The sequence below is a fragment of the Burkholderia sp. AU16741 genome (genome assembly GCF_002223345.1).
GTDB lineage: Bacteria > Pseudomonadota > Gammaproteobacteria > Burkholderiales > Burkholderiaceae > Burkholderia > Burkholderia sola.
In genome coordinates, this window is sequence record NZ_NKEZ01000005.1 from 340,790 (window position 1) to 397,005 (window position 56,216).

At 67.7% G+C, this 56,216-nt stretch carries 52 protein-coding genes and 1 pseudogene (1 of these 53 cut by a window edge); 12 read left to right on the plus strand and 41 right to left on the minus strand.

Features of this window, described 5'->3' with window-relative positions:
- The first annotated feature begins 443 nt into the window (after positions 1–443).
- A complete protein-coding gene (locus tag CFB89_RS14785) occupies positions 444–2,930 on the plus strand; it encodes a family 20 glycosylhydrolase (RefSeq protein ID WP_089468504.1) in 2,487 nt (828 codons plus the stop codon).
- A 179-nt stretch (positions 2,931–3,109) separates the two neighbouring features.
- On the opposite strand, the gene nagE is transcribed toward CFB89_RS14785, so the two are convergent.
- The 8 genes from nagE to imuA form a co-directional block, all read right to left on the minus strand.
- The gene (gene nagE / locus CFB89_RS14790) at positions 3,110–4,873 is read right to left on the minus strand and encodes an N-acetylglucosamine-specific PTS transporter subunit IIBC (protein WP_089468505.1); all 1,764 of its coding nucleotides are present in this window, start codon (positions 4,871–4,873) and stop codon (positions 3,110–3,112) included.
- Positions 4,874–4,960: 87 nt separating this feature from the next.
- On the minus strand, positions 4,961–7,543 hold the full coding sequence (gene ptsP / locus CFB89_RS14795) for a phosphoenolpyruvate--protein phosphotransferase (protein WP_089468506.1): 2,583 nt from the start codon (positions 7,541–7,543) through the stop codon (positions 4,961–4,963).
- A 15-nt stretch (positions 7,544–7,558) separates the two neighbouring features.
- Positions 7,559–8,590, minus strand: coding sequence for an SIS domain-containing protein (locus CFB89_RS14800; RefSeq protein ID WP_069620260.1), 1,032 nt, complete (start codon positions 8,588–8,590; stop codon positions 7,559–7,561).
- On the minus strand, positions 8,583–9,686 hold the full coding sequence (gene nagA, locus CFB89_RS14805; RefSeq protein ID WP_089468507.1) for an N-acetylglucosamine-6-phosphate deacetylase: 1,104 nt from the start codon (positions 9,684–9,686) through the stop codon (positions 8,583–8,585). Before nagA ends, CFB89_RS14800 begins: the two co-directional genes overlap by 8 nt.
- 122 nt (positions 9,687–9,808) lie before the next feature.
- Positions 9,809–10,543 carry a GntR family transcriptional regulator gene (locus CFB89_RS14810; protein ID WP_089468508.1) on the minus strand — a complete coding sequence of 245 codons (735 nt, stop codon included), beginning with the start codon at positions 10,541–10,543 and terminating at the stop codon, positions 9,809–9,811.
- Between the two features lie 309 nt (positions 10,544–10,852).
- Positions 10,853–14,068, minus strand: a complete 3,216-nt coding sequence (locus CFB89_RS14815) for an error-prone DNA polymerase (protein WP_089468509.1) — start codon at positions 14,066–14,068, stop codon at positions 10,853–10,855.
- A gap of 6 nt (positions 14,069–14,074) precedes the next feature.
- The gene (locus CFB89_RS14820) at positions 14,075–15,562 is read right to left on the minus strand and encodes a DNA polymerase Y family protein (RefSeq protein ID WP_089468510.1); all 1,488 of its coding nucleotides are present in this window, start codon (positions 15,560–15,562) and stop codon (positions 14,075–14,077) included.
- Positions 15,495–16,202: a translesion DNA synthesis-associated protein ImuA gene (imuA, locus tag CFB89_RS14825; RefSeq protein ID WP_089468511.1), complete on the minus strand. Its 708-nt coding sequence runs from the start codon at positions 16,200–16,202 to the stop codon at positions 15,495–15,497. Before imuA ends, CFB89_RS14820 begins: the two co-directional genes overlap by 68 nt.
- A gap of 230 nt (positions 16,203–16,432) precedes the next feature.
- On the opposite strand from imuA, the gene CFB89_RS14830 reads away from it, so the two are divergent.
- Positions 16,433–16,741 carry a VF_A0006 family four-cysteine protein gene (locus CFB89_RS14830; protein WP_089468512.1) on the plus strand — a complete coding sequence of 103 codons (309 nt, stop codon included), beginning with the start codon at positions 16,433–16,435 and terminating at the stop codon, positions 16,739–16,741.
- 126 nt (positions 16,742–16,867) lie between these two features.
- Here the strand turns inward: CFB89_RS14830 and CFB89_RS14835 are convergent, their stop codons facing one another.
- The 3 genes from CFB89_RS14835 to CFB89_RS14845 form a co-directional block, all read right to left on the minus strand.
- The gene (locus CFB89_RS14835) at positions 16,868–17,200 is read right to left on the minus strand and encodes a DUF1493 family protein (RefSeq protein WP_089468513.1); all 333 of its coding nucleotides are present in this window, start codon (positions 17,198–17,200) and stop codon (positions 16,868–16,870) included.
- Positions 17,187–17,648, minus strand: a complete 462-nt coding sequence (locus tag CFB89_RS14840; RefSeq protein WP_089468514.1) for an STM2901 family protein — start codon at positions 17,646–17,648, stop codon at positions 17,187–17,189. Before CFB89_RS14840 ends, CFB89_RS14835 begins: the two co-directional genes overlap by 14 nt.
- A 396-nt stretch (positions 17,649–18,044) precedes the next feature.
- Entirely contained in the window at positions 18,045–18,860 is an 816-nt protein-coding gene (locus CFB89_RS14845) for a MetQ/NlpA family ABC transporter substrate-binding protein (protein WP_089468515.1), read from the minus strand.
- A gap of 347 nt (positions 18,861–19,207) precedes the next feature.
- On the opposite strand from CFB89_RS14845, the gene CFB89_RS14850 reads away from it, so the two are divergent.
- Complete coding sequence (locus CFB89_RS14850; RefSeq protein WP_089468516.1) at positions 19,208–19,498, plus strand: YciI family protein; 291 nt, start codon at positions 19,208–19,210, stop codon at positions 19,496–19,498.
- 139 nt (positions 19,499–19,637) lie between these two features.
- Here CFB89_RS14850 and CFB89_RS14855 read toward each other — a convergent pair whose 3' ends face one another.
- From CFB89_RS14855 to CFB89_RS14875, 5 genes are read right to left on the minus strand one after another with little or no spacing between them, the layout of a single operon-like run.
- Positions 19,638–20,255, minus strand: a complete 618-nt coding sequence (locus CFB89_RS14855) for an SCO family protein (RefSeq protein WP_050014818.1) — start codon at positions 20,253–20,255, stop codon at positions 19,638–19,640.
- A gap of 18 nt (positions 20,256–20,273) precedes the next feature.
- Entirely contained in the window at positions 20,274–21,176 is a 903-nt protein-coding gene (cyoE, locus tag CFB89_RS14860; RefSeq protein WP_050014816.1) for a heme o synthase, read from the minus strand.
- An 8-nt stretch (positions 21,177–21,184) separates the two neighbouring features.
- Positions 21,185–22,297, minus strand: a complete 1,113-nt coding sequence (locus CFB89_RS14865) for a heme A synthase (RefSeq protein WP_089468517.1) — start codon at positions 22,295–22,297, stop codon at positions 21,185–21,187.
- A gap of 25 nt (positions 22,298–22,322) precedes the next feature.
- Positions 22,323–22,949: a cytochrome C oxidase subunit I gene (locus tag CFB89_RS14870; protein WP_089468518.1), complete on the minus strand. Its 627-nt coding sequence runs from the start codon at positions 22,947–22,949 to the stop codon at positions 22,323–22,325.
- A 60-nt stretch (positions 22,950–23,009) separates the two neighbouring features.
- Positions 23,010–23,720, minus strand: a complete 711-nt coding sequence (locus tag CFB89_RS14875) for an SURF1 family protein (RefSeq protein WP_256979683.1) — start codon at positions 23,718–23,720, stop codon at positions 23,010–23,012.
- A gap of 84 nt (positions 23,721–23,804) precedes the next feature.
- On the opposite strand from CFB89_RS14875, the gene CFB89_RS14880 reads away from it, so the two are divergent.
- Complete coding sequence (locus tag CFB89_RS14880; RefSeq protein WP_089468520.1) at positions 23,805–24,014, plus strand: twin transmembrane helix small protein; 210 nt, start codon at positions 23,805–23,807, stop codon at positions 24,012–24,014.
- 173 nt (positions 24,015–24,187) lie between these two features.
- On the opposite strand, the gene CFB89_RS14885 is transcribed toward CFB89_RS14880, so the two are convergent.
- The 8 genes from CFB89_RS14885 to CFB89_RS14920 form a co-directional block, all read right to left on the minus strand.
- Positions 24,188–25,045 (minus strand): cytochrome c oxidase subunit 3, encoded by an 858-nt coding sequence (locus CFB89_RS14885; protein WP_089468521.1) that lies wholly within the window; start codon positions 25,043–25,045, stop codon positions 24,188–24,190.
- 153 nt (positions 25,046–25,198) lie between these two features.
- Entirely contained in the window at positions 25,199–25,399 is a 201-nt protein-coding gene (locus CFB89_RS14890) for a DUF2970 domain-containing protein (protein ID WP_011546273.1), read from the minus strand.
- 16 nt (positions 25,400–25,415) lie between these two features.
- Positions 25,416–26,027 (minus strand): cytochrome c oxidase assembly protein, encoded by a 612-nt coding sequence (locus CFB89_RS14895; protein ID WP_089468522.1) that lies wholly within the window; start codon positions 26,025–26,027, stop codon positions 25,416–25,418.
- A 35-nt stretch (positions 26,028–26,062) separates the two neighbouring features.
- The gene (locus CFB89_RS34915) at positions 26,063–26,203 is read right to left on the minus strand and encodes a cytochrome oxidase small assembly protein (RefSeq protein ID WP_089468523.1); all 141 of its coding nucleotides are present in this window, start codon (positions 26,201–26,203) and stop codon (positions 26,063–26,065) included.
- Between the two features lie 80 nt (positions 26,204–26,283).
- A complete protein-coding gene (gene ctaD / locus CFB89_RS14905) occupies positions 26,284–27,891 on the minus strand; it encodes a cytochrome c oxidase subunit I (RefSeq protein ID WP_006477731.1) in 1,608 nt (535 codons plus the stop codon).
- A gap of 43 nt (positions 27,892–27,934) precedes the next feature.
- Positions 27,935–29,524, minus strand: coding sequence for a cytochrome c oxidase subunit II (coxB, locus tag CFB89_RS14910; RefSeq protein ID WP_089468524.1), 1,590 nt, complete (start codon positions 29,522–29,524; stop codon positions 27,935–27,937).
- Between the two features lie 56 nt (positions 29,525–29,580).
- Complete coding sequence (locus CFB89_RS14915; RefSeq protein WP_089468525.1) at positions 29,581–30,105, minus strand: DUF2244 domain-containing protein; 525 nt, start codon at positions 30,103–30,105, stop codon at positions 29,581–29,583.
- 195 nt (positions 30,106–30,300) lie between these two features.
- Entirely contained in the window at positions 30,301–31,266 is a 966-nt protein-coding gene (locus CFB89_RS14920) for a methyltransferase domain-containing protein (RefSeq protein WP_089468526.1), read from the minus strand.
- An 81-nt stretch (positions 31,267–31,347) separates the two neighbouring features.
- Here CFB89_RS14920 and CFB89_RS14925 point away from each other — a divergent pair, with 81 nt between their 5' ends.
- Positions 31,348–32,145, plus strand: coding sequence for a ComF family protein (locus CFB89_RS14925; RefSeq protein ID WP_089468527.1), 798 nt, complete (start codon positions 31,348–31,350; stop codon positions 32,143–32,145).
- 102 nt (positions 32,146–32,247) lie between these two features.
- Positions 32,248–32,718 carry a tRNA (uridine(34)/cytosine(34)/5-carboxymethylaminomethyluridine(34)-2'-O)-methyltransferase TrmL gene (trmL, locus tag CFB89_RS14930; protein WP_089468528.1) on the plus strand — a complete coding sequence of 157 codons (471 nt, stop codon included), beginning with the start codon at positions 32,248–32,250 and terminating at the stop codon, positions 32,716–32,718.
- A 34-nt stretch (positions 32,719–32,752) separates the two neighbouring features.
- On the opposite strand, the gene CFB89_RS14935 is transcribed toward trmL, so the two are convergent.
- The 5 genes from CFB89_RS14935 to CFB89_RS14955 all read right to left on the minus strand — a co-directional run bounded on the left by CFB89_RS14935 (position 32,753) and on the right by CFB89_RS14955 (position 35,662).
- Complete coding sequence (locus tag CFB89_RS14935; protein WP_089468529.1) at positions 32,753–33,277, minus strand: O-acetyl-ADP-ribose deacetylase; 525 nt, start codon at positions 33,275–33,277, stop codon at positions 32,753–32,755.
- A gap of 91 nt (positions 33,278–33,368) precedes the next feature.
- Positions 33,369–34,367, minus strand: coding sequence for an NAD(P)H-dependent glycerol-3-phosphate dehydrogenase (locus tag CFB89_RS14940; protein ID WP_089468530.1), 999 nt, complete (start codon positions 34,365–34,367; stop codon positions 33,369–33,371).
- A 25-nt stretch (positions 34,368–34,392) separates the two neighbouring features.
- Positions 34,393–34,875, minus strand: a complete 483-nt coding sequence (secB, locus tag CFB89_RS14945) for a protein-export chaperone SecB (RefSeq protein WP_089468531.1) — start codon at positions 34,873–34,875, stop codon at positions 34,393–34,395.
- Positions 34,876–34,982: 107 nt separating this feature from the next.
- Positions 34,983–35,243 (minus strand): glutaredoxin 3, encoded by a 261-nt coding sequence (gene grxC, locus CFB89_RS14950; RefSeq protein ID WP_006477722.1) that lies wholly within the window; start codon positions 35,241–35,243, stop codon positions 34,983–34,985.
- The gene (locus CFB89_RS14955; RefSeq protein ID WP_027785516.1) at positions 35,240–35,662 is read right to left on the minus strand and encodes a rhodanese-like domain-containing protein; all 423 of its coding nucleotides are present in this window, start codon (positions 35,660–35,662) and stop codon (positions 35,240–35,242) included. Before CFB89_RS14955 ends, grxC begins: the two co-directional genes overlap by 4 nt.
- Before the next feature lie 136 nt (positions 35,663–35,798).
- Between CFB89_RS14955 and gpmA the strand changes: the two genes are divergently transcribed.
- The 3 genes from gpmA (at position 35,799) to CFB89_RS14970 (ending at position 39,216) form a co-directional block, all read left to right on the plus strand.
- Positions 35,799–36,545 carry a 2,3-diphosphoglycerate-dependent phosphoglycerate mutase gene (gene gpmA, locus CFB89_RS14960; protein WP_089468532.1) on the plus strand — a complete coding sequence of 249 codons (747 nt, stop codon included), beginning with the start codon at positions 35,799–35,801 and terminating at the stop codon, positions 36,543–36,545.
- 260 nt (positions 36,546–36,805) lie between these two features.
- Positions 36,806–38,359, plus strand: a complete 1,554-nt coding sequence (locus CFB89_RS14965) for a S41 family peptidase (RefSeq protein ID WP_089468533.1) — start codon at positions 36,806–36,808, stop codon at positions 38,357–38,359.
- A gap of 104 nt (positions 38,360–38,463) precedes the next feature.
- Positions 38,464–39,216, plus strand: coding sequence for a molybdopterin-synthase adenylyltransferase MoeB (locus tag CFB89_RS14970; protein WP_089468534.1), 753 nt, complete (start codon positions 38,464–38,466; stop codon positions 39,214–39,216).
- A 67-nt stretch (positions 39,217–39,283) separates the two neighbouring features.
- Here CFB89_RS14970 and ptsP (CFB89_RS14975) read toward each other — a convergent pair whose 3' ends face one another.
- The 7 genes from ptsP (CFB89_RS14975) to CFB89_RS15005 form a co-directional block, all read right to left on the minus strand.
- Positions 39,284–41,056, minus strand: a complete 1,773-nt coding sequence (gene ptsP, locus CFB89_RS14975; RefSeq protein ID WP_089468795.1) for a phosphoenolpyruvate--protein phosphotransferase — start codon at positions 41,054–41,056, stop codon at positions 39,284–39,286.
- Between the two features lie 201 nt (positions 41,057–41,257).
- Positions 41,258–41,527: an HPr family phosphocarrier protein gene (locus CFB89_RS14980; RefSeq protein WP_059506557.1), complete on the minus strand. Its 270-nt coding sequence runs from the start codon at positions 41,525–41,527 to the stop codon at positions 41,258–41,260.
- 73 nt (positions 41,528–41,600) lie between these two features.
- On the minus strand, positions 41,601–42,071 hold the full coding sequence (locus tag CFB89_RS14985) for a PTS sugar transporter subunit IIA (RefSeq protein WP_089468535.1): 471 nt from the start codon (positions 42,069–42,071) through the stop codon (positions 41,601–41,603).
- Positions 42,072–42,302: 231 nt separating this feature from the next.
- A complete protein-coding gene (gene gshB, locus CFB89_RS14990; protein ID WP_089468536.1) occupies positions 42,303–43,259 on the minus strand; it encodes a glutathione synthase in 957 nt (318 codons plus the stop codon).
- 27 nt (positions 43,260–43,286) lie between these two features.
- Positions 43,287–44,576: a glutamate--cysteine ligase gene (gene gshA / locus CFB89_RS14995; RefSeq protein ID WP_034208466.1), complete on the minus strand. Its 1,290-nt coding sequence runs from the start codon at positions 44,574–44,576 to the stop codon at positions 43,287–43,289.
- Between the two features lie 243 nt (positions 44,577–44,819).
- The gene (locus CFB89_RS15000) at positions 44,820–46,253 is read right to left on the minus strand and encodes an ammonium transporter (RefSeq protein ID WP_089468537.1); all 1,434 of its coding nucleotides are present in this window, start codon (positions 46,251–46,253) and stop codon (positions 44,820–44,822) included.
- Positions 46,254–46,292: 39 nt separating this feature from the next.
- Positions 46,293–46,631 (minus strand): P-II family nitrogen regulator, encoded by a 339-nt coding sequence (locus CFB89_RS15005; RefSeq protein ID WP_006398175.1) that lies wholly within the window; start codon positions 46,629–46,631, stop codon positions 46,293–46,295.
- A gap of 355 nt (positions 46,632–46,986) precedes the next feature.
- Here CFB89_RS15005 and CFB89_RS15010 point away from each other — a divergent pair, with 355 nt between their 5' ends.
- Positions 46,987–47,238, plus strand: coding sequence for an accessory factor UbiK family protein (locus CFB89_RS15010; RefSeq protein WP_006489451.1), 252 nt, complete (start codon positions 46,987–46,989; stop codon positions 47,236–47,238).
- A gap of 253 nt (positions 47,239–47,491) precedes the next feature.
- Positions 47,492–49,096 (plus strand): YifB family Mg chelatase-like AAA ATPase, encoded by a 1,605-nt coding sequence (locus CFB89_RS15015; protein WP_089468538.1) that lies wholly within the window; start codon positions 47,492–47,494, stop codon positions 49,094–49,096.
- A 332-nt stretch (positions 49,097–49,428) separates the two neighbouring features.
- Here the strand turns inward: CFB89_RS15015 and CFB89_RS15020 are convergent, their stop codons facing one another.
- Positions 49,429–50,001, minus strand: coding sequence for a hypothetical protein (locus CFB89_RS15020; RefSeq protein WP_089468539.1), 573 nt, complete (start codon positions 49,999–50,001; stop codon positions 49,429–49,431).
- 157 nt (positions 50,002–50,158) lie between these two features.
- Here CFB89_RS15020 and CFB89_RS15025 point away from each other — a divergent pair, with 157 nt between their 5' ends.
- The gene (locus CFB89_RS15025) at positions 50,159–50,695 is read left to right on the plus strand and encodes a peroxiredoxin (protein WP_069620227.1); all 537 of its coding nucleotides are present in this window, start codon (positions 50,159–50,161) and stop codon (positions 50,693–50,695) included.
- Between the two features lie 79 nt (positions 50,696–50,774).
- Here the strand turns inward: CFB89_RS15025 and CFB89_RS15030 are convergent, their stop codons facing one another.
- The 4 genes and pseudogenes from CFB89_RS15030 to CFB89_RS15045 form a co-directional block, all read right to left on the minus strand.
- The gene (locus CFB89_RS15030) at positions 50,775–52,127 is read right to left on the minus strand and encodes a sigma-54 dependent transcriptional regulator (RefSeq protein ID WP_089468540.1); all 1,353 of its coding nucleotides are present in this window, start codon (positions 52,125–52,127) and stop codon (positions 50,775–50,777) included.
- A 98-nt stretch (positions 52,128–52,225) separates the two neighbouring features.
- Entirely contained in the window at positions 52,226–54,235 is a 2,010-nt protein-coding gene (locus tag CFB89_RS15035) for an ATP-binding protein (RefSeq protein WP_089468541.1), read from the minus strand.
- Between the two features lie 4 nt (positions 54,236–54,239).
- Entirely contained in the window at positions 54,240–55,532 is a 1,293-nt protein-coding gene (locus CFB89_RS15040) for a dicarboxylate/amino acid:cation symporter (RefSeq protein WP_089468542.1), read from the minus strand.
- A 353-nt stretch (positions 55,533–55,885) separates the two neighbouring features.
- Positions 55,886–56,216 (minus strand): annotated as a pseudogene (locus CFB89_RS15045) (DUF485 domain-containing protein); its annotated part runs 47 nt beyond the window's last position; the annotation flags it as partial.

A 56,216-nucleotide genomic window follows, 5' to 3' on the forward strand; every position in this document is an offset into this window, starting at 1 on the left:
CCAGATTGGTACCACTTGAATACCAATCAAAGGTTTCATAAGATCGTTGGACACGGCCGCTGACAGGCCGATTCCTTCTGGGTGGGGGAGACATGCGAAGCCCGTATGTGGCGTGCGCCTGCGCGCCGTATCGACGTCCACGTGCCGCGACGCGCACCGTCGTCGCGCGCGTGCGCGGCCAGCCGAGCGCCGCCCGCCGCGGCCGACTCGTCGCCGCGGCGAACGCCGTGGGCCGCCGATGAATCCGCGCACGCCGCCGCGCCGATCCGATCGGCACGCGTGCCCGCCGCCCGTTCCGTAACGCACGCGCACGCGTGCCGAATGCGCGCGGTGCAGCCGCATCGCCCCGCGCGCGGGTGTCTCCCGCAGCTCCACTGAAAGACCCGATCGCAGCGACGTCGCGTCACGACGCCGCCACGCCCTCTTTTTCTCAGGAGTTCGAATTGAAGCGTACCTTGCCCTCCCTCCTTGCCGGTCTGCTGATCGCGGTGCTGTCGCCCGCCGCGATCTCGGCGGTACCGGCGTCGGCCGCCGCTGGCGCGACCGCCGGCACCGCACAATCGACCGCCGCCCAAGCGGCCAGCCTCGCGACGCAGCTGTCGAACGGCCTCGCGCTGCGCGTCGCCGTCGACAACAACCACGCGGCCGCGGCCGGCGTGCCGTGCGCCGATCTCGGCGCGGACGGCGCGGCCTGCGCGACGGGCCGCCTGATCCTGCAGAACCGCGGCCACCAGCCGATCGCCGACGGCGGCTGGAAGCTCTACCTGCACAGCATTCGCCGCCTGTTGCGGATCGACCGGCCCGGCTTCGCGCTGCGGCGGCTCACCGGCGACCTGTACGAACTGACGCCGCAGCCGGGCTCGGTGCGGCTCGCGCCCGGCGAGCGCATCGAGCTGCCGTTCGTCGCCGAATACTGGCTGCTGCGCTACAGCGACGTGATTCCGCGCCCGTATGTCGTCGTCGACGGCGCGCCGCCGGCCGTGCTGCGCTACAACGATACCGACAACGAGCTGCGCTACGTCGAATCGCTGCCGGCCGACGCGCAGAACAACTCGACCGGCAACGCGCCGCCGGTGGCCGCACGGCCCGATCCGGGCCGCGCGCTGCCGAGCGTGAAGCGCGAACTGCCGCTGCCCGGCACGCTCGAGCTGCGCGGCGTCGAACTCGCGCTGCCGGACCTGCCTGACGCGCAAGTCGCGGCGCTGCGCGAGCGCGCGACGACGCTCGGGCTCGACGGCGCACGCGTGCCGGTGCGAGGCTTCGTCGCACCGCGCCGGCTGCCGGCCGACCTCGCGACACCGGGCGGCTACCGGCTCGCGATCGGGCCGCGCGGCGTGCTGATCGAGGGCTACGATCGCGCGGGCCTCTACTACGGCGTGCAGACGCTCTACTCGCTCGCGCCGGCCGGCGGCGGCCCGATCCCGGCGATGCTCGTCGAGGATGCGCCGCGCTTCACGCATCGCGGGATGCACGTCGACCTCGCGCGCAACTTCAAGCAGCCGGCGACGCTGCGCCGCCTGATCGACCAGATGAGCGCGTACAAGCTCAACCGCCTGCACCTGCATCTGTCCGACGACGAAGGCTGGCGCATCGAGATTCCCGGCCTGCCCGAGCTGACCGAGATCGGCTCGCGCCGCTGTCACGACCCGAGCGAGACGCGCTGCCTGCTGCCGCAGCTCGGCTCCGGCCCCGACAACCGCTCGGGCGGCGGCTACCTGACGCGCGACGACTACGTGGCGCTCGTACGCTACGCGGCCACGCGCTTCGTGCAGGTCATCCCCGAGATCGACATGCCCGCGCACGCCCGCGCGGCCGTCGTGACGATGGAGGCGCGCTACCGACGGCTGCACGCGGCCGGCCGCGAGCAGGAGGCGAACGCGTATCGGCTGCTCGACCCGCAGGACACGACGAACCTGACGACGGTGCAGTTCTACGACCGGCGCAGCGACCTGAACCCGTGCGTGCCGGGCGCGCTCAACTTCGCGTCGAAGGTGATCCGCGAAATCGCGGCGATGCACGCGGACGCACAGGCGCCGCTGCAGACTTGGCACTACGGCGGCGACGAGGCGAAGAACATCTTCCTCGGCGGCGGCTTCCAGCCGCTGAACGGCACCGACCCGAACAAGGGGCGCATCGACCTGGCCGCGCAGGACAAGCCGTGGGCGCGTTCGCCCGCGTGCACCGCGCTGCTCCAGCGCGGCGAGATCAAGTCGATCGACGAGCTGCCGACGCGTTTCGCGAAACTGGTGAGCGCGGCCGTCAACGCGAACGGGATCGGCACGATGGCCGCGTGGCAGGACGGCATCAAGCATGCGAACGGGCCGCAGGATTTCAGCACGCGCCACGTGATGGTGTCGCTGTGGGACACGATCTTCTGGGGTGCGTCGGACAGCGCGCGCGACCTGAGCAACAAGGGCTACCTGACCGTGCTCGCGCTGCCCGACTACCTGTACTTCGACTTCCCGTACACGCTCAATCCGCGCGAGCGCGGCTACTACTGGGGCTCGCACGCGACCGACGAGTACAAGGTGTTCTCGCTCGCGCCGGAGAACCTGCCGCAGAACGCCGAAGTGATGGGCGACCGCGACGGCAACGCGTTCGAGGTGACGGGCACGGGCCCCGCGCCGCGCATCGAAGGCATGCAGGGGCAGGCGTGGGGCGAGGTGATGCGCAACGACACCTTCCTCGAATACATGACCTACCCGCGGCTGCTCGCGCTCGCCGAGCGCGCGTGGCACCGGGCCGACTGGGAGCTGCCGTATGCGGCCGGCGTGCGCTTCAAGCGCGGCGACACGCACCACGTCGACGTCGCCGCGCTGCAGCGCGACTGGGCCGGCTTCGCGACGCTGCTCACGCAACGCGAATTGCCGAAGCTCGAGCGCGCCGGCGTCGGCTACCGGAAGCCGACCTTCACGCTGACGAATCCGTGAACGGCTGATCGGCCGGGCAGCCCGGCGACCGGCGAGGTGGATCAACGCAGCGCCTGTCGCTCATCGGGAATCGTCCGCACCCAAGCAAAAACGGCTTGCGACGCACCGGTCGCAAGCCGTTTTCTGTTGACCGCCGGCCCGGATCCGCCGCGCGGATCGATCAGGCCGGCTTCACCGCGTCACGCCGGTTGTGCGGCCGCCCCGCCGCCCGACGGCGGCAGGCGCGCGCCGAGCTGTTCGGCATAGCGTGCCGCCGCGTTGCCGCAGACGATGTGGAAGGTGTCGAGCGACACCCATGCGACGTCGAGCGTGCCGAGACGCTCGCGATCGACCGCCGACGGATCGCGTACGACCACGCGCAGGCGCGTGGTAGCCACCGCATCGAGCGACGCGACGTTGGTCGCGCCGCCGAACACCGCGAGCCAGCGAGTCGGTTCCGGATCGAGCGGGCCGGCGGCCGCGCCCGTGACGGGCTGTGCGGCGCCGGCCGGCGCCGTTGCCGCCGCCCCGGTCGCGCCGCTGCCGATCGCGGCACGCATCTCGTCGGCGATGATGTCGGCCTCCGGCCCGATGATCACCTGCACGCTGTTGCCGCCGCGCTTGAGCACGCCGCGTGCGCCGATCGACTTCAGTTCCGGCTCCGATACCTTTTCCGGATCGACGACGCTCAGGCGCAGGCGCGTCGTGCACGCGTCGACGACCGACAGGTTGGCCGCCCCGCCGAGCGCGGCGATGTAGCGTTGCGCACGCGGTGCGGCAGCCGTTGCCGCCGCGCCCGGTGCGACGAAGCCGCCCGATGCGGACGATTCCGCGGCCGCGTCGGTCGATGCCGGTTCACGGCCCGGCGTGGCCATGTTGAACTTGCGGATAAAGAAGCGGAACAGGCCGTAGTACGCGACACCATATGCGATGCCGAGCGGAATCGCGATCCAGCCCTTCGTCGACAGCCCGTAGTTCAGCACGTAGTCGATCGCGCCGGCCGAGAACGTGAAGCCGAGCTTCACGCCGAGAATCTGGCAGATCGCGAGCGACAGCCCCGTCAGCACCGCGTGGATCACGTACAGCACCGGCGCGAGGAACATGAAGCTGAATTCGATCGGTTCGGTCACGCCGGTCAGGAACGACGTCAGCGCCATCGAGAACAGCAGGCCGCCGACCATCGCGCGGCGCTCCTTCGGCGCTTCGTGCAGCATCGCGAGACATGCGGCCGGCAGGCCGAACATCATGATCGGGAAGAAGCCGGCCATGAAGGTGCCCGCGGTCGGGTCGCCCGCGAAGAAGCGGTGCAGGTCGCCGTGCACGATCTCGCCGCCGGCCGGCGGCGTGAAGTTGCCGAACACGAACCACGCGAGCGAGTTGATGATGTGGTGCAGGCCGGTGACGAGCAGCAGGCGGTTCAGGAAGCCGAACACGAACGCACCGATCGCGCCCGCGGTCGTCAGCCACTGGCCGGCCGCGTCGATCGCATGCTGGATCGGCTGCCACACGTACCCGAACGCGATGCCCAATATCACGCAGACGAGCCCCGTGATGATCGGCACGAACCGCTTGCCGCCGAAGAACGCGAGGTAGTCCGGCAGCTTGATGTCTTTATAGCGGTTGTACAGCAGGCCCGCGACGACACCCGCGATGATCCCGGACAGCACGCCCATGTTCAGCTTCGGATCGATGTCCTTCATGATCGCGGTTTCGATCAGGTAACCGATCGCGCCCGCGAGCGCCGCCACGCCGTTGTTGTCCTTCGCGAAGCCGACCGCCACGCCGATCGCGAACAGCAGCGGCAGGTTGTCGAAGATCGCGCCGCCGGCGTCGGCGATCATCTTGATGTTGAACACGTCCGGCTGGCCGAGTCGCAGCAGGATGCCGGCGACCGGCAGTACCGCGATCGGCAGCATCAGTGCCCGGCCCAGGCCCTGTATTTTCAGAAACGGATTCCCGTTCATTCAGTCCTCCAATCCTTGTCTCGTCATTGATCGTCGTTGAGCTGATAGCTTTCGTCGTAATACGGGCCGCGAACCTGCCGCCGACGTTCAGTCGAGCGGCCAGACCTCGCGGCTTGCTGCCCTTACCGCCTGTGCCGAATCGAGCGCGAGCAGATCCTGCGCGCGCTGACGGCACAACTGGTAATCGAGACGGCGCACACGCGCCTTGATGCCCGGCACCGACACCGGATCGACCGACAGTTCGGTCACGCCGAGGCCCACCAGGACCGGCACCGCGAGCGGATCGCCGCCGAGCGCTCCGCATACGCCGACCCACTTGCCGTGCTTCGCGGCGCCGCGCACCGCGATGTCGATCAGGCGCAGCACGGCCGGATGCAGGCCGTCGGACTGCGCGGCGAGATCGGCCTGGCAGCGGTCCATCGCGAGCGTGTATTGCGTGAGGTCGTTGGTGCCGATCGACAGGAAATCCGCGTGCTGCGCGAGCTGGTCGGCCAGCAGCGCGGCCGACGGCACCTCGATCATCACGCCGACCTCGATCGGCTCGGTGCGGCCCTGCGCGCGCGCGAGTTCGTCGATGCGCTTTTTCAACCGCACGAGTTCGCCCGCGTCGGTCACCATCGGCAGCAGGATGCGCACCGCGCCGAACGGCTTCACCGCGAGCAGGCCCTGCAGCTGATCGTCGAGCAGATCGGGGCGCACCTGCGCGAGCCGGATGCCGCGCAGGCCGAGCGCCGGGTTCGGTTCGGGCGGCAACGTCAGGTAGTCGACTTCCTTGTCCGCGCCGACGTCGAGCGTGCGGATGATCGCCGTGCGGCCCTGCAGCGCGTCGACGATCGACTGGTAGCTCTGCTGGTGCTCGACCGCCGTCGGCGCGGCCTGGCGATGGATGAACATCAGTTCGGTGCGCAACAGGCCGACCGCGTCCGCGCCGTTGTCGACCGCGGTGTTCGCGTCGTCGAGCGTCGCGATGTTCGCGGCGACCTCGATCGCGCGGCCGTCGACGGTGGCGGCCGCCTCGCCGGCCTGTTGCCGGTTCGCCTCGCGCACGCCGTCCAGGCGCTGGCGCTCGTGCCGCGCGCGCTCGACGTCGAGCGCGGTCGGTGCGTGTTCGAGCCGGCCCGCGCTCGCGTCGACGACGACCTGCGTGCCGTCCGGAATCGCGTACAGCGCATCGCCGACCGCCACCAGTGCCGGGATGCCGAGCTGCCGCGCGATGATCGCCGCGTGCGACGTCGCGCCGCCGCGCGCCATCACGAGCGCGGTCACGCGCTGGCGATCGAGCGACGACAGGTCGGACGGCGTGAATTCGTCGGCCGCGAGCACGGCCTCGTCGGGCAGCGCACGCGCGGCGCCGTTCGTGTGACCGAGCGCGCGCAGCACGCGCTTCTCGATGTCGCGCAGGTCGGCCGCGCGCTCGGCGAGCAGCGCATCGTCGAGCTTCGACAGCGTGTCGATCTGCGTGCGGATCGTCGCGCGCCACGCGAAGCCCGCGCCCTTGCCGAGGCTGATCAGGTCGCGCGCCGCGTCGACGAGCGTCGGGTCTTCCAGCAGCACGCGATGCACCGCGAAGATGCCCGCTTCGCCGACCGCGCCGCGCGCCGATGCGTTGCGCACCGTTTCGCCGAGCTCGGCGTCGACCGCCTTCAGCGCCTGGTCGAGGCGGCGGCTTTCCGCGGCCGGCGTGCCGGACGCCTGCTCGGGCGGGACGATGTCCGCATCGTCGAGACGCACCAGCGTGCCGACCGCGATGCCGGGCGCGGCGCACACGCCGGCGAGCGTGTTCGGGTCCAGCGGCGCGCCGGAATTGCGCGCGACCGTCTGTGGTGCGGGCGACCGCAGCCGCGCCGGCTTTTCTTCCACTTCGCCGTGCGCCTCGTGCAGCAGCTCGCGCTCGACCGCATCGACGGCCTGTTGTGCCTGCGCGCCGCGGCCGACCAGTTCGACCGTCGCGCCTTCGCCGGCGCCAAGACCGAGCAGGCCGACGACGCTCGCGATCGACGCCTTGCGGCCGTCGAACAGCACGTCGACGCTCGCATCGAACCCGCGCGCGGCTTCACGCGCCCGTGCGGCCGGCCGCGCATGCAGGCCGCCCGGCTGCGCGAGCACGATCTCGCGGCGCACTTCGTGGTGCGCGGCCGCGCCGGCCTGCGCCGCCTGCGCGGCGGCTTCGCCCTTGCCGCGTAGCGTGAGCAGCGGGGTCTCGCCGGCGGTCGCGAAACCACTCGCGCGATCGACCACCTCGAATGCGTCGGAATTCGCGATCGCGATCACCGACACGAGCGAATGCGCGTGGCGCGCCACCGCATCCTGATCGAACTCGATCAACAGCGCGCCGGCTTCGACGCGCGCGCCGGCTTCGACGTGCGCGACGAAGCCCTGCCCGTTCAGCTCGACGGTGTCGATGCCGATGTGCAGCAGCACTTCCGCGCCTTGCGGCGTCGTGATCGTCACCGCGTGGCCGGTGCGTGCGAGATGCGACACGACGCCCGCGCACGGCGCGACGAGCCGGCCTTCGAGCGGGTCGATGCCGATGCCGTCGCCGAACATCCCGCCGGAGAACACCGGATCGGGCACGTCGGCCAGCGGAACGATCGGCCCCGTCAACGGGCTAAGCAGGACGATCTGATCGTGGTTGGGGCTCTTCAACTGGGATTCCTCGGCGCGTCTCATCGGCTTTCTCGACTATCAGTGCGTTTCGGTGACTTTGTTCAGGTGACGCGGCGTGTCGGGATTGCGGCCGCGCGCGACGGCGAGATCCGCCGCCATCACGTAGAACGAAAGAATGGCGGCGATCGGGTCGAGCGCCGAATGGGCCGACTGCGCGAGCGGCAGCACGGTGCCCGATACGCCGGGCGTCGATACGCCGGGCGTGCCGGCGGGCGCCGCGAGCAGCACGGCGGCGCCGCGTGCGCGCATGTCCGCGGCCAACTGCAGCAGGCCGGCCTGCTCGGGGCCGGGCGGCGCGAACACGAGCAGCGGATAGTCGCGGTCGATCAGCTCCATCGGGCCGTGACGGACTTCGGCGCTCGAGAATGCCTCGGCCTGGATGCCGGACGTTTCCTTCAGCTTCAGCGCGGCTTCCTGCGCGATCGCGAGGCCGAGGCCGCGACCGATCACGATCATCCGCTCGACGCCCGCGAGCGCGGCGACGGCCTGCGACCAGTCGAGCCGGCCGGCTTGCGCGAGCACGTCGGGCAAGCCGCGCAACGCGGTGATCAGCGCGGCGTCGCGCTGCCAGTACGCGACGATCTGCGCGGACAGCGACAGCATCGCGATATAGCTCTTGGTCGCGGCGACCGACAGCTCGGGGCCGGCCAGCAGCGGCAACTGGTGCTCGCATGCGTCGGCGAGCGGCGACGGCAGCACGTTCACGGCGGCGACGGTGCGCGCGCCGGCTTCGCGCAGCGCAGCCATCGTGTTGACGAGATCGGGGCTCTTGCCCGACTGCGAGAACGCGAGCGCGAGCTGGTCCTGCACCTTCAGCGGCGCCTGCTGCAGCGTGGCCACCGACATCGGCAGCGACGCGACCGGCACGCCGAGGCGGCTCATCGTCAGGCTCGCGAAATAGCTGGCGGCGTGATCCGAGCTGCCGCGCGCGACCGTCAGCGCGACGGCCGGCGGGTGATCGAGCAATTGGCCGGCGAGCGCTTCGACGCGCGCGGTGTCGGCGAGTTGCGCGGCGACGACCTGGGCGGACTCGCGCGCTTCCTTAAGCATATTCGACAATCGATTCTCCTTCGACGTAGGTCGCGGTGAGGTTCAGGTCGCGATCGAACACCGCGAGGTCGGCCCATGCGCCGCGCTCGAGGCGGCCGCGATCGGCGATGCCGAGGTAGTCGGCCGCGTAGCGCGACATCCGGTTCGACACGTCGGCGATCGGCAGGCCGAGCGACACGAGGTTGCGCAGCGCCTGGTCCATCGTCAGCGTGCTGCCGGCGAGCGTGCCGTCGGCGAGCCGCACGCCGCCGAGGCACTTCGTCACGTGCTGGCTGCCGAGCCGGTATTCGCCGTCGGGCATGCCGGTGGCGGACGTGCTGTCGGTCACGACGTACAGGCGCGGGATCGCGCGCAGCGCCGCACGGATCGCGCCCGGATGCACGTGCAGCAGGTCGGGGATGATTTCCGCGTACTCGGCATGCGCGAGCGCCGCGCCGACGAGGCCCGGGTTGCGGTGATGCAGCGGCGACATCGCATTGAACAGGTGCGTGAAGCCGCACGCGCCGTGCTTGAGCGCGGCGACCGCGTCGTCATAGGTCGCGAGCGAGTGGCCGAGCTGCACGCGCACGCCGCGCGCGGCCATTTCGCCGATGATCTCGATGTGGCCCGCGATTTCCGGCGCGAGCGTGACGACGCGGATCGGCGCGATCGACAGGTACTTCAGCACCTCGTCGAGCACGGCCGACACGGCCGCGTCCGGCTGCGCGCCGAGCTTGCCGGGGTTGATGTACGGGCCTTCGAGATGCACGCCGAGCACGCGCGCGCCGCCGGGCGTGCGGGTGCGCGCGACGGTGCCGAGGTTCGCGACGACCTCCATCAGTTCGTCGCGCGGCGCGGTCATCGTCGTCGCGAGCAGGCTCGTCGTGCCGAATTGCGCGTGCGTGCGGACGATCGTCTCGATCGCGTCGCCGCCTTCCATCACGTCGGCGCCGCCGCCGCCATGCACGTGCAGGTCGATGAAGCCGGGCAGGATGTACGGCGCGTCGTTCGTCGCGGGATCGACGGGCGTGCCGTCGAGCGTGGTGATGCGGCCGTTCTCGCTATCGAGCGAGCCGTGAATCCAGCCGTCGGAGGTGAGGATGTTGCCAGTCAGCATGACGTTCTCTTGATGATCGGGTGACGCGGGCGTGCGCGTCGTGATTGGCCAATCCGTTGCGATTCATTGCGCGCGATTGCGTTCCATCGCGATCGCGCGGGATGCGCGGGCAGTCTCGCGCGTCAGCGTTTCAGTTCGGCGACGAAGTCGTAGTAATCGTCGCGGCAATACGTTTCGGTCACTTCGATCGCGCGCTGATCGGCGCCGTAGCCGATGCGCGTGATCACCAGCAGCGCCGAGCCCGGCTTCACCGCCATCCATTTCGCGATCGCATGCGTCGCGTTCGCGGCGCGAAAGTGCTGCAACGCGCGCACGACGGTCATGCCGCGCGCCTCCAGGTATTCGTACAGCGACGCGCCGAGCGCCTGCGGATCGGGCACCACCGCGGCCGGCAGCGTCGAATGCTCGACGGCCATCACGATGCCGTCCGCGCGGCGCAGCCGTTCGAGCCGCGCGACCGTCGCGCCGGGCGCGAGGCCGAGATGCGTGAGCTCGTCGCGGCTCGCGGCGCGCAGCGTGCGCGACAGCCACACCGAATCGGGCACGAAGCCGCGCTGCTGCATCTTCGCGGTGAAGCCGACGAGCCGCGACAGCGGATCGGCGACACGCGGCGTGATGAAACTGCCCGCGCCGCGCGCCCGCTTGATCAGGCCCTGCTCGACCAGCAGCGCGAGCGCACGCCGCGCGGTGATCCGTGATACGCCGACCGACACCGACAGCAGCCGCTCCGACGGCAGCGCCTCGCCGGCCCGCCACGCGCCGGCATGGATCGCGCTCGCCAGATTGCGGGCGAGCTGCAGATAGAGCGGCGTGTCGTCGAGGGGATCGGGCGCCAGTTCGGACCAGCCGGTTTCCATGTGCCTCCGGTGTCGGACGACGATCTCGGACCGTCGAAAGTGAACGCATTATATAACCACAATAATACCAGTCAACGAACTGGTATTAGCCTCGCGGAAATCGCCGAAAGCCTTGCGCGGCAAGCGTTTTAGTACCGACAAAGCCTTTGTTTACAATGCAGTGTGGGATAGGGATTTACCCGAAGTGGTATGCAAAGGGACGGTTCCAGTGCAGGGTTCGGCCGGATTTCGGGCGTGAATATGAGACCGGAATAGAACCAGTTGAGCCAACTGGTATGCACCGATGAGCAGGCCGGCGCGATGCAGGCGTCAGTGGAATTCGCGGCTCGACGTGCGCAAGCCGCCGAGCAGCGGCGTCAGATCCTCGAAATGCTGCGCGACGAGGTGCCGCACGTCGCTGACGACCTGCCACACGCCGGACGCCGCGAGCAGCCGCGAATCGAGCGTTTCGCGGCGCTGCCGCGCGAGCAGCTCGGGCCGGACGATCACGTTCACGCAGCCCGTTTCGTCTTCGAGCGTCATGAACATCACGCCCTTCGCGGTGCCCGGCATCTGCCGTGCGATCACGAGCCCGCATGCGCGTGCGAGCCGGCCGTCGGGGCGGTCGCGCAGCTCGGCCGCGGACGACAGCCGCTGCGCGCGCAACGCCGGCCGCAGCAGCGCGACCGGGTGGCGGTTCAGCGTGAGGCCGGTGGTGTGATAGTCGGCGAGGATGTCGTCGGCTTCCGACGGCGCGTCGAACGCGGGCTGCTCCCCCTCGTCGATCGGCGCGGCGGCGAGCAGATCGCGCTCCGGCGCCGCGGCGACGGCCTGCCACAACGCATCGCGGCGATGGCCGGCGAGCGTTGCGAGCGCGTTCGCGGCGGCCAGCGCTTCGAGATCGCGCCGTTCGAGCTGCGCGCGGCGCGCGAGGGTGTCGACGTTGTCGAACGGGCCGGCGACGCGCGCGGCTTCGATACGCCGCGCGGCCGCTTCGCCCAGGCCGCGCACGAGCGACAGGCCGAGCCGCACCGCGGGCTGGCCGTGCGGCGGCGGCTGATCGGGCTGCGCTTCGAGCGCGGCTTCCCAATTGCTTTGCGTGACGTCGATCGGCAGCACCTTCACGCGATGACGCTTCGCGTCCTGCACGAGTTGCGACGGCGGATAGAAGCCCATCGGCTGGCTGTTCAGCAGCGCGGCGAGAAAGATCGCGGGCTCGTGACATTTGAGCCAGCTGCTCGCGTACGCGAGTTTCGCGAAGCTGGCCGCATGGCTTTCGGGGAAGCCGTATTCGCCGAAGCCCTTGATCTGCTCGAAGATCTGCTCGGCGAATTCGCGTGTGTAGTTCCGTTTGAGCATCCCGTCGACGATCTTGCCGTAATACTTCTCGAGGTTGCCCTTGCGCTTCCATGCGGCCATCGCCCGGCGCAACGCGTCGGCCTCGCCAGGCGTGAAGCCCGCCGCGACGATCGCGATCTGCATCACCTGTTCCTGGAAGATCGGCACGCCGAGCGTGCGTTCGAGCACGGCCTTGAGCGCGTCGCTCGGATACGTGACCTCGCCCTTCTCTTCGCCGGCCACGATCCTGCGCCGCTTCAGGTACGGATGCACCGCGCCGCCCTGGATCGGCCCGGGACGCACGATCGACACCTGGACGACGAGGTCGTAGTAGTTGCGCGGCCGCAGCCTTGGCAGCATCGACATCTGCGCGCGCGACTCGATCTGGAACACGCCGACCGTATCGGCACGGCAGATCATGTCGTAAGTTGCTTCGTCCTCCTGCGGAATGTGTTTCAACGTGAATGGCTTGCCGTCCTTCGCTGGGCCACGCCACGCGGTGCGCAGGTCGAACGCGCGATGCAGCGCCGACAGCATGCCGAGCGCGAGCACGTCGACCTTCATCAGCCCGAGCGCTTCGAGATCGTCCTTGTCCCACTGGATCACGCGCCGCCCGTCCATCGCCGCGTTCTCGACCGGCACGAGCCGCGTGAGCTTGCCGCGGCTGATCACGAAGCCGCCCGAGTGCTGCGACAGGTGACGCGGGAAATTGAGCAGGCGCCCCGCCAGTTCGGCCCATGTCTTGATAATGGGCGTCGCCGGATCGAGCCCGGTCGACGCGAATTGCTGCAGCAGATCGCGGCTGCCGTCGAACCAGCGATGCCCCTTCGCGATCCGATCGACCAGCATCGGATCGACGCCGAGCGCCTTGCCGGTTTCGCGCAGCACGCCGCGCGGGCGATACGTCGAGACGGCGGCCGCGAGCGCGGCGCGGTCGTGCCCGTATTTTTCGTAGATGTGCTGGATCACCTCTTCCCGGCGCTGATGCTCGAAATCGACGTCGATGTCGGGCGGCTCGCCGCGTTCCACGCTGATGAAGCGCTCGAACAGCATCGTGCTCTGGTCGGGATTCACTTCGGTGATGCCGAGGCAATAGCAGACGACCGAGTTCGCGGCCGAGCCGCGGCCCTGGCACAGGATGTTCTGACTGCGCGCGTATTTGACGATGTCGTAGACGGTCAGGAAGAACGGTTCGTACTTCATTTTGGCGATCAGGCCGAGTTCATGGCGGATCTGCTTCGCCACTTTCTCCGGCACGCCATTCCAGTAGCGTCGAGCGACACCTGCCCACGTCTCCTGCCTCAAGTAACTGGTCGGCGTGTGTCCGCGCGGTACGAGTTCGAGCGGATATTCATACTTCAACTCGTCGAGTTCGAAATGACACGCATCGAGAATCGCGCACGTCTCCGCCATCTCGTTCGGCGAAAACAGCGCTGCGATTCGCTTCCGCAAACGCAGATGCTGCTCCGCATTCGGCGCGAGCGCATAGCCGCACTCGGCCACCGGCATGCCGACACGGATCGCCGTCATCACGTCCTGCAACGCCTTGCACGAACGCCGGTGCATCGTCACGTCGCCGAGCGCGACGATCCGCACGCCGCGCCGCTCGCCGGCCTCGCGAATCTCGTCGCGCTGCGCGCCGTCGAGCGCGCGCTGCAACTGCACGAGCCCGAGCCGCGCGCGCTCGCCGAACGTCGCGCGAAACCATGCGACCTGTGCGTCGAGCACGTCCGCCCGCACCGGATACGCGGGCACGAGGATCGCGAAGCAATCGGGCATCCCGCGCAGATGGGCGAATTGCTCAGGCGGCCTCGACAACATTCGCGGCGTCAGCCGGTACGTTCCCTTCGGCGCCTCCATCCGCCGCCACGAAATCAACTCGGCCAGGTTGCCGTACCCTTCGCGATTCCGGGCGAGCAACACGAGCCCGAACGCACCGGGGCCCGGATCGTGGCCGGGCGCGACGTCGTCCGGCGTGACGTCGAAATACGAACCGATGACGAGCGGCAGCCCTTTCGCTTTCGCGGCGACATGCATGCGCGGCGCGCCGGCGAGCGAGCATTCGTCGGTGATCGCGATCCCGCGATAGCCGAGTTCCGCCGCACGCTCGACCAGTTCGTCCGCATGCGACGCGCCATGCAGGAACGAAAAATTCGAGCGGCAGAACAACTCCGCGTAATCGGGCAGCAAACTGAATTCCGCAACCATCTCCGTTCACCCGAACAAACCGTGCAGGAACCAGCGCGGGGCAGCCTGACTGCTCGTCCGCTCCTTGAATACCCAGTAGCACGCGCCTTCCTCGTCCTGCGCGACGTGGTAATCGCGTGCGATCAACTGCCCGTCGAACCACCCGGCTTCGATTCGCTCGGCCGACGACATCATCCGCAGCGGCGTATGAAATACCGGCCGCTCGCCGCGCATCAGAAGCGGCAGCGGCTCGGCGAGCAACCAGGCGGGCCGCGGCGGCGCGGCGAGCGGCACGACAGCAGACTTGCCGGCTTGCGCATCGAGCGGCAGCCAGCGGTTCGCGGCCTCGGGCCGGTAATCGGCGACAGGGGCCGCGCGCAATACGTTGTCCGCGCCGAGCCGCGCGACCAGCAGTTCGAGCAACCGCTCGCGGGTTTCCCGCGTACCGCCCGGCTCGGGGAAAAGATCGTCGGCCGGCGGCGCGACCGATTCGACGCGCGTGGCCTTCAGCCGCACCGCGATCACCGCGGCCGGCAACTCGACGCGCGCGAGCCGCTCGCCGAGCAGCCGCATGAAATGCGCTTCGTCGCGCACGGGGGCGGCGAACGCCAGCTCGAGCGGCGTCGGCGGCACGGCCTGGCGGCCGCGCTCGTGTTCGAGATCGAACGTCATCGCGGCCAGCGACAGTTGCCGCGCGGCCAGCCAGCCGCACAGCTGCACGACGAGCCGCCGTGCGGCGAACAACACGGCTTCCGCGTATTCGACGCGTTCCGGCAATTCGAGCCGCACGTCGAACACGGGCGGCACCGCCATCCACGCGAGCGGCTCGACCGCTTCACCGTACGCACGATCGAGCGCGGCCAGCAACGCGGGACCGCAGCGCCGCTGCAGCCCCGCGCGCGGCAGGCGGCGCAGATCGGCGAGCGTGCGGCAGCCGAGGCCGTCGAGCCAGCCGGCATACGGACGCGCGTCGGGCAGCAGCACACAGGGCAGCCGATCGAGCGTGCAAACGAGCGACGCGTGACGCGCGACGCGGCGCCGGATGCGCGAGCGCGCCGACGTGCGCGCGAGTAGCCACGCGCCGCGACCGGTCGGCGCGGCGGACAGGCGCGCCGCATAGCCGAGCGCCGCGAGCGTCGCCCGCACCTGGCGGCACAGCGACGGCAGCCCGCCGAACAGGCGCAGGCTCGGGCCGACGTCGACGATCAACGTCGCTTCGTCGTCGAGCGCGACGCACGGCGAGAAGCGCAGCAGCGCGAGCGCGACCGCGCGCAGCGCATCGGCTTCGCGGGCGGGATCGCGTTCGACGAGCTGCGTCGCGGGCGCGAGCGTGAGCACGCCGCCGCGCTTCATGCCCGCGCGCACGCCCTGCCGGCGCGCGGCCGCATCGGCGATCAGCACGACACCCTGCTCGAGCACCGCACAGCCGGCCTCGCCGGCCGCTGCGTCAGACGGCGGCGGGGCGCACACGTCGAGCGGCAGGCGCGGCAGATGGATGCCGAGCAAGACGCGCATAGCGGCTCTCCACGATGGGCGACGGCAAATCGAGCACGAGCGGCTCGCTGCGCGCGGGCCCGCGACGCTTGACGATGTCGAGCGACACGCCGCCCGGCACCGGATACAGCGCGACGCGCAGCACGGCCGGCGACGGCTGCCGCGCGGCCGACAGCGGGCGCAGCATCACGAACAGCGTGTCGCCGGTGCGCGCGGCCGCGAGATGCAGGCGCCGCAGCGCATCGGGCCGCGCGTCCTGCCAGAGCAGCAGCGCGCCGCAACAGCCGGTCTTGAGCGCCTGCTCGGCGGCCCACAGCGCATCGGTGCGGCTCCCGGCGCGCAGCCACAGCAGCGTGTCGGCCGGCACGCCGAGACTCGCGAGCGCGGTGGCATGCGGCGACTGCGGCGGCGCGACGAGCGCGAGCGGCCGCCGCGCGCTGACGGCGCGGGCGAGCGCGGGCGCGAGCAGCCGCATCTCGCCGCAACCCGGCTGCGCGGCCAGCAGTTCGACGAGGCCGCCGACCGGCCAGCCGCCGCCCGGCAGTTCGGCCGACAGCGGCGCGAAGCCGGTTTCGATCGTGCGGGGACCGCCGCGCGCGAGTTGCGAGCCGCGCCAAAGGGACGGATGAAGCGATTCGGGAGCAATGGAGGATGCGAGCATGACGCCACCCAAAGCTGTATGGATATACAGTATATGGCAATGCGCGCGCGTCGCACAGCACCGGTGTAAAACCGGGTTTCGTCGGAGGAAAACAGGCAGAAGCCGGCGCGCCCGTCATGTCATGGCGCGCCGGCCCGCATCGCGCCTCGCACCTCCCGCAACGCGTCAGCCGCGCCGACCGCTTTACGTTATGCTGTCCGCCGACCCGACCCACACCATCGGAGGGGGACTTGAAACGAATGATTCGTTCGATCGCATGCGCGGCCGTCGCGCTGGCGCTGCCGGGAGCCGCCTTCGCGCTGACCGACGGCAGCGCGCAATACGACGACTGCATGCTCAATGCGCTGCGCGAGAGCCGCAACGGCGCCGCCGCGCAACTGATCCAGCGCTCGTGCGACGCGCTGTACCGCAACAACGCGATGCTGCTGCCGCGCGAACGGCGCTTTCACGAATGCGTCGTGCAGTCGCTGCCGGGCGTGCGCGACAACTACGCGATCCAGCAGATCATGTCGATCTGCTCGCGGCGCGGCGAGATGTGAGCGGCGCGCTGAACGTCGCGCGGTCGCCCGCCTTTACGTGCATCGCTACGAAAAAAGAGGCTGCGCGCTGTTTGCAGCAACGCCGCACAGCGCCCCCGTCAGGTCGTGGACAAACTCGGTGAGCGGTCAGTCATAGAGCCAGCGTCCCGCTTTTGCCGATGCGATCAGCATTCGAACATTCAGATCCGGAACACGATGGATCACTTTTTTCTTAAACGGATTGATCAAGTCAAGAAATGAAGAATCGTCTTCCGGGTAATATTTTTTTATGTCGAATCCACTTATATCAACATTGAATTTCACCGAATACTCTTGCACCAGATCCTCGACCTCACAATCATCAAAACGCAAGTCCAGATCCAAATCGGTACTTTCCGTTATCTCATCGGCCATGAATGATATAGAGAATCCGGACTTTTTCCTCACAAACTCAATCACCCTTTTTTCAAGATCTACCATAACCTATCCCCTCCCTTGCAACTCTAGTGTAGTGAGCCACCGTCTTGCCGGCAATAATAGAAATATCCCTTGCAAGAATCACCCAACCAAGCACTGGGATCGTTCTTCCTACGAAGGTTCCGATGTTTCTAACCAGCCTGATTTTCAAATTTCGCACTGGTCCGCCTACCAGTGTTGGCAATTTCCAACCAAACGGGAATTGAGCCTTTTGAAAAACTCTTCTTGAGTATTTGCTTGCACGCGAAGTCCCCTGTATCGCGTCGATCGGCTTTGCCCTGGTCGGCAAATTACTTCTACCCAGCAAGATCATACCAACCGACACGGCATCATCGACGCCCAACTGATTCATCGTTTCGTCAACCATGATCCAGAAGAACAATTCTCCCGCAGTCAGATTGACCATCCCATAGCAATGGTAAGCCGCACTCAATTTCTCGACAGCACTCATTCAGCGTCCTCGTTCGTAATTTTTAAAAATGTTTTTTAGTCTAACGAAGACGTACGATTACCGCGCCGACAAACCCGGCCGATCTGTTGACCGATCGCACCGCAACGACGGTGGAATCTCACGCGGAATAAATCGTCATTCTGCTCGACGCGAGCAATGACGGGGCGCAGCGGGATGCCAGAGAGAGAAAATGCATAGCGATTCCGAATTCGAGCAGTCGCGCACACGTTCCATACCAACGTGTCGAACCGTTACCAAACGGCTTTCATCCATGAACGCCGATGCAATTGCGGCGTGTAATCTTCACACTACTCCTGCATCTCGAAAAGCATTCCGCTCGCACACGAAAAAAAGGCCTGCACACGTGCAGGCCTTCATTCGATCAAACGATCGCGTTCAGAACGACGCGACCATCGAGCCCTTGAATTGCTTCTTGATGAATTCCCTCACTTCCGGCGACTGGTACGCCTTCACCAGTTTCTTCACCCACGGCTGATCCTTGTCCTTCGCACGCACGGCGATCAGGTTCGCGTACGGGCTCGTCAGCGCTTCGAGCGCGATCGCGTCCTTGGTCGGCTGCAGGTTCGCGGCCAGCGCGTAGTTCGTGTTGATCACGGCCGCGTCGACGTCCGACAGTACGCGCGGCAGTTGCGCGGCGTCGAGTTCGGAGATCTTCAGCTTCTTCGGGTTCTCCGCGATGTCGAGCACCGTCGCGTTGTTGCCGCCCGTGCCGGCGCCGGCCTTCAGCTTGATCACGCCTTGCGTCTGCAGCAGCAGCAGCGCGCGGTTCTCGTTCGACGGATCGTTCGGCACCGCGAGCTTCGCGCCCTGCGGCAGATCCTTCAGCGACTTGAACTTCTTCGAATACACGCCGATCGGCGAGATGTAGGTCAGGCCCGCACTGACGATCTTGTAGCCGCGCTGCTTCACCTGGCTGTCGAGGTAGGGCTGATGTTGGAAACTGTTCGCGTCGAGGTCGCCCGAATCGAGCGCCGCGTTCGGCTGCACGTAGTCGTTGAACTCGATGACCTTCACGTTCAGGCCTTCCTTCTCCTTCGCGACCTTCTGCACGACTTGCCACACTTGCGCATCCGGGCCGGCGACCGTACCGACCTTGATCACCTTGTCTTCGGCATGCACGGCCGCCGACAGCGTCAGCGCGGCACCGGTGGCCAGCACGGAAAATACCTTCAGGAGACTACGACGCTTCATCTGTTTCTCGCTTTCTTGCTTACTTGAAAGGGGGCGCGATACGGGTATGCCCGGACTCGCAGGAAGGGGCAAATGGTGTCACAGGATCGGCGGGAAGTGAAATACATCCCGCTCATATGGGTATGCACCAGCGCAGTGCTGGCGGCCGATGCACGAGTCGGCCGTTAGTTGCACTTTGTGGTCGACGCATCGCCTCATCGGCCGATACCCGTCACGCCGCCGCCCCCTCGTCGACCGCCTTCGCGCCGCCCGTCACGCGGCAGCGCGAACGCGACAGCCCGCGTCCGCTGTGCTAAAAAGACCGGCCGGCCGGCGCGCGCAGCGCCGGCATCATTCCAGGGCCATCCATGTACGTCATCGACATCCACTACACCGCGTCGCTCGAGCGCATCGACGACGCGCTCGAACGCCACCGCGCGTATCTGCAGCTGCAGTTCGACAAGGGCATCTTCATCGCGGCGGGGCCGAAGGTGCCGCGCGAAGGCGGCGTGATCCTCGCGGCCCGCATCGATCGCGACGAACTCGACGCGATCCTCGAAACCGACCCGTTCGTCACCGAGGGGCTCGCCACCTATCGCGTGACGGAATTCCGGATCACGCGCGCCGCAACCGGCTTCGACGTGCCGGCGCTGCCGTAACGCGGCTTCGGCGCGACGCGCGCATGCCGACGCGCCGCCCGGCGGGCAGCGCATGCGCACAACGAAGAGAGAGGGAAAACGTGACGGCGCGAAACGGCCGTCGCGCGAAACGCCGGGCCGCGCGCTCGGCGGCTGCCGGTCAGTCGACCAGCAGCTTCAGGTCGTGGACCCACGGGGCCGGGCCCTGGCCGTCGCGCACGAACAGCCGCAGCTTGCCGTCGCGGTCGAACACGTAGCTCGCGGCCGTGTGATCCATCGTATAGCTGCCGGGCGTCTTGCCGGGCACCTTCGCGTAGTACACGCGGAAATCCTTCGTGACCTTCTTGAGCGCCGCTTCGTCGGCCGGCCGCAAGCCGATGAACGACGGATCGAATGCAGGCACGTACTGGCCGAGCAGCGCCGGCGTGTCGCGTTCCGGATCGACGGTGACGAACAGCACCTGCACGCGCTTCGCGGCATCGGGCCCGAGCTGCTTCAGCGCTTCGGACAGCTCGGCCATCGTGGTCGGGCACACGTCCGGGCAGTGCGTATAGCCGAAGAACATCACGACGGCCTTGCCCTTGAAGTCGGCGAGCGTGCGAACCTTGCCGGTCGTATCGGGCAGCGAGAAGTCGCTGCCGAACTGCGTGTTGCCGGTGATGTCGAGATTCTGGAATTTCGGCGCGTTGTCGCATCCGGCGAGCAGCAGCGCTGCCGTGAATGCGCACGCGAGCATCCAGCCTTGGCGCGCGCGGCGCCCGAACCGTGATGGGAGCATTGCGTTCAAACCGTGCGGTTACACGCCGAGCAGCGGGCGTGCATAGTGATCGACGAGCAGCGCGACAAACAGCAGCGACAGATAGACGATCGAGTAGCGGAAGGCCTTGCGGGCGAGTGCGTCCGAATAGTCGCGATGGATCTTCCACGCATACGCGAGGAACACCGCGCCGAGCAGCACCGCGCTCGTCAGGTAGACGGCCCCGCTCATGCCGGAAATGAACGGCATCATCGTGACCGCGAACAGGATCACCGTATAGAGCAGGATGTGCAGCCGCGTGAACTTCTCGCCGTGCGTGACGGGCAGCATCGGCAGCCCCGCGTTCTCGTAATCCTTGCGGCGATAGAGCGCGAGCACCCAGAAATGCGGCGGCGTCCACACGAAGATGATCAGCACGAGGATCCACGCGTCGCCCGGCACCGCGCCGGTGACCGCGGCCCAGCCGAGCGCCGGCGGCATCGCGCCCGACGCACCGCCGATCACGATGTTCTGCGGCGTCATCGGCTTGAGCAGCAGCGTGTAGACCACCGCGTAGCCGACGAACGTCGCGATCGTCAGCCACATCGTCAGCGGGTTCGTGAACGTATACAGCGTCCATGCGCCGACGCTGCCGAGCACGGCCGAGAACAGCAGGATCTGCGGCGTCGTGATCTCGCCGCGCGCGGACGGGCGCCACGCGGTGCGGCGCATCATCGCGTCGATCTTCTGTTCGACGAGGCAGTTGATCGCGAACGCGGCGCCGGCCAGCAGCCAGATGCCGACGGTACCGCCGATCAGCACGTGCCACGGCACCATGCCCGGCGTCGCGAGGAACATGCCGATCACCGCGCAGAACACCGCGAGCTGCGTGACACGCGGCTTCGTCAGCGCCATGTACTGGGAAAAGCGGCTACCGGGCGATTGGGAGAGGGTGCTTTGCATGGGGACGGTCACGCCGGGGCGGCGTCGCGCGCAGGCTGCGCGACACGGCCGGGGCGGCTTGAAAGGATGCGAAAGTTTAACATGACGACGAGCAGCAGCAGGATCGCGGCCCCGCCGTTGTGCGCAACGGCGACGGGCAGCGGCCACTGCAGCACGATGTTGGTCAGGCCCGTCACGAACTGCAGCAGCACGACCAGCAGCACGCCGTTCGCGGGCCGCCGCAGCGATTCGAAGCGGCGCATCTTCAGCGCGAACGCGACCAGGTAGGCGACCACGACGAACGCGAACGTGCGGTGCGTCCAGTGGATCGCGACCAGCGCATCCTGCGTGATCGCATCGCCGTCCTTCGTCATCCCGAGTGCGCGCCACAGGTGGAAGCCGTGCTGGAAGTCCATCGGCGGAATCCACTGCCCGTTGCAGGTCGGGAAGTCGGTGCACGCGAGCACCGCGTAGTTGGTGCTCACCCAGCCGCCGAGCGCGATCTGCACGACCAGCAGCACGAGCGCCGCGAGCGCGGCCGCACGGTAACGCCCGGCCTCCGGGTCATGCGACGGCAGCGGCGTCTGCCGCGCCGCGAGCCAGCCGAGCGTGCCGAGCAGCGTGAGGCCGAGCAGCAGGTGGATCGTGACGATCACCGGCTGCAGCTTCATCGTGACCGTCCATGCGCCGAACGCGCCCTGCACGAGAATCAGCAGCAAGAGGCTCGTCGGCCACCACGGCGACACGTGCAGCGGGCGGCGGCGCAGCCGCGCGGCCCACGCGATCGCCACCTGCGCGATGATCAGCACGCCGATCGCCATCGCGAAATAGCGGTGGATCATCTCGATCCACGCCTTCGTCATGCTGACGGGCCCGGTCGGCATCGCCTGGTGCGCGGCCGTGATCGCCGCGTGCGCGATGAACGGCGACGACGTGCCGTAGCAGCCGGGCCAGTCGGGGCAGCCGAGGCCCGAGTCGGTCAGCCGCGTGAAGCCGCCGAACATCACCAGGTCGAGGGTCAGGAACGTGGTGATCCACACGAGCTTGCGGAATTTATTGTCGTCGGCCTTCACCCACACGTACGACAGCGGCAGCAGCGCGATGCAGAAGCCGATCAGGCCGAGTTGCAGTAGATACGACATCGGAATGGTGCCTCGTTCTCTCGCCTTAACCGATGCTCGACCACTTCAGCAGCTTCGTCACGTCCGACTTGATCTTGCTGGGATTCGGGTCTTTCGGAAAACGCATCATCAGGTTGCCGTTCGGGTCGACCATGTAGATGTGGTCGCTGTCCTTCGTGCCGGCATCGGCCGGCAGCCACGCGGCCACCGCGGCCGGATCGGCGACGAACCGGCGCGTGTCCGGATACGCGTCCAGCACCTTCTGCGGCACCGCGCCCGCATCGCTGCGCAGCCACACCATCGTGATCCGGTGCCGTTCGCCCGCCTGCGTGACGCGGATCTGGCGCATGAAATAGAGCTTCTTCGCGCACGCGTCGTCGCACGCGCTGCGGTCGGTCATCACGAACAGCCAGACCCCGCGCAGCGACGACAGCGGCACCGTCTTGCCGGTCTCGTCGGTCACCTGCAGATCGGCCGGGATCGGGCGCTGCGGCTCGATCAGCGTGCCGTAGTTCGTCGATCCGCCCTTCGGCTTGATCACGTAATAGGTGAAATACGACGCGATCATCGGCGCGGCGCACACGAGACCGAGCAGCACGAGCATCCAGCGGCCGCGCTTGCGGGCCGCGGGCGAGATCGGCGCGGCGGCCGGACCCTGACGGGAAGATTGCATGGACAAATCAGACCTCTCGAAACGAACCCGCGGCGCCGGCGCCGCGTCCTGGCATGACGCTCACGCGCCGGCCGACTTCTTCGCCGCACGCCGCGCGGCGTACAGGCCGAAGCCGAGCGCGGCCGCCGCCATCGCCCACCACTGAAACATGTAACCGTAATTGCGCTCGACGCCGGTCGTCGCCGCCGGCCAGTCGCGCACGAGCTTGTCGCCGTCGTCGCTCGTCTGCTGGATCACGAACGGCTGCAGCGGCAGCCCGGTTTCCTTCGCGTACGCGGCGACGTCGAGGTTCTGCCGGATCTTCTGGTGCGCGGCCGACCCGCCTTCGCCGAGCTCGAACGCGCGCGACGCGTCGGCGCGCGCGATGCCGACGATCTCGACGTCGCCCGCCGGCGTCGTGAACGGCTCGATCGCCGTGCGATCGACGATGTTGCGCGGCAGCCAGCCGCGGTTCACGAGCACGACGCCGCCGCCCGTGAGTTTAAACGGCATCACGACGTAAAAACCCGGCTGGTCGTTATACGGCCGATTGTCGAGGAACACCGCCTGCTCGGGCAGGAAGCGGCCCTTTGCCCGTACGCGATGAAACTCGATCGACGCGAGCGGAACCGGCTGCGCGCCGAGGTCGACCGGCGCCGCCTGCTCGTAGCGCGCGATGTTCGCCTGCAGCGCTTCCTTCTGGTGCGCGCGGTCGCGCTGCCAGAAACCGAGCCGGATCGTGACGGCCACGACGACGAGGATCAGCAGCGCAGGCAGCCAGCGGATCTTCATCATGCGGCCCACCCGGCGCGTTCGCGAAAGCGAAGTGCGATAATTATCCTCTTCCTTTCGAATTGCCGTCGTCCGGTTCGCGTCATGCACATACTCGTTCCCATCGCCTTCGTCCTCATCATTACCAGCATGGGCTCGGCGCTCTACTTCATGATGCACGACCGCGGCCATACGAAGCGCATGGTCTGGTCGCTCGCCACCCGCGTCGGGCTGTCGGTGTCGCTGTTCCTGCTCATCCTGTTCGCGAACTGGATGGGCTGGATCCATTCGACCGGTTTGCCGATCGGACGTTGATGCCGTCGCCGCGCCGCCGCTGTGACATTTAGCCGCACGGCCGCGCCACCAAGTAAAAGCGCCGCCTGACTGAGTCGCGGCGGCGCCAGGGTGATGTCGCTCGCAGCGTCGCCGCCGCGCCCGCGACACCAATGAAAACGGCCCGCGCATCGCTGCGCGGGCCGTTTTTCCATTTACAGCCAGTAGACGACGACGTACAGGCCGAGCCAGACGACGTCGACGAAGTGCCAGTACCACGCGGCGCCTTCGAATGCGAAGTGATGATCGGGCTTGAAGTGGCCGCGGATCATCCGCACCAGCACCACCGCGAGCATCGTGCCGCCGAGGAACACGTGGAAGCCGTGGAAGCCGGTCAGCAGGAAGAACGTCGAACCGTACACGCCCGAGTTCAGCGTCAGGTTCAGTTCGTTGTACGCGTGGTAGTACTCGAAGCCCTGCAGGAACAGGAAGCAGATACCGAACACGAGCGTCGCGGCCAGCCATGCGATCGCCTTCTTGCGATGATCGTCGCGCAGCGCGTGGTGCGAAATCGTCAGCGTCACGCCCGACGACAGCAGGAACGCGGTGTTCAGCGTCGGGATCGGCCACGGGCCCATCGTCTTGAAGTGACCGGCGAGCGCGGCGGGGCCTTCGTTCGGCCACACGGCGGAGAAATCCGGCCAGATCAGCTTGTAGTCGAGGCTGCCGAGCTGGTGCAGCGCGATTTCACGCGCATAGAACAGCGCGCCGAAGAACGCGCCGAAGAACATGACTTCCGAGAAGATGAACCAGCTCATGCTCCAGCGGTACGACTTGTCGACGTTCTTGCCGTATTGACCGCCTTCCGATTCGGCGATCGCGTCGCCGAACCAGTGATACAGCGTGAAGAGCAACCACAGCAGGCCGAGCAGCGCCGTAAACGGCGCCCAGTCGTGACCGTTGATCCACAGCGCTGTCGACCCGAGCATGACCAGCAGGCCGATGGCCGCGCTGATCGGATGCTGCGACGGATGCGGCACGAAATAGTACGGGGTCTGGTTTTGACCGCTCATGCTTGATTCTCCACTTCAGTCCAATTTGTGTACCGGAAACCGCTCCGGCTTTATTTCTTGCGCGGCGAGACCGCCGCCGCTCTTTCCTGCACGCCGCGCCTTGGCGCAGCGCACCGCATTCTTTCGTGGCCGCACGCCACTAGCCGCGCGCCCTCAACCCACGACCGCACGCACGATCAGGATCAGCACGCCGATGAACACGCCGGCCGCGAGCAACGCGACGATCAGCACGTGCAGCGGATTGAGCTGCGTCGCGTCGGCCTCCAGGTCGCGCCGCTTGCGCACCCCGAAGAACGACCACAGCACCGCTTTCAGCGCCTGACCGAACGTTCCGCTCCGCTTGACTTCCGTCATCGCCCCGTCTCCTTCGTCATGCGTCCGGCTTCGCCGCACCCTGCGCCGCCGCCGTACTGCGCTGCGCCGGTGCCGGCGTGGCCGGGGTATTCAGCTCGAAGAACGTGTACGACAGCGTGATCGTCTTCACGTCCTTCGGCAATTTCGGGTCGATCACGAACACCACCGGCATCTTGCGCGACTCGTTCGCGGTCAGCGTCTGCTGCGTGAAGCAAAAGCACTCGATCTTCTTGAAGAATTCCGTCGCCTGCTTCGGCGCGTAGCTCGGAATTGCCTGCGCCACGACCGGCCGGCCCTGCCCGTTCGTCACGTCGTACACGATCGTCGTCAGTTCGCCCGGATGCACGTCGAGGCTGTTGTGCTCCGGCTTGAACCCGAGCGGCCCGCGCGCGTTCGCATCGAACTCGACCGACACCGTGCGGCTGGTGTCGACCTGCGAGTTCTTCACCTCGCGCTCGCTGACATCGCGCTGCACCAGGTTGTTGATGCCGGTGATCTGGCAGATCGCCCGATACATCGGGATCAGCGCGAAGCCGAAACCGAACATCAGCCCGGCCACGACGAAGAGCTTCACCAGCATCGAACGATTGAACGCGCGATCCACGGCGCCCTCTTCCGGCTTCGACATACGACGACTTCCTCGCTACTGCGTCAGTTACTGCATCAGTGGGTGGACAGCCACCACTGCTTGATCACGACACCCATGAAAAAAACGGCGGCGATGACGAGCAGGGTGAGGCCGAGCCGCTTGTTGCCCGCGCGAATCTGCTCGGGCGTTCGTCTTTCTGATGGATTCCGGGTCATCTGAAACTTCGCTGAAACTTCAGTTCCGCGCCCGCCGCGCCTGCCTGCGCGGCAGGCAGCGGCGGAACGCTCGGCGAAACTTACTCGACGTGCGGCGGTTGCTCGAACGTGTGGAACGGAGCCGGGCTCGGCACCGTCCACTCGAGGCCCGTCGCGCCATCCCACGGCTTGTCCGACGCCTTTTCCAGCTCGCCGCCGCCACGATAGGCCGGCAGCGCGACCGCGAACAGGAAGTACACCTGCGCGAGGCCGAAGCCGAATGCGCCGATCGTCGCCACCTGGTTGAAGTCCGTGAACTGCGCCGGGTAGTCCGCATAGCGGCGCGGCATGCCCGCGAGACCGACGAAGTGCATCGGGAAGAACGTCAGGTTGAAGAAGATCATCGACGCCCAGAAGTGGATCTTGCCGCGCGTCTCGTTGTACATCCAGCCCGTCCACTTCGGCGCCCAGTAGTACCAGCCCGAGAACAGCGCGAACAGCGAGCCGGCCACCAGCACGTAGTGGAAGTGCGCGACCACGAAGTAGGTGCCGTGATACTGGATGTCGAGCGGCGCCATCGCGAGCATCAGGCCCGTCAGGCCGCCGAACGTGAACACGAACAGGAAGCCGATCGCGAACAGCATCGGGGTTTCGAACGTCATCGAGCCGCGCCACATCGTCGCGAGCCAGTTGAACACCTTCACGCCCGTCGGCACCGCGATCAGCATCGTCGCGTACATGAAGAACAGCTGGCCGGTGACCGGCATGCCCGTCGCGAACATGTGGTGCGCCCAGACCATGAACGACAGGATCGCGATCGATGCCGTCGCGTACACCATCGAGCTATAGCCGAACAGCGTCTTGCGCGCGAACGCCGGAATCACCTGCGACACGATCCCGAACGCCGGCAGAATCATGATGTACACCTCGGGGTGGCCGAAGAACCAGAAGATGTGCTGGTACATCACGGGGTCGCCGCCGCCTGCCGCGTTGAAGAACGACGTGCCGAAGTGGCGGTCGAACAGCACCATCGTGATCGCGCCCGCCAGAACCGGCATCACGGCGATCAGCAGGTACGCGGTGATCAGCCACGTCCACGCGAACATCGGCATCTTCATCAGCGTCATGCCCGGTGCGCGCATGTTCAGGATCGTCACGACGATGTTGATCCCGCCCATGATCGACGACGCGCCCATGATGTGGACCGCGAAGATCGCGAAGTCCATGCCCGGGCCCATCTGCGTCGACAGCGGTGCGTACAGCGTCCAGCCGGCGGCCGTCGCGCCGCCCGGCGCGAAGAACGAACCGACCAGCAGCACGGCCGCGACCGGCAGCAGCCAGAAGCTGAAGTTGTTCATCCGCGCGAACGCCATGTCGGATGCGCCGATCTGCAGCGGAATCATCCAGTTCGCGAAGCCGACGAACGCCGGCATGATCGCGCCGAACACCATGATCAGGCCGTGCATCGTCGTGAGTTCGTTGAAGAACTCCGGACGCATGATCTGCAGGCCCGGCTCGAACAGCTCGGCACGGATGCCGAGCGCCATCACGCCGCCCGACAGGAACATGATGAACGAGAACAGCAGGTACAGCGTACCGATGTCCTTGTGGTTGGTGGCGAACAGCCAGCGACGCCAGCCGTGCGGGGCTTCGTGCGCGTGGTCGTCGTGCGCGTGGTCCGCGGCTACGTCGTGCCCGATGCTAGACATGAGAATCTCCTAATGCGAATACGTCGACTAACTCAGCGACACGTCAAGCCGCCGGGCCGATCTCGACACGCCGGGCTTCCTTCGCGTCAGCCCCGCCCGTGATCGTTTCCGGCTTTTTGAGAATAATGTGGTCTTCCGCCACGCCTGCTGCCTTCAGCGCATCGCGCACGGCCTGCGCCCGATGCTTCGCCAGGTCAGCGTTCGCGTCGGCCGAGCCGGTCTTGTCGGTGAAGCCCGACAGCGCGAGCTTCGCGTCCGGATGCGCCTTCGCATAGTCGGCCGCGGCGGCGATCGCCGCCTTCGCGTCGGCCGGCAGCACGCTCTTGCCCGTCTCGAAGTAGATCGTCGACAGCGCGGTCGATGCCGCTGCCGCCGGTTGCTCGGCCGCGCCCGACGCGGCTTGCGCCGGTGCCGAAGCCGCTTCAGCCGGTGCCGTGGCCGCCGTGTCTTCCGGCATCTTGCCGTTGCGTGCGTCAGCCACTTGCTTCGGCTGCAGCAGGTCGTTCTTGTGGTTGCCCCACGAATTGCGTTCGTACGTGACGACCGAAGCGATGTCGAGGTCCGACAGCGACGCCCACGACGGCATCGCGCCCTTGCCGTGCAGCACGCGCTCGACGTGCGCGGCGATCGGGCCGTTCGCGATCGGGCTGCCGTCGATCGCCGGGAATGCGCCGACGCCCTTGCCGTTCACCTGGTGGCAGGCCGCGCAGTTCGCCTTGTAGACTTCCTCGCCGTGCGCGACGAGCTCGGCCATCGTGTAGACCTTGTTCGGATCGACCGCCGCGCTGGCCAGCTTGGCCTTCTGCGCGGTGACCCACTTCGCGTAGTCGTCGTCCGACAGGACTTCGACGACGACCGGCATGTACGCGTGCTCCTTGCCGCACAGCTCGGTACAGAAGCCGCGGAACGTGCCGACCTTGTCGGCCTTGAACCACGTGTCGCGCACGAAGCCGGGGATCGCGTCCTGCTTCACGCCGAACGCGGGCACGTACCAAGAGTGGACGACGTCGTTCGCGGTCGTGATGATGCGGATCTTCTTGTTGACCGGCACGACGAGCGGATTGTCGACTTCCTGCAGATAGGTGTCGGTGATCGGCTTCTTGCCCATCACTTCGTCGCGCGGGGTGGTCAGCGTCGACAGGAAGCCGATGCCCTCGCCCGGGCCCTTCACGTAGTCGTAGCCCCACTTCCACTGGTAGCCGGTGACCTTGATCGTGAGATCGGCGTTCGTCGTGTCCTTCATCGCGACGACGGCCTTCGTCGCCGGCAGCGCCATCAGCACGACGATGACGAACGGCACGATCGTCCAGATGATCTCGACGGTCGTGCTTTCATGGAAATTGGCGGCCTTGTGGCCCTTGGATTTGCGGTGCGCGAAGATCGAATAGAACATCACGCCGAACACGCCGACGAAGATCACCGTACACAGGATCAGCATCATCGTGTGGAGATCGTAGAGCTCCTCGGCGATCTTCGTGACAGGCGGCTGAAAGTTGATCTCGTTGACACGGGGGCCGCCCGGGCTATCACCGACCGCCAGGGCCGCACCGGCAAAGAGCAATCCGCTGCATGCCAGCACGCCCGCGAGGGCTCGCTTGATTGTTTTCATAGCATCCTTACCCAAAATTTCCATTCAAACCCTCCCCCGTCGCAAGCCGCCGGCCTGTTCCGGCCGATGACTGCGCCTCGTCAGCCGCAGCGCCTGAGCGACACGCGCAGTTCGTCGGCGAACTGCGCACGCTTGTACTGCGCGAGATGCTGCCCGATTACGACGGTCTGCCCGCGCGATACCAGCCGAATCGGATCGCGTGGCGTCGCTCCCGGCTCGACCCGCACCCAGCGCGGGTTGAATTCGATCTGCGTGAGCCGCTCCGCATCCATCCGCTCGATCACGAGCCGGTGCGGGAACAGCCTGATGCGCTCGTAATCGACCGCATGGCGAGCATGGATCGCAAATGCGACACCTACCGCCAGCAACTCGATGCCGGTAAAGGGCATGACGAGCCAGGCCCCTCTCCACATCAGCAACGCCGCGATCGCCAGCGAGAAGCCCGCGAGCGACACGTAAAACAGCACGAACTGGCGTGGCGACACCGAACAGTTGCGTTTCATCAGCCAGTCTTCGAGGACCGGTTCGCTGTCCGCCGTCTCCGCCAAAACGCTCGCTGCTTCCATCGCCGCCTCACGCGAATGGCATGCGATGCATGCCTGCATCGGACTCGCCGCCCCGTATTGCGGGGACCCCGGGACGACAAGCTGACGCATTATAGGCGGGTTCAATGGCATCCACAAGCAAGCGCCTATCGCCCGCCAAGCCAAGCGCGACAAGCTTTCCGGCCGTTTTTCCCGCCAATTCGACCCCGCTTTGCGCCGCTAATTTCGGACATAACAAAACCCCTCTTTACCGCTTTACCGATTCTTCGGACGCCCCTTGCCGATGTCCTCGATGCGCACGATGCCGTGCCCTTCCGCGGTCGTGCGCGGCACGGCCTTCCATGCGTGGCCGTAGATCACCTCGAACGTGAGCGGGATCGTGCCGTCCTCGCGCCGGCGCGCGTCCAGCGCGTCGCCGAGCGCCGCGCGAAAGCGGCGCGTCGCGTGCCGCGGCGCCGTGCGCCCGAACGGATAGGCGCCCCAGCGACGCACGTCGGCGAGCAGGGAATCGGGGGATGGGTAGGTGACGGTCAGCACTTCCTGATCCATCACGGGAATCTCGAAGCCGCTCTCGACGAGCATGTCGCCGAGGTCGTGCATGTCGACGAAATCGATCACGCGCGGGGCGGGCGGCGCCACGTCGAGCGCCGCTTCGGCGTCCGCGCAGGCCGCGCGCAACTCGCGCAGCGTGTCCGGGCCGAGCGTGCTGAACATCAGCAGCCCGTTCACGCGCAGCACGCGCTGCCATTCGGGAAAGACGGTATCGGGACGCGAATGCCAGTGAAGCGCGAGATTCGACCAGATCAGGTCGAACGCGCCGCCGGCAAACGGCAGCGCGGCGAAGTCGGCCTGCGCGACGCGCGGGCCGCGCTGGCCCAGCGCCCGGCCGAGCGACGTCGGCAGCCAGCGGCGCCAGGTGGTCTGCTCGACCTCGCGCTGACCGGCCCGCGCGAGCATCGCGCCGGACAGGTCCACGCCGAACACCGGCGCTTCCGGAAAGCGCGCGCGCAGCGCCGGCAGATCGTCGCCCGGGCCGCAGCCCGCATCCAGCACGGCCGCGGGGCTCACCTTGATGTATTCGAGGCGCTCGTTCATCCGCTGCGCAATCTCGCGCGGCAGGAACGCAACCGCATCGAACGTGGCGGCACGGCGGTCGAAGATCCGCCGCAGGCGCCTGGCGTCATTGGCCGGACGGCCGGTTGAAGTCGAAGCTGGGGACATGTCGGGCACACTGGCGAAGAGCCCGAAGTATACTCGCTCGCCTCGCAAGCTTCATTGAGGCGGCATGCCAGGAGTGTTGCGATGGTCCGCGGTTCCGCCGAGCGCACGATGCGCGTCGTTTTGTCGCAGGTTCGCGCGCTGGTCGGGCGCGTTGCCTCGGTCACGTTGCCCAATCGCTGCGCGCTGTGCGGCAATTTGTCACACACCGTGATTTGCGGCGCCTGCGATGCCGCGTACTGGAACGAAGCGCGGCTGCGCTGCGAGGTTTGCGCGGTGCCGCTCGGCGTCGGGCAAGCACGACCGCCCGGTTGCAACCGACCCGGCGCCGGCCGCGCGGCCGCGTACCTGTGCGACGCATGCCGCACCGCGCCGCCGCCGTTCGATGCGACGCTCGCGCTCGCCGATTACCGCGCGCCGCTCGACGGGCTCGCGCGCGGCCTGAAGTTTCACGCACGGCTCGCGCTCGGCGGCGAATTCGCGGCCCGGCTTGCGCGGCTGGTCGACGATACGCGCGGCGCGCGCGGCTTCGACCTCGTCGCGCCGGTGCCGCTGTCGCACCGGCGGCTCGTCGCGCGCGGGTACAACCAGGCGTGGGCGATCGCACGTCCGCTCGCGCGCCGGCTCGGCGTGCCAGCGGACGCGGCCTTGCTCGCGCGCGTCGCCGACACAGCGCCGCAATCGCGGCTCGACCGGCACGCACGGCGCGACAACGTGATGGCGGCTTTCGCGGTGGCAGGTCGCGCCGCCGGCCGCCACATCGCGCTCGTCGACGACGTGATGACGTCCGGCGCGACGCTCGCGGCGGCCGCGCAGGCGCTGAAGGCGGCGGGCGCCGTGCGCGTGACGAATCTGGTTGCGCTGCGCACCGCCAGGGATTAATTAGATAGAGAGGCCGGCCGCCGCACAAGCGGCCGTCACAAACCGGTCGGCCAGGAGCCTGCGCGCGTTGCGCGGCTCCGGCCGGCCCAGCCAAACCGAAACATGTTCAACGTCGTCCTCGTCGCCCCCGAAATTCCGCCGAACACCGGCAACGTGATCCGCCTGTGCGCGAACACCGGCGCGCACCTGCACCTGATCGAGCCGCTCGGCTTTCCGCTCGACGACGCGCGGATGCGCCGCGCCGGCCTCGACTATCACGAGTATGCGCAGATGCGCGTGCACCGCGACTGGGACGCGTTCGTCGCCGCCGAAGCACCCGATTCCGCGCGGATGTTCGCGTTCACGACGCGCGGCTCGGGCCGCTTCCACGATCACGCGTTCCTGCCCGGCGACTGGTTCGTGTTCGGCTCGGAAACGCGCGGCCTGCCCGCCGAGCTGCTCGAACGCTTCCCGAACGAACAGCGCGTGCGCCTGCCGATGCGGCCGGACAACCGCAGCCTGAACCTGTCGAATACGGTCGCGGTGGTCGTGTTCGAGGCGTGGCGCCAGGCCGGCTTCGAAGGCGGCGCCTGACGCGCGCCGGGCGCGGCCCGCGGCGCTGAAGGCGTCAGGTTCGCGCGAGCCGCGCGCGGTACAGGTCGTAGATGTCGGAGGAAAAGCACGCGAATACGACGCGTGCGAGGTTCGGCGCCTGCGCCAGCATTTCGGCGACGGTACCGACCGCGATGTCGACGGCCTCTTGCGCCGGATAGCGGTAGATACCGCAACTGATCGCTGGAAACGCGATCGACGTCGCGGCGACTTCCTCTGCCAACTCGATCGCGCGCCGGTAGCACGACGCGAGCAGATCGGCCTCGCCGCGTGCGCCGCCGTACCAGACCGGCCCGACCGCGTGGATCACGTAGCGCGCCGGCAACCCGTGGCCGCGCGTGAGCTTCGCGTCGCCGGTGTCGCAGCCGCCGAGCGTGCGGCACTCGGCGAGCAGGCCGGGGCCGGCCGCGCGGTGGATCGCGCCGTCGACGCCGCCCCCGCCGAGCAGCGAACCGTTCGCTGCGTTGACGATCGCGTCGACGTCGAGCGTCGTGATGTCGACGAGTTGTGCATCGAGCGTGGTGGAATGGATCTGCAGCATGACACCCTCGCGGAACACCGGAGACGATTCAAGCGTAGTCCGCTTTGGCGCCGCGCGCCCGGCGCAACCGTGCCGGGCGGTGCGTACCGCGCTACTCGGCCCGCGCGTCGCGGCGCAGCAGGCCGCTGACGGCGTCGCGCGGCGCGATCCCGTCGAACAGCACGCCGCACACGGCTTGCGTGATCGGCATTTCGATCGATTGCGCACGCGCGAGCGCCAGCACGGCCTGCGCGCAGCGCACGCCTTCGGCCACATGGCCGAGCGCGCCGAGGATGTCGTTCAGCGTGCGGCCGGCCGCCAGTTGCAGGCCGACCGTGCGGTTGCGCGACAGGTCGCCCGTCGCGGTGAGGATCAGGTCGCCGAGGCCCGTGAGGCCCGTGAAGGTTTCCGCGCGGCCGCCGAGCGCCACGCCGAGCCGCGACATTTCGGCGAGGCCGCGCGTGATCAGCGCGGCGCGCGCGTTCAGCCCGAGGCCGAGACCGTCGGAAATGCCGGTCGCGATCGCCAGCACGTTCTTCACCGCGCCGCCGACCTCGACGCCGACCACGTCGTCGCCCGTATAGATTCGCATCGCGCCGTGATGGAACGCGGCGAGCGTGCGCTCGCGGCATTCGGCCGACGCACTCGCCACCGTCAACGCGACGGGCAGCGACTGCCCGACCTCGCGCGCGAAACTCGGCCCCGACAGCACGCCGTTGCTCTGCTGTTCGGGCAGCTCGGCCGCGATCACCTGATGCGGCAGCAAGTGCGTGTCGGCCTCGAAGCCCTTGCAGACCCAGACGACGTGCGCGGGCACGCAGCCCGCGTCGCGCATCGCGCGGCACAGCGTGCGCAGCCCGGCCACCGGCGCGGCGATCACGCACAGCGCGTCGTCCGCGGCGCCGTGCGCGAGCGCGGCGCCGAGATCGGCGTCGTAGCGCAGCGCATCAGGCAGCGCGATGCCGTCGAGATAGCGGGAATTTTCGTGCCGGGCCTGCAGCCCGGCGATGAGCGCGGCGTCGCGCGCCCACAGAAGCGTGTCGTGCCGCGCGGCCAGATGGCCCGCGAGCGCGGTGCCCCAGGCACCGGCGCCGAGAACGGCTACTTTCATACCCAGCACCGGTCCGAGTGAAACGTCAGTTCAACGTCGTGCCATTCGGCGCGCCTGCCGCGGCGCCGGCCTGCTGCTGAAGCTGCGCGAGACGCTGCTCGTACAGCGCCTGGAAGTTGATTTCGGCGAGGTGGATCGGCGGGAAGCCGGCACGCGTGATCGCGTCGGCGATGTTCGAGCGCAGGTACGGGAACAGGATCGTCGGGCAGGCAATGCCGACGAGCGGATCGAGCTGCTCGTCCGGAATGTTGCGGATGTCGAAAATGCCGGCCTGCTTCGCTTCGATCAGGAACGCGACCTTGTCCTTCACCTTCGCGGTGACGGTGCCCGACACGATGACTTCGAACACGCTTTCCGCGAGGCGGTCGGCCTTGACGTCGACTTCGACTTCAACCGACGGCATGTCCTGCTCGAGGAAAATCGCCGGCGAATTCGGCTGCTCGAGCGACATATCCTTCAGGTAGACGCGCTGGATGTTGAAGAACGGTTGGTTTTCGACGTCGGACATGGTGTTTCCCTAAAAGTGGTGACGGGGCGGCCCGGCTGTTCGCCGGCCGCCACGGATGATTCCTGCGCGCCCAAGCCGCGGCGCGGCCGGCGGCCATTCTGCCCTAATCAGGCCGCTTGCAGAAGCGGCACGAGGCCGCCTTCGCGGTCGAGCTTCGACAGATCGTCGTAGCCGCCGACGTGCGTGTCGCCGATATAGATCTGCGGCACCGTGCGGCGCCCCGTGCGCGTCATCATTTCCTCGCGGCGGGCCGGATCGCGATCGATCAGCACCTTTTCGATCTGCTCGACGCCGCGCAGCTTCAGCAGGCGCTCGGCCTGCATGCAATACGGACACACCTGCGTGCTGTACATCAGAACCTTGTTCACTTCGCCACTCCTTGTTTGACGACCGGCATCCCGGCCTGCTGCCAGGCGGCCACGCCGCCTTCGAGCACGTGCACCTCGGCGTAACCCGCCGCCTCGACCTCGCGCGCCGCCTTCTGCGACTGCTGGCCGTTCTGGCAGACGAGCAGCACCGGGGTGCTCTTGTTCTTCGCGACCTGCGCAATTTTCGCGCCGATCTCGCCCGCCGCGACCTGACGCGCCGACGGCAGGTGGCCGGCGGCGAAATCGGACGCGGCGCGCACGTCGATCACGACCGCATTGCGGCGATTGATGAGCTGCGTCGCCTCCGCGGCAGACAGGCCGCCGCGGCCGCGGCGCAGTGCGGGCCATGCGAGCAGGCCGCCCGAAACCACCAGGATCGCGATAAGGGCCAGGTTGGTGTAATTGGTAAAGAACGTCACGAAATTCCGCCGGAAGAAGAGAAATCGGATGAGGACAATCCCGCCATTATAAAATAACCGCCTTGCGCGATGGCGGGCCCGGTCCGGGTGCCGCGCGACGCGCCCCGCTTCCCTATCACTACCGACCGCAAGATCCATGTACAAACTCGTTCTCATCCGCCACGGCGAATCGACGTGGAACAAGGAAAACCGCTTCACCGGCTGGGTCGACGTCGACCTGACCGAGCAGGGTCGCAACGAGGCCTACCAGGCCGGCGAGTTGCTCAAGGAAGCCGGCTACACGTTCGACATCGCGTACACGTCGGTGCTCAAGCGCGCGATCCGCACGCTGTGGCACGTGCAGGACAAGATGGACCTGATGTACCTGCCGGTCGTCCACTCGTGGCGCCTGAACGAGCGCCACTACGGCGCGCTGTCGGGCCTGAACAAGGCGGAAACGGCCGCGAAGTTCGGCGACGAGCAGGTGCTCGTGTGGCGCCGCAGCTACGACACGCCGCCGCCGGCGCTCGAGCCGACCGACGAGCGCGCGCCGTTCGGCGACCCGCGCTACGCGAAGGTGCCGCGCGAGCAGTTGCCGCTCACCGAATGCCTGAAGGACACGGTCGCGCGCGTGCTGCCGCTGTGGAACGAGTCGATCGCGCCGGCGGTGCGCGCCGGCAAGCAGGTGCTGATCGCCGCGCACGGCAACTCGCTGCGCGCGCTGATCAAGTACCTCGACGGCATCTCGGACAGCGACATCGTCGGCCTGAACATCCCGAACGGCGTGCCGCTCGTATATGAACTCGACGAGAACCTGAAGCCGATCAAGCACTATTACCTCGGCGACCAAGACGCGATCGCGCAGGCGCAGGCCGCCGTCGCGAAGCAAGGCAAGGCGGGCTGACGCCCGGTGCGGCGGCCGGCGGCGGTCCGGCGCGGCGTGCGGGCCCGGCCTCGGCCCGCACGCCGCGCGAACCTTCCCGGCCCTGCCGTGGTCGAACCCGCTTTCGAACCCCGCAGCGCGCCCGGCGGCGCCCCGGCCGGGCCCTCAGCGGCCTTTTCGACGCTTTTCGCGCCGTTCCACTGAGTAATCGGACGAACAGTTATACTTGTCCGCTACATCCCCGCCACCGCCACGCGCTTCCCGACCGCAACAGACTCTCTATGCGAATGAATTTGAAGAACATCGGCCTGATTGCCGCGGGCCTCGCCACGGGCGTGTTCGCCACGCTGCAGGTTTCCGCATCGGCCGAGCAGACCGCCACGGCGCCGCTTCCCCTCGACCAGCTCCGCCTGTTCGCGGAAGTATTCGGGCAGATCAAGCGCGAATACGTCGAACCGGTCGACGACAAGAAGCTGCTGACGGCCGCGATCAAGGGCATGGTATCGAGCCTCGACCCGCACTCGTCGTTCCTCGACAAGACCGACTATGACGAGCTGCAGGAACAGACGAAGGGCCGCTTCGCGGGCCTCGGCATCGAGATCTCGCAGGAAGACGGCCTCGTCAAGGTGATCTCGCCGATCGAGGACACCCCCGCGTTCCGCGCCGGCATCCGTCCGGGCGACCTGATCACGCGCATCAACGACAAGCCGGTGCGCGGCATGACGCTCGACAAGGCCGTCAAGCAGATGCGCGGCGAGCCGGGCACCAAGGTCACGCTCACGATCTTCCGCAAGAGCGACGACCGCACGTTCCCGGTCACCGTCACGCGCGCGATCATCAAGGTCCAGAGCGTGAAGATGAAGATGCTCGATCCGGGCTACGCGTACATCCGCATCACGAGCTTCCAGGAGCGCACGACGCCCGATCTCGCGCAGAAGCTGCAGGACATCGCGCGCCAGCAGCCGAACCTGAAGGGCCTGATCCTCGACCTGCGCAACAACGGCGGTGGCCTGCTGCAGAGCGCGGTGGGCGTGGCCGGCGCGTTCCTGCCGCCGGACTCGGTCGTCGTGTCGACCAACGGCCAGATCCCGGATTCGAAGCAGGTCTACCGCGATACGTACGACAATTATCGCCTGCCGTCCTTCGACGGCGATCCGCTGAAGAACCTGCCGCCCATCTTCAAGACCGTGCCGATGATCGTGCTGACGAACGCGTATTCGGCGTCCGCGTCGGAAATCGTCGCCGGTGCGCTGCAGGATTCCAAGCGCGCGCAGATCATGGGCAAGACGACGTTCGGCAAGGGTTCGGTGCAGACGGTCCGCCCGATGACGGCCGACACCGCGCTGCGCCTGACCACCGCGTACTACTACACGCCGAGCGGCCGTTCGATCCAGAACAAGGGCATCACGCCGGACGTGCCGGTCGATCAGTACGCGGACGGCGATCCGGACGACGTGCTCGTGACGCGCGAGGTCGACTACACGAACCACCTCGCGAACACGCAGGATCCGAACGAGAAGAAGGAACAGGAAGAGCGCGAGCAGCGCCGGCTGGATCAGCTGCGCATTCTCGAGGAGCAGAACGACAAGAAGACGCCGGAGCAGCGCCAGAAGGATCGCGATCGCAAGCCGATCGAGTTCGGCAGCGCCGACGACTTCATGATGCAGCAGGCGCTCAACAAGCTCGAAGGCAAGCCGGTCCAGGAATCGAAGTCGCTGCTCGCCGAGAGCACGACGAAGAGCCCGGCCGCCAAGGCTGCCGCCAGCTCGAAGGCATCGGGCGCGAGCGCCGCGAAGCCGGCTTCCGCACCGAAGCCCGCCTCCGCGCCGAAGTAAGCGCCGGCCGGCATCCAACGGGCCATCGCGGGAAGACCGCGATGGCCCGTTTTTCATGCGCGCCTAAAATAACGAACGTCCGCCCGCCTCGCTCACGCCTGCCCATGAACGACGATCAACTCCTTCGCTACTCCCGCCACATCCTCGTCGACGAAATCGGCATCGAGGCGCAGCAGCGCTTTCTCGACGCGCATGCGATCGTCGTCGGCGCGGGCGGCCTCGGCTCGCCGGCCGCGATGTATCTCGCGGCATCGGGGGTCGGCACGCTCACGCTCGTCGACGCCGACACGGTCGACCTCACGAACCTGCAGCGGCAGATCCTGCACGGGACGGCGTCCGTCGGCCGCAGCAAGGTCGAATCGGGGCGCGACGCGCTCGCGCGGCTGAATCCCGAGGTGACGGTGAACGCGGTCGCGGCGCGCGTCGACGATGCGTGGCTCGACGCGCACGTGCCGCACGCGAGCGTCGTGCTCGATTGCACCGACAACTTCGCGACGCGGCATGCGATCAACCGCGCGTGCGTCGCGCACGGCGTGCCGCTCGTGTCGGGCGCCGCACTGCGCTTCGACGGCCAGATCAGCACGTTCGACTTCCGCGACGCGGCCGCGCCCTGCTATGCGTGCGTGTTTCCGGAAGACCAACCGTTCGAGGAAGTCGCGTGTTCGACGATGGGTGTGTTCGCGCCGACCGTCGGGATCATCGGCGCGACGCAGGCGGCCGAGGCGCTGCGCGTGATCGGCGGCATCGGCAAGACGCTCAACGGGCGGCTGATGATGCTCGATTCGCTGCGGATGGAATGGACGACGATGAAAATCGCGCGCCAGGCCGACTGCCCCGTGTGCGGAGGCCGGCACTGACGCGCGACGGGCATGCGCCGCAAGCGCATGCGTGACACTTCTCTACCGTTAGCGGCGGCGAAAACGCCTACGCGGCCGCATCCGCCCGCGGCTCGGCAACCGACAGCCGCTGCAGCGCGGCCTGCACTTCTTCCGGCTCGAACGCGGCCAGCACGTCGGCCGTCGGCTTCTCGAGCGCCTTCAGGTGCGCACGCAGGATCTCCTGCTTCACGACGAGCAACTGGCTCGGGTGCATCGAGAACTCGGTGAGCCCCATCCCGAGCAACAGGCGCGTGAGCGCCGGGTCGCCCGCCATCTCCCCGCATACCGACACCGACACGCCCGCCCGCTTCGCCTCGCGCAACGTATACGCGATCAGGTGCAGCACGGCCGGATGCAGCGGGTCGTACAGGTGCGCGACCGCGTTGTCGGCGCGATCGATCGCGAGCGTGTACTGGATCAGGTCGTTCGTGCCGATCGACAGGAAATCGAAGCGCTTCAGGAACAGCGGCAACGCGATCGCGGCGGCCGGAATCTCGATCATCGCGCCGAGGCGCACGTTCGGGTCGTATGCGAGCCCCGCGTCGTCGAGCTGGCGCTTCGCCTCGCGGATCAGGTCGAGCGTCTGGTCGATCTCCTGCGCGTGCGCGAGCATCGGGATCAGGATCTTCACCTGGCCGAACGCGGACGCGCGCAGGATCGCGCGCAGCTGCGTGAGGAACATCTGCGGCTCGGACAGGCTCCAGCGGATCGCGCGCAGCCCGAGCGCCGGGTTCGGCGCCGTTTCGTAGCCTTCGTCGAGCGCCTCGAGCGGTTTATCGGCGCCGACGTCGATCGTGCGGATCGTCACCGGCATGCCCTTCATCCACTCGACGGCCCGCTTGTACGCGGCGAACTGCTCCTCCTCTTCCGGCATCTCCTTCTCATGCATGAACAGGAACTCGGAGCGGAACAGGCCGACGCCGACCGCGCCGGCCTCGACGGCCGCCTTCGCGTCGTCGGGCAGTTCGATGTTCGCGTACAGGTCGATCTTCGTGCCGCACAACGTTTGCGTCGGCGAGAACTTCAAGCGCTGCAGCTTGCGTTGCTCCAGCAGCTTCTCGGACTGGCGATACGAGTATTCCTCGAGGACGATCGGCGCCGGATCGACGATCACGATGCCCTGGTCGCCGTCGACGATGATCAGGTCGTCCTGGCGGATCAGCGAACTCGCATGCTGCACGCCGACCGCGGCCGGAATGCCGAGGCTGCGGGCGACGATCGCCGTGTGCGACGTGCGGCCGCCGAGATCGGTGACGAACGCCTGGAACGACTGCGTCTTGAACTGCATCATGTCGGCCGGCGCGATGTCGTGCGCGACGACGATCATCTCGCTCGTGCCGTTGCGAGCCGCGCGGTCGAGCGCCTGCGACGCGGACGGCGCACCGGCGAGCGCCTTCAGCACGCGCTCGACCACCTGCTCGATGTCGGCCTTGCGCTCGCGCAGGTATTCGTCCTCGATGTCGTCGAAATGGCGCGTGAGCAGTTCGAGCTGCTCGGTCAGCGCCCATTCGACGTTGTAGCGGCGCGTGCGGATCAGGTCGATGGTTTCCTGCACGAGCATCTCGTCGCTCAGGATCATCGTATGGACGTCGATGAAGGCGCCGACTTCGCTCGGCGTGTCGTCGGTCAGGTCGGCGCGCAGTGCCTCGAGCTCGCGACGCACGACGTCGAGCGCCGTGCGGAACCGCTCCACTTCGGCGTCGGTCTGGTTGGCCTCGATCAGGTAATGGGCGACGTCGAGCGCCGCCGGCGCGATCAGGTACGCTCGCCCGATCGCGATACCTCGTGAGACGGGAATGCCATGCAGCGTGAAGGACACGCGCACCTCCTCTGTACAAGTAAAGCCGCGGCACACTGCTGCGATGCGCTTATGACCCCGGTTAGCGATTATAAATTCCGCGACTCCCTGCTGGCTGCATGCAGCGCAGCATTGCACATTTCGCATCAATGCTTCCGACGAAAAAAATGCCGCGAAACCCGCGGCATTCCGACTGGAAACGGCAACGATCCCGCGCAGCGATCACTGGCCTTCGCCGAACTTGTCGGCAATCAACTTCAGCAGCGCGTCCATCGCTTCCCGCTCGTCGGGCCCGTCGGTCTCGATCGTCACGGTGCTGCCGATGCCGGCCGCCAGCATCATCACGCCCATGATGCTCTTCGCGTTGATCTTGCGCCCGTTGCGTGTCATCCAGACTTCCGACTGGAAGTTGCCGGCCAGTTGCGTAAGCTTGGCCGATGCGCGCGCATGGAGCCCCAATTTATTGACGATGGTGGTTTCTTGTTGAAGCATGATTCTCGGTCGGGTCGGTCGGGACCGCCGGCGGCGCGCGCAGGCGGGTCGGTCTAAAACGAAAAACGGGGGCTCAGTGCGATTCGGTGCGCGGCTGCGGTTCGGGCGGAATCGGCGCGCACTGGCCGCAGCCGGTTTCGCTCGGCGGCGGCGGCGTGCCGGCCGACACCTCGTGGACGCCCTTCGCGCCGCCGGACAGCGCCTTGTCGACCAGCTTGTCGAGCGGCACGGTGCGGTAGCAGACGGCCCGCACGAGCATCGGCAGGTTCACGCCGGCCAGCACGCGCACGTTGTCGAGCTTCGCGAGCTGGCCCGCGATGTTCGCGGGCGTCGCGCCGTACATGTCGGTCAGCACGACCACGCCGTTGTCTTCGCGCAGCCGCGCGAGTTCCGCGTGCGCGAACGCCATCACCTGGGACGGATCGCTGTCGGCCATCACGTCGATGCAACCGATGCGGGCGGGCACGCCGCCGTAGATGTGCGCGATGCAATCCCGCAGCGCGGTGGCGAGCGGAGCGTGCGCGATGATCAGGATCCCGGCCATGTCAGATCGCTCCCGGCCGCCCCTGGCGGGCCGATACCCCGCGGCGGGGCAATGAGCGTAGCGAGTGTGGGAAACGTTTCATGTTCAGCCTTGCAACAGTGTCGGCCCGACCGCCGGGCCTTCGGTGCGCCGATCACGGCACCGGGCAAGCGGGCATTGTAGCAGGCCGGTCAAGCTGCTCCGGCGACGGGGGACCTGCGCGGCCGCCGCCGGGGTTGCGCGGGAGGCGGCCTACGCGGCCGCACGCTCCAGCGCGTCGATGAACATCGCGGCGACGTCGAAGCCCGTCTGCTCCATGATCTCGCGGAAGCACGTCGGGCTCGTGACGTTCACCTCGGTCAGCCAGTCGCCGATCGCGTCGAGGCCGACCAGCAGCAGCCCGCGCGACGCGAGCACGGGCCCCAGCGTGGCGGCGATCTCGCGATCGCGGGCCGTCAGCGGCTGCGCGACGCCGAGGCCGCCCGCGGCGAGATTGCCGCGCACTTCGCTGCCCTGCGGAATCCGCGCGAGCGAATACGGCACCGGCTCGCCGCCGATCAGCAAAATGCGTTTGTCGCCGGCCTTGATCTCGGGAATGAACTTCTGCGCCATCACCGAGCGCGTGCCGTCGTGGCTCAGCATCTCGACGATCGAGCCGAGGTTCATGCCGTCCGGCTTCACGCGGAACACGCCCATCCCGCCCATCCCGTCGAGCGGCTTCAGGATCACGTCGCCGTGCTCGGCGTGGAACGCACGCAGACGCTTCGCATCGCGCGTGACGAGCGTCGGCGCGACGAACTGCGGAAACTCGCCGATCGCGAGCTTCTCCGAATGATCGCGGATCGACTGCGCCTTGTTGAACACGCGTGCGCCGGCGCGCTCGGCCAGCTCGAGCAGCCACGTCGACGTCACGTATTCCATGTCGAACGGCGGATCCTTGCGCATCAGCACCGCGCCGAACGATTCGAGGCGGCGCGCGTCGACCGCGCCCGCTTCGAACCAGGTGTCGCGATGCAGGTCGTCCAGCTCGCCGACGAACGTGATGCGCCGCACGTCGGCTTCGACGGCCGAGCCCGTCCACGCGAGGTGGCGCGGCTCGCACGCGTACACCACATGCCCGCGCCGGGCGGCCTCCGCCATCATCGCGTAGGTCGAATCCTTGTAGATCTTGAAACGCTCGAGCGGGTCGGCGATAAAAAGAATGTCCATGCGGGTCCTGTACGTAGCGAAGGTCCGTTACACCTGAATGGCTTCGGGGTCGGTCTTTTCCAGTTCGATCGACGACGCGATCAGCGACAGCCGCGCGACGACGCCGTACATGTAGAAACGGTTCGGCGGCGCGGCGCCCGGCTTGGCGCCCGCATCCGGCAGCGCGGTGTGCTCGAAGCCGAGCGGCACGTAGTGCATGCCGGGCGCGTTCAGGTTCTGGTCGCGCTCGCGGCCGCCGTGCGTGCGGTAGAAGCCGCCGACCACGTAGCGGTCGATCATGTACACGACCGGCTCGGCCACTTCGTCGCCGACGCGCTCGAACGTGTAGACGCCTTCCTGCACGATCACGTCGCGCACCGCGAGGCCGGCCTTCGATTCGGCCATCTGCGCGCGCTCGGCCTTCGTCATGCGGCCGATCTCGGCCGCGTCGTGCACGGTCATCACGCCGCGGCCCGCGGTGCCCGCGTCGGCCTTCACGACGACGTACGGCTTCTCGCTGATCCCGTATTCGCGATACTTGCGCGCGATCTTCTTCAGCACGCCGTCGATCGCGTCGGCGAGCGCCTGCTCGCCTTCATGCGCCTGCCAGTCGACGCCTTCCACGTGCGCGAAATACGGATTCACCATCCACGGATCGACGCCGACCATCTTCGCGAACTTCTTCGCGACGTCGTCGTAGCACGCGAAGTGCGTCGACTTGCGGCGCACGGCCCAGCCCGCGTGCAGCGGCGGCAGCAGGTATTGCTCGTGCAGGTTTTCCAGCACGGCCGGGATGCCGGCCGACAGGTCGTTGTTCAGCAGGATCGAGCACGGGTCGAAATTCTTCAGGCCGAGGCGGCGCTGCGAACGCTCGAGCGGCTCCAGCACGATCTTCTGGCCGTCGGCCAGCGTGATCGGCGTCATGTCGGTGATGCTGGGGTCGAGCGAGCCGAAGCGCACGTTCAGGCCGGCCTGGCGCATGATCGTCGCGAGCCGCGCGACGTTTTCCAGGTAGAACGCGTTGCGGGTCGGCAGCTCGGGAATCACGAGCAGATTCTTCGCGTCCGGGCAGATCTTCTCGATCGCGGCCATCGCGGCCTGGACGGCGAGCGGCAGCACTTCGGACGGCAGATTGTTGAACGCGCCGGGAAACAGGTTCGCGTCGACGGGCGCCAGCTTGAAGCCGGCATTGCGCAGGTCCACCGAACAATAGAACGGCGGGGTGTGTTCCTGCCATTCGAGCCTGAACCAGCGTTCGATCGCAGGCGTCGCGTCGAGGATCTTCTGCTCGAGTTCGAGCAGCGGACCGTTCAACGCGGTAACGAGGTGGGGAACCATGAATCACTCGCGAGCGGGAGAATGAAGATTGTAGAGCAATTGCCTTGCCCATTTGGGGATTGTTCCCGGCTTCACAAGGATAGGGAGGGAGTTTTCGGCTATTGACCCGATAGAGTGAAGGGTTATCCGCTACGGCAGGAGGCGACAGGAGAAAAAAAGCCCGCCGGGTAGGCGGGCCGAAGTCGCTGCGCTCATTCGGAGCGGGCGCCGTCTGCGCGGCGGCCCGCCGTTGATTCGTGTGACTTATTCCACGTGCTCGCCGTGCAGGATCACGTCGAGGCCTTCGCGCTCTTCCTCTTCGGTCACGCGCAGGCCGATCGTCAGGTCGATCAGCTTCAGCAGCACGAAGCTCAGCACGCCGCTGTAGACTAGCGTGATCAGCACGCCCTTCGCCTGCAGCAGCAGGCTGCCGTCGAAGCCGCCGATGTCCTTGACCGCGAACACGCCGGTCAGCAGCGCGCCGAGAATCCCGCCGATGCCGTGCACGCCGAATGCGTCGAGCGAATCGTCGTAGCCGAGCTTCGACTTGAGCCAGGTCGCCGACCAGAAGCACACGACGCCCGCCGCGATACCGATCACGAGCGCGCCCGCCACGCCGACGAAGCCGGCTGCCGGCGTGATCGCCACGAGACCCGCGACCGCGCCCGACACGATGCCGAGCACCGACGGCTTGCCCTTCGCGATCCACTCGGCAAACATCCAGCCGAGCGCCGCGCAGGCGGTGGCGACTTGCGTCGTCAGCATCGCGAAGCCGGCACGGCCGTCGGCCGCGACCGCGGAGCCCGCGTTGAAGCCGAACCAGCCGACCCACAGCATCGAGCCGCCGATCATCGTCAGCACCAGGTTGTGCGGCGCCATCGATTCACGGCCGTAGCCGACGCGCTTGCCGAGCACCAGGCACGACACGAGGCCCGCGATACCGGCGTTGATGTGCACCACCGTGCCGCCCGCGAAGTCGAGCACGCCGTCGGCCGACAGCCAGCCGGTCGGCTCCCACACCATGTGCGCGATCGGCACATAGACGATCAGCGACCAGAGCGTCATGAACACGAGCATCGCCGAGAACTTCATCCGGTCGGCGAACGCGCCGCAGATCAGCGCCGGCGTGATGATCGCGAACGTCATCTGGTAGACGAAGTAGACCGATTCCGGAATCGTCGTCGCGAGGTGGCTGACCGTCAGCGTGGTCGCCTTGTCGCCCTTGATGTAGTTCATGCCGTGCAGGAACACGCGCGACAGCCCGCCGATGAAGCCGTTGCCCGGCGTGAACGCGAGGCTGTAGCCGACCACCGTCCACAGCACCGTGATCACGGCGGTGATCGCGAAGCTCTGCATCACGGTGGCGAGCACGTTCTTCTTGCGGACCATGCCCGCGTAGAACAGCGCGAGGCCGGGGATCGTCATGAACAGCACGAGCGCGGTGGACGTCAGCATCCACGCGGTGTCGCCCGCGCTGATCTTCGACGAATCGACCGAGAACGGTGCGGCGGGCGCAGCCGGGGCGGCCGGCGCGGATGCGGCAGCGGCAGCCGATGCGTCGGAAGCCGTGGCGGCGGGCGCGGATGCGGCCGCGGTGGAACCAGCCGCGGCGGACGCCGCGTCGTCCGCGAGCGCGGAACCGACGCCGGCCGCGATCAGCGAGCCGGCCATCAGCAGGGACATCAGAAGTTTGCGCATCTTGGGTTTCCTCTTGTCGCTTGTCTTTAGTCTGTTCTGTTACAGCGCGTCCGCGCCCGTCTCCCCGGTGCGAATCCGGATCACTTGTTCGATCGGCGTGACGAAGATCTTGCCGTCGCCGATCTTCCCCGTGCGCGCGGCCCGCTCGATCGCTTCCACCGCCTGGTCGACGAGATCGTCGGACACGGCCGCCTCGATCTTCATCTTCGGCAGGAAATCGACCACGTATTCGGCGCCGCGGTACAGCTCGGTATGCCCCTTCTGGCGCCCGAACCCTTTCACCTCCGTCACCGTGATGCCGGAGACGCCAAGCGCCGACAGCGCCTCGCGCGTCTCATCGAGCTTGAACGGCTTGATGATTGCGGTAATGAGTTTCATGAAGTCCTCTCGCTGGGTTGTCCCGTCGAATTGGTTGGAATGTTGTAACGGACTCTTCTCAGCAACTCGCATGCCATGTTGGCCCGAACACCGTCTCGGAGGGCTTCGGAACGGGGTCGTATCCCGCGGTGTAAGGCGCCAAAGCCCGGCCGAATGGCCAACGTCGGCCGGTTTGCTGGCGCGGCGAAAGGATCGTTGCTAGAGTGCACGCACGTCCCGGATCGCCGGGCCATTCACCCATGCGGGCGCCATGCCCGGAATTCGCGCCCCGCGCGCACCATTTCCGGTCATGCGTGCATCATGGGCACGTACGCAACTGAAGATGCACATTTTTTGTGCAAGGAAGGGGAATCACATGAAGCAACCCAGCGACGTTTTCAACGATCTGCAGTCGCGCGTCAGCGATTTGCTGAAAAACTCGCCGGCCAAGGACGTCGAGCGCAACGTGAAGGCCATGCTGTCGCAAGGCTTCTCGAAGCTCGACCTCGTCACGCGCGAGGAATTCGACACTCAGGCGCAGGTGCTCGCCCGCACCCGCGTGCGCCTCGAGGAACTCGAAAAGCGCGTCGCGGAACTCGAGCAGAAGCTCGCCGCGCCGCAGGCCTGACGCCCCACCCGGCCGCAAGGTCCGGGCGCGGGCCGCCTCGTGCGGCTCGCGCCCGCCACCTTCCTCCGCGCTTCGGCGTCCGTCGTTCTTCGCAGCACCTCCGCTCTTCGCAGCCCATCGCTCTTCGCTGTTCGTCGTTCGCAACACCTCGTTCTTTCCCCGCGCCACGCCGGCAAGCGCGCACCGATTTCTCCGATTCCCGCGGCATGCGGCCCCGAACGGCCGTCGCCGCCTGTCATGCAGGAGCCTCGCCATGTCGCTCGCCGTGGTGCGCAGTCGCGCGCCCGCCTCCGGCCGCGCGCCGGACGTCACCGTCGAAGTCCATCTCGCCAACGGGTTGCCGTCGTTCTCGATCGTCGGGCTGCCCGATCTCGAAGTCCGCGAAAGCCGCGAGCGCGTACGCGCCGCGTTGCAGAACTGCGGATTCGAATTCCCGGTGCGCCGCATCACCGTCAATCTCGCGCCGGCCGACCTGCCGAAGGAATCCGGCCGCTTCGACCTGCCGATCGCGCTCGGCATCCTCGCCGCGAACGGCCAGATCCCCGCCGACGCGCTGGCCGGCCGCGAATTCGCCGGTGAGCTATCGCTGACCGGCGCGCTGCGGCCGATGCGCGGCGCGTTCGCGATGGCGTGCGGCGCCGCGCGGGACTGGCGGGCGGGCGCATCCGGCGCGGGCCTTGCCGGCGGTGCGGGCCTGGATGCCGGCGCCTCGCGCGATTCCGTCGCGACATCGCGTCCACCCGAGCTGTACCTGCCGCTCGACAGCGCCGCCGAGGCCGCACTCGTGCCGGGCGTGACCGTATTCGGTGCGCGCGACCTGCCCGCGCTATGTGCGCACCTCGCCGATGCGCCCGACGGACGGCTCGCGCCGGTCGCGGCGCCCTGCCTCGACGGCCTGCCGGCGCCCGCCGCGCCCGACCTCGCGGACGTCGTCGGCCAGCGCGGTGCGCGGCGCGCGCTGGAAGTCGCGGCCGCGGGCGGCCACCACATGCTGATGGTCGGCCCGCCCGGGGCCGGCAAGTCGATGCTGGCCGCGCGCCTGGCCGGCCTCCTGCCGCCGCTGACCGACGACGAGGCGCTGACCTCGGCCGCGCTGCTGTCCGCGAGCCGGCTCGGCTTCTCGCCCGCGCAGTGGCGCCGCCGTCCGTTCCGCTCACCGCATCACTCGTCGAGCGCCGCCGCGCTGGTGGGCGGCCGCAATCCGCCGCAGCCGGGCGAAATCACGCTCGCGCACCTCGGCGTGCTGTTTCTCGACGAACTGCCGGAATTCGACCGGCACGTGCTGGAAATGCTGCGCGAGCCGCTCGAAGCCGGCCGCATCACGATCTCGCGCGCGGCCCAGCAGGCCGACTTCCCCGCCGCGTGCCAGTTGATCGCCGCGATGAATCCGTGCCCGTGCGGCTGGCACGGCGATCCGTCCGGGCGCTGCCGCTGCTCGCCGGACGTGGCCGCCCGCTATCTGCGCAAGCTGTCGGGGCCGCTGCTCGATCGCATCGACATCCAGATCGACCTGCCCGCGCTGTCGCCGGCCGAACTGGCGTCGCGCGCGACGGCGCCCGGCGAGCCGAGCGCCGTGGTGGCCGCCCGCGTCGCGCACGCGCGGGCGCTGCAGCTCGAGCGGCAGGGCAAGACGAATCACATGCTGAGCGGCCGCGAAACCGACGACCTGTGCCGGCCGACCGACGAAGGCGAGCGGTTGCTGCGCGAGGCCGGCGAACGCTTCGGCTGGTCGGCGCGCGCGTATTTCCGCGTGCTGAAGGTCGCGCGGACGATCGCCGATCTGGCCGGCGACCCGCTGCCGACGGCCGCGCAGATCGCCGAGGCGATCCGCTACCGGCGTGCGCTGACGGCGCTATGAGCGCTTGAGGAGGACAAAATCAGGCTGTCAAGACTTGACTTATACACAATTCCACTAATCCGGCCCCGGATCGCGGGTCGCCGCGGCCTTTGCCAGGCCGAATTCGTATCCCGTTGTTTTAATTGATTTTTCTCCAACGGCGCACGGGCGGCCAAACGAGCCGGAAGGCCGTCCGGCGTGGCTGTGCGGGAAATACGCGGGACTTTTCAACAAAGTTATCCACATGCGCTGTGGATAGTCGAAAAACCCTCGCAAAATCCGGCGATTAGCGTCGAAAGCTGCGAATGAACTTTCAGTTGTCACAGCGTGTCTGAGCGCCTCGCCGGCCGCCGTCAATCGAGTTTGAACGAGCCGAAAAACTGGTCGAGCTGCTCCTGCGCGAGCGGCCCGTCGGCGATCACGACGGCCTGGTATGCGTGCCGGCCGCGCGCGACGAGCCGCGCGACGATCGTCTTGCGCGCGCGATCGCCGCCGGCGGCCGCGCCCGCGATGCGCAGCTCGAGCCCGTTCACCGCGCCGCCGGCGGCGAGCGGCACGGGCACCGACGCCGTCTGCGGCGTGCCTTCGAGGTTGCGCGACAGCCCCGCGCGCAGGAATTCGAGCGCCACGCGCCGCGTATCGTCGCGATCGTCGGGCAACGTCAGCGTGCCGACCGCGAATACCGCGCCGTCGACGTGCGCCGCCTGCATCCGCATCGGCATCGACGTACCGCCGAGTGCCACCGGCTGCTCCTCGACGGTCGGCTTCGCCGGCAGGTCGATCGTGTAGCCGGCGTCATTGTGCAGCGTGCGCCAGTCGTACGACGGCGAGCACGCGGCCAGCACGACGCTCAGGCAGGCCAGCGCGGCGAAGTGTCGCAGCGGGCGAAAAAGGGGGCGCAACGAATCGGTAACTTCCTTCGGCATGGCGGGGATCGAAGCAGGCAAAACGGGCATTATCCGCCGAACCTGAAATCGGGGATGTGCGGCCGCCGCCGGTGCACACGCCGCATTCGCGCTAAAATGAGCGCCGAATTTCGACGTCCTTTGCATCGATCCGCGTCATCGACTCCGAGAGCACCAGATGAACACCACGCCTCCCGCCCGCCGCAGTACCGGCCCCGTGCGCTACCTCGTCGCGGCCGCCGTCGTCGCGGCGATCGCCGTCGCCGGCTTCTTCGCGTTCAACGGCAAGTCCAGCGTGCCGGACGCGACCTTCACGCTGCTGTCGGGCCAGAAGGTCTCGACCGCCGGCGACCTGAAGGGCAAGGTCTACCTCGTGAACTTCTGGGCGACGAGCTGCGCGACCTGCATGCAGGAAATGCCGCAGATGGTCGATACCTATAATCGCTTCAAGGGTCAGGGGCTGGAATTCGTCGCGGTCGCGATGAACTACGATCCGCCGATGTACGTCGCGAACTACGCGCAGACGCGCCAGTTGCCGTTCAAGGTCGCGCTCGACGACGGCAGCGTCGCGAAGCAGTTCGGCAACGTGCAGCTCACGCCGACGACCTTCGTCGTCGACAAGGACGGCAAGATCCTGAAGCGCTACGTCGGCGCGCCGCAGTTCGCGGAACTCGACGCGCTGCTCAAGAAGGCGCTCGACGGCAACGCGGCCTGAGCGCCGCACGACAGGACTCGCAGGGCCGCACGCCGCGCCCTGCTCCGCGAAACGGACCGCAGTGCGGTCCGTTTGCCTTTCAGCGCTCGGTTTCGCCTTTCGCCGACAGCCCATAGCGCTTCATCTTCTCGTACAGCGTCGCCTTGCCGACATGCAGCCGGTCGGCCGTCGCGGCGACCGCACCGCCCGTCTGGTTCAGCGCCTCGGCGATCACCGCGCGCTCGAACTGCTCGATGCGCTCCTTCAGCGTCTGGTCGTTGTCGGCGTCGTCGCCCGCGCCCGATTCCTGCGGCATGTCGGCCACGCCGAGCACAAAGCGGTCGGCCGCGTTGCGCAGCTCGCGCACGTTGCCCGGCCAGTCGCGCTGCATCAGGCTCGCGCGCTGCCGGTCGGTCAGCACCGGCGCGGGCCGCTCGTAGCGCACGGCCGCATCGAGCATGAAGTGTTCGAACAGCGGCACGATGTCCTCGCGGCGCTCGGCGAGCGGCGGCAGCGCGATCGTCACGACGTTGAGCCGGTACAGCAGGTCGCGCCGGAACGTGCCGGCCGCGACGAGCTCGCTCATGTCGCCCTTCGCCGCCGCGACCACGCGGCAGTTCACGCGGATCGGCTGGTTCGAGCCGAGCCGCTCGAGCACGCCGTCCTGCAGCACGCGCAAGAGCTTCACCTGCAGCGCGAGCGGCATGCTTTCGATTTCGTCGAGGAACAGCGTGCCGCCGGACGCGTATTCGAGCTTGCCGACGCGCCGCTTCGCCGCGCCGGTGAACGCACCGGGCTCGTAGCCGAACATCTCCGACTCGAACATCGGCTCGGGCAGCGCGCCGCAATTGACCGCGATGAACGGCTTGTCGCGGCGCGGCGACAGCTCGTGCAGGCTGCGCGCGATCAGCTCCTTGCCGGCGCCCGTGTCGCCGTTGATCAGCACCGACGCGTCGGTCGGCGCGACGTTCGCGATCAGCTTGCGCACCTGCTCGATCGCGGGGCTGCGGCCGATGATGCGCGGCGCGACGACGTTCTGCCCGGCCAGCTCGCGCCGCAGCGCATGGTTCTCGAGCACGAGCTCGCGGCGCTCGAGCGCGCGGCGCACCGTCTCGATCAGGCGCTCGGCCGCGAACGGCTTTTCGATGAAGTCGTACGCGCCGTCGCGCATCGCCTGCACGGCCATCGAGATGTCGCCGTGCCCGGTGACGAGGATCACCGGCACGTCGGGCACGCGCTCGCGGCACTGCGCGAGCACGTCGAGCCCGCTCGCGCCGGGCAGCCGGATGTCGCTGACGATCGCGCCGGCGGTATCCGCGACGATCGCCTTCTCGGCCGCTTCGGCCGACTCGAAGCCGGCAACGTCGAAGCCCGCCAGTTGCAGGCTCTGCACGCTCGCCCGGCGCACGAGCGCATCGTCCTCGATATAGATCACTTGCAGCCGGTTGGCCATCTTGGTCACTTGCTCCTGACAGGCCGCGCGGCGGGCGCGCGGCGCTCGTTGATGCCGGTCGTTCACCGACCGGGCCTGCGGCCTACGGCCTGCTCACGCTAATGCGAGCCCGCCGGCTCGGACACGGAGTCCGGATGATGCGTGCGGGCGCGCCGCAGCGTCAAGACGAACAGCGCGCCGCCCGACGGGGCGTTGCGTGCGGTCAGCGCGCCGCCCGCGTCGCTCGCGATCGACGACGAGATCGCGAGGCCGAGCCCGAGCCCGCGCCCCATTTCCTTGGTCGTGAAGAACGGCTCGAACAGGCGCGGCAGCAAATCGGGCGCGATGCCGGAGCCGTTGTCGCGCACCTCGACCGCGAGCGTCGCGACCGACACCCCGATCGTCACCTCGATCGCCGGTGCCGCGACGCCGGCCACCGCGTCGAGCGCGTTGCCGAGCAGGTTGATCAGCACCTGTTCGAGGCGCAGGTCCTCGCAGCGCGCGACGAGTTCCGGATAGTCTCGCGCCAGATCGAGCGGCGCGTCCTGGGCAGGCGAGACGGTCGCGTCCTGCAGCGTCAGCGTGAGCGCGACGCCGCGCAGGCGTTCGTCGAGCAGCGACAGTACGCTGCGCAGCGCACGCACGACGAGCGCCTGCTCGTTGCGCGGCTTCGCGCGGCCGACGAACAGCTTCAGCTGGTTCGTGATCTTGCCCATCCGCTCGGTGAGCGCGGCGATCGCCTCGAGATTCTCGCGCGCGGCCGCCTGCTCGCCGCGATCGAGCAGCACGCGCGTGTTGTCCGAGAAGCTGCGCAGCGCCGCCAGCGGCTGGTTCAGTTCATGCGTGATGCCGGCCGCCATCTGGCCGAGCGCGGCGAGCTTGCTCGCCTGGATCAGTTCGTCGTGCGCGGCGCGCAGCTCCTGCTCCGCGCGGATCCGGTCGCCGACTTCCTTCTGCAACTGCTCGTTCGCTTCAGACAAATCGGCCGTCCGCTCCTCGACGCGCCGGTTCAGCTCCGCATATGCCTGCTGGAGCAGCGCGCGGCCGCGGATCATCTCGCGCACGCGGGCGCGGCGCATCCGCCAGTAGAACGCGAGCAGCGCGACCGACACGAAGCCGAAGCCGGTGACGATCGTCGCGTTGCGCGCATCGGCATCGATCGGCGCGATCGGCGCGAGCGTGACGAGCAGCCAGTCGGGCTCGCCGATCCGGCGCTTGCTGGCGAGGAAGCGCGGCGCGCGCCGGCCGGCGCCCAGACGCACGATCTCCGCATCGGCGCCGAGCGTCTGCTCGACGCGTAGCGGCAGCGGCGTGACCGGTTGCTGCGCGTACTGGCGCGTTTCGTAGATCGACGCGGCGACCGGCCCCGTGAGCGGGCGCAGCGTGTGGTATTTCCACGCGGGCACCGACGACAGGAACACGACGCCGTGATCGTCCGCGACGACGAGCGGCTCGGACGCATCGGCGCCCTGGAACCATTCGAGGTTGAGCTTCACGACCACGACGCCCGCGATCTTGCCGTCGCGCCACACGGGCTGCGAGATGTAGTAGCCGGGGTCGCGCGAGATCGTGCCGATCCCGAAGAAGCGGCCGACCCGGCCGTTCATCGCATCGAGGAAATACGGGCGGAAACGGTATTCGATCCCGACGAAGCTGTCGGGCGCGCGCCAGTTGCTGGCGGCGACGCACAGGCCGTCCGCGCCGATCACGTAGGTGACGGTCGCGTGCGCGTGTTCGTTGAGATCTTCGAGATAGCGGTTGACGCGGGCGGTGTAGTCGCCGCGCTTCGGCTCGGCGAGCAGATCCTGCACGTACGGATGACTGCCGAGCAGATAAGGCAGCGATTCGTAGCGGTCGAGCGTGCTCTTGAGCGCGTTGGTGGTGCGATCGACGCGCACCGCGGCATTGCGCTGCAACTCGGCGACGCCGCGCTGCCAGGTGACCGTCCACGTGAGCGCGCACGCCGCGACGAGCGCGGCGGCGAGCACGACGAGGATGAGCAGGCGGCGCGTCACGGTCGAGGCTTCCTGGCGATGCGGATCGCCTATTGTGTCATAGGCCTGCGCATCGATACCCCGGCCGCCGCGGGCCGCACGGCCGGCGAGCCGTGCCGCCGCCTGCTCGTTCATCGCGTCAGACGCCGGCCGTCGTCTCGGTCGGCGCGACTTCGCTGCCGCCCTTCAGCGCCTGGCGCAGCTTGTTGCGGTCGAGCTCCTTCTCCCACGCCGACACGACGACGGTCGCCACGCCGTTGCCGACGATGTTGGTCAGCGCACGGCATTCGCTCATGAAGCGGTCGATGCCGAGGATCAGCACCATGCCCGACAGCGGGATCGTCGGCACGACGGCCAGCGTCGCGGCCAGCGTGATGAAGCCCGCGCCCGTCACCCCGCTCGCGCCCTTCGACGTGAGCATCGCGACGGCCAGCAGCGTGAGCTGCTGCATCCACGTCAGCTCGATGTTGGTCGCCTGCGCGATGAACAGCACGGCCATCGTCATGTAGATGTTGGTGCCGTCGAGGTTGAACGAATAGCCGGTCGGCACGACGAGGCCGACGACCGAACGCGAGCAGCCGGCCTTCTCGAGCTTTTCCATCAGCTGCGGCAGCGCGGCTTCCGACGAGCTCGTGCCGAGCACGATCAGCATTTCTTCCTTGATGTACGACACGAAGCGGATGATCGAGAAGCCCGTGGCGCGCGCGATCGCACCGAGCACGACCAGCACGAACACGACCGACGTCAGATAGAACGTGCCGATCAGCTTGAGCAGCGGCACCAGCGAGCCGACGCCGTACTTGCCGATCGTGAACGCCATCGCGCCGAACGCGCCGATCGGAGCCAGCTTCGTGACGATGTGCACGATGCCGAACAGCACGCGCGTCAGCCCGTCGATGAAGTCGGTCACGACCTTGCCGCGCTCGCCGAGGTGCGCGAGCACGCTGCCGAACAGCAGCGCGATCAGCAGGATCTGCAGGATTTCACCCTGCGCGAACGCATCGACCATCGTGTTCGGGATGATGTGCATCAGGAAGTCGACCGTCGACTGCCCGTGCGCCTTCGCCGCGTACGACGCGACGGCCTTGCCGTCGAGCGTCGCCGGATCGATGTTGAAGCCGACGCCCGGACGCAGCAGGTGCGTGGCCGCGAGGCCGAGCAGCAGCGCGAAGGTCGACACGATCTCGAAGTACAGCAGCGCCTTGCCGCCGACGCGGCCGACCTTCTTCATGTCCTCCATGCCGGCGATGCCGGTGACGACCGTACAGAAGATGATCGGGCCGATCACCATCTTGATCAGCTTGATGAAGCCGTCGCCGAGCGGCTTCATGTCGGTGGCGATCGACGGATAGAAGTGGCCGAGGATCACGCCGACGATGATGGCGAAAATCACCTGCACATAGAGCACTTTGTAGAAGGGTTTCTTCTTCACGATGGTTCCTGCTGAAGTGGATGAGCCGTGGAAACGGCGTCACGCGCGCAGGCGAATGTCTCAGGGGAGAAGGCATTCGCCCGCGCGGCTGCCGTGCCGCAACAAGCGATGCCTCAGGACATCCGGAGGGGGAGGAAGGCATTGGTCATCGGTTGTCTCCTTGGTTTAATAGTCAGGCCGGAGGCCGGCCATGCGTTTTATATTGCAAGGTCGATGCCAGGTTCCCGGAACCCCTCAAGCCATTGTTTTCATTGTATTTCCCATAATGCGGCAGGCAAGGAAATCCGGGATTCCGGATTTCCGGAAAATATCCGTCCGGCGATCCGGACGGACGCATTGTTTCATCGGATGAATCAGTGCTGCACGGCGCGGCTCGCCAGCACGCCCGTCTGCGCGTAGAACTCCTGCCGCGCGAACGCGTCGCGCTCGCGGCGTGCGCGCTCGCCGCGATCCGCGAGCGAGCCGACCACGATCCCGACGAACGCGAGCGGCACCGACACGAGCGCCGGGTTGTCGAGGAACACCGGCGCGTGCGCGTGGTGCAGCAGGTCGACCCATACCGACGCACGGTTCGCGCGCAGCACATAGCACGCGGTCAGGCCGATCGCGACCAGGATGATCGCGACGCCCGCGGCGATCCCGACCGTCGTCGTCGCGCCGCGGTACAGCGGCGCGGCGAGCACG

What these genes read in the sequence shown, in the direction of transcription:
- nagE (WP_089468505.1), bottom strand. Translation starts at nt 4,873, where the DNA reads ATGAACGGGAATCCGTTTCTGAAAATACAGGGCCTGGGCCGGGCACTG.
- ptsP (WP_089468506.1), bottom strand. Translation starts at nt 7,543, where the DNA reads ATGAGACGCGCCGAGGAATCCCAGTTGAAGAGCCCCAACCACGATCAG.
- CFB89_RS14800 (WP_069620260.1), bottom strand. Translation starts at nt 8,590, where the DNA reads ATGCTTAAGGAAGCGCGCGAGTCCGCCCAGGTCGTCGCCGCGCAACTC.
- nagA (WP_089468507.1), bottom strand. Translation starts at nt 9,686, where the DNA reads ATGCTGACTGGCAACATCCTCACCTCCGACGGCTGGATTCACGGCTCG.
- CFB89_RS14810 (WP_089468508.1), bottom strand. Translation starts at nt 10,543, where the DNA reads ATGGAAACCGGCTGGTCCGAACTGGCGCCCGATCCCCTCGACGACACG.
- CFB89_RS14815 (WP_089468509.1), bottom strand. Translation starts at nt 14,068, where the DNA reads ATGGTTGCGGAATTCAGTTTGCTGCCCGATTACGCGGAGTTGTTCTGC.
- CFB89_RS14820 (WP_089468510.1), bottom strand. Translation starts at nt 15,562, where the DNA reads ATGCGCGTCTTGCTCGGCATCCATCTGCCGCGCCTGCCGCTCGACGTG.
- imuA (WP_089468511.1), bottom strand. Translation starts at nt 16,202, where the DNA reads ATGCTCGCATCCTCCATTGCTCCCGAATCGCTTCATCCGTCCCTTTGG.
- CFB89_RS14835 (WP_089468513.1), bottom strand. Translation starts at nt 17,200, where the DNA reads ATGGTAGATCTTGAAAAAAGGGTGATTGAGTTTGTGAGGAAAAAGTCC.
- CFB89_RS14840 (WP_089468514.1), bottom strand. Translation starts at nt 17,648, where the DNA reads ATGAGTGCTGTCGAGAAATTGAGTGCGGCTTACCATTGCTATGGGATG.
- CFB89_RS14845 (WP_089468515.1), bottom strand. Translation starts at nt 18,860, where the DNA reads ATGAAGCGTCGTAGTCTCCTGAAGGTATTTTCCGTGCTGGCCACCGGT.
- CFB89_RS14850 (WP_089468516.1), top strand. Translation starts at nt 19,208, where the DNA reads ATGTACGTCATCGACATCCACTACACCGCGTCGCTCGAGCGCATCGAC.
- CFB89_RS14855 (WP_050014818.1), bottom strand. Translation starts at nt 20,255, where the DNA reads ATGCTCCCATCACGGTTCGGGCGCCGCGCGCGCCAAGGCTGGATGCTC.
- cyoE (WP_050014816.1), bottom strand. Translation starts at nt 21,176, where the DNA reads ATGCAAAGCACCCTCTCCCAATCGCCCGGTAGCCGCTTTTCCCAGTAC.
- CFB89_RS14865 (WP_089468517.1), bottom strand. Translation starts at nt 22,297, where the DNA reads ATGTCGTATCTACTGCAACTCGGCCTGATCGGCTTCTGCATCGCGCTG.
- CFB89_RS14870 (WP_089468518.1), bottom strand. Translation starts at nt 22,949, where the DNA reads ATGCAATCTTCCCGTCAGGGTCCGGCCGCCGCGCCGATCTCGCCCGCG.
- CFB89_RS14875 (WP_256979683.1), bottom strand. Translation starts at nt 23,720, where the DNA reads ATGAAGATCCGCTGGCTGCCTGCGCTGCTGATCCTCGTCGTCGTGGCC.
- CFB89_RS14880 (WP_089468520.1), top strand. Translation starts at nt 23,805, where the DNA reads ATGCACATACTCGTTCCCATCGCCTTCGTCCTCATCATTACCAGCATG.
- CFB89_RS14885 (WP_089468521.1), bottom strand. Translation starts at nt 25,045, where the DNA reads ATGAGCGGTCAAAACCAGACCCCGTACTATTTCGTGCCGCATCCGTCG.
- CFB89_RS14890 (WP_011546273.1), bottom strand. Translation starts at nt 25,399, where the DNA reads ATGACGGAAGTCAAGCGGAGCGGAACGTTCGGTCAGGCGCTGAAAGCG.
- CFB89_RS14895 (WP_089468522.1), bottom strand. Translation starts at nt 26,027, where the DNA reads ATGTCGAAGCCGGAAGAGGGCGCCGTGGATCGCGCGTTCAATCGTTCG.
- CFB89_RS34915 (WP_089468523.1), bottom strand. Translation starts at nt 26,203, where the DNA reads ATGACCCGGAATCCATCAGAAAGACGAACGCCCGAGCAGATTCGCGCG.
- ctaD (WP_006477731.1), bottom strand. Translation starts at nt 27,891, where the DNA reads ATGTCTAGCATCGGGCACGACGTAGCCGCGGACCACGCGCACGACGAC.
- coxB (WP_089468524.1), bottom strand. Translation starts at nt 29,524, where the DNA reads ATGGAAATTTTGGGTAAGGATGCTATGAAAACAATCAAGCGAGCCCTC.
- CFB89_RS14915 (WP_089468525.1), bottom strand. Translation starts at nt 30,105, where the DNA reads ATGCAGGCATGCATCGCATGCCATTCGCGTGAGGCGGCGATGGAAGCA.
- CFB89_RS14920 (WP_089468526.1), bottom strand. Translation starts at nt 31,266, where the DNA reads ATGTCCCCAGCTTCGACTTCAACCGGCCGTCCGGCCAATGACGCCAGG.
- CFB89_RS14925 (WP_089468527.1), top strand. Translation starts at nt 31,348, where the DNA reads ATGGTCCGCGGTTCCGCCGAGCGCACGATGCGCGTCGTTTTGTCGCAG.
- trmL (WP_089468528.1), top strand. Translation starts at nt 32,248, where the DNA reads ATGTTCAACGTCGTCCTCGTCGCCCCCGAAATTCCGCCGAACACCGGC.
- CFB89_RS14935 (WP_089468529.1), bottom strand. Translation starts at nt 33,277, where the DNA reads ATGCTGCAGATCCATTCCACCACGCTCGATGCACAACTCGTCGACATC.
- CFB89_RS14940 (WP_089468530.1), bottom strand. Translation starts at nt 34,367, where the DNA reads ATGAAAGTAGCCGTTCTCGGCGCCGGTGCCTGGGGCACCGCGCTCGCG.
- secB (WP_089468531.1), bottom strand. Translation starts at nt 34,875, where the DNA reads ATGTCCGACGTCGAAAACCAACCGTTCTTCAACATCCAGCGCGTCTAC.
- gpmA (WP_089468532.1), top strand. Translation starts at nt 35,799, where the DNA reads ATGTACAAACTCGTTCTCATCCGCCACGGCGAATCGACGTGGAACAAG.
- CFB89_RS14965 (WP_089468533.1), top strand. Translation starts at nt 36,806, where the DNA reads ATGCGAATGAATTTGAAGAACATCGGCCTGATTGCCGCGGGCCTCGCC.
- CFB89_RS14970 (WP_089468534.1), top strand. Translation starts at nt 38,464, where the DNA reads ATGAACGACGATCAACTCCTTCGCTACTCCCGCCACATCCTCGTCGAC.
- CFB89_RS14980 (WP_059506557.1), bottom strand. Translation starts at nt 41,527, where the DNA reads ATGCTTCAACAAGAAACCACCATCGTCAATAAATTGGGGCTCCATGCG.
- CFB89_RS14985 (WP_089468535.1), bottom strand. Translation starts at nt 42,071, where the DNA reads ATGGCCGGGATCCTGATCATCGCGCACGCTCCGCTCGCCACCGCGCTG.
- gshB (WP_089468536.1), bottom strand. Translation starts at nt 43,259, where the DNA reads ATGGACATTCTTTTTATCGCCGACCCGCTCGAGCGTTTCAAGATCTAC.
- gshA (WP_034208466.1), bottom strand. Translation starts at nt 44,576, where the DNA reads ATGGTTCCCCACCTCGTTACCGCGTTGAACGGTCCGCTGCTCGAACTC.
- CFB89_RS15000 (WP_089468537.1), bottom strand. Translation starts at nt 46,253, where the DNA reads ATGCGCAAACTTCTGATGTCCCTGCTGATGGCCGGCTCGCTGATCGCG.
- CFB89_RS15005 (WP_006398175.1), bottom strand. Translation starts at nt 46,631, where the DNA reads ATGAAACTCATTACCGCAATCATCAAGCCGTTCAAGCTCGATGAGACG.
- CFB89_RS15010 (WP_006489451.1), top strand. Translation starts at nt 46,987, where the DNA reads ATGAAGCAACCCAGCGACGTTTTCAACGATCTGCAGTCGCGCGTCAGC.
- CFB89_RS15015 (WP_089468538.1), top strand. Translation starts at nt 47,492, where the DNA reads ATGTCGCTCGCCGTGGTGCGCAGTCGCGCGCCCGCCTCCGGCCGCGCG.
- CFB89_RS15020 (WP_089468539.1), bottom strand. Translation starts at nt 50,001, where the DNA reads ATGCCGAAGGAAGTTACCGATTCGTTGCGCCCCCTTTTTCGCCCGCTG.
- CFB89_RS15025 (WP_069620227.1), top strand. Translation starts at nt 50,159, where the DNA reads ATGAACACCACGCCTCCCGCCCGCCGCAGTACCGGCCCCGTGCGCTAC.
- CFB89_RS15030 (WP_089468540.1), bottom strand. Translation starts at nt 52,127, where the DNA reads ATGGCCAACCGGCTGCAAGTGATCTATATCGAGGACGATGCGCTCGTG.
- CFB89_RS15035 (WP_089468541.1), bottom strand. Translation starts at nt 54,235, where the DNA reads ATGAACGAGCAGGCGGCGGCACGGCTCGCCGGCCGTGCGGCCCGCGGC.